This is a genomic window from Aedoeadaptatus ivorii (assembly GCF_900638585.1).
In the GTDB taxonomy this organism is placed as follows: Bacteria; Bacillota; Clostridia; order Tissierellales; family Peptoniphilaceae; genus Aedoeadaptatus; species Aedoeadaptatus ivorii.
Window position 1 is genome coordinate 398,927 of record NZ_LR134523.1, and the last position, 56,074, is coordinate 455,000.

Genomic DNA, 56,074 nt, shown 5'->3' on the forward strand with positions numbered 1-56,074 from the left:
AATCGCCTTTTTGGCCTTGCGGATGTTTGCGGGCGTGTTGACGGCAACGCGTTCGACGAATTTAGCGCCGTTGATGGTTGCGAGCATTTCGGCGATGCGGATGGGACGTCCGGCCCAAGCTTCGTCGCGGCCGTAGGGGCTGGTGGTAGTCTTTTGGCCGACCAAGGTGGTGGGCGCCATTTGACCGCCGGTCATGCCGTAGATGGCGTTGTTGACGAAGATGGTGGAAATGTGTTCGCCTCTGTGGGCGGCTTGTACGATTTCGCCCGAGCCGATGGAGGCCAAGTCCCCGTCACCTTGGTAGGTGAAGACGAATTTGTCGGGGGTGGAGCGCTTGATACCCGTAGCGACTGCCGGTGCACGGCCGTGTGCAGCTTCGAACATGTCGCAGTTAAAGTATTTGTAAGCGAGTACGGAACATCCTACCGGTGCGATACCGATGGCATTGCCCGTCAGGCCGAGTTCTTCCAGACATTCAGCGACCAATTTGTGCACTACGCCGTGGGTACAACCGGGGCAGTAGTGGGTCGGCATATCGGTGAGTGCTTTGCTTCTGGTGTAGAGTAGTTTTTCCATTTTACGCCTCCAATAGCTTTAAGGCCACTTCTGCGATTTCTTCCGCGGAAGGAATCATACCGCCTTGGCGACCATAGAATTCTACGGGCAGTTTACCGTTAACGGCGAGACGTACGTCTTCGACCATTTGACCTTGGTTCAATTCCACGTCGAGGATGACCTTACAGTCTTTGTTGATCTTTTCGTACGCTTCGCTGGGGAAGGGCCACAGAGTAATGGGGCGGATGAATCCGACTTTGTAGCCTTTTTCCTTGAGGATGTCTCCGGCGGAACGGCAGATACGGCTGGTGGTACCGAAAGCGGTAAATACGATGTCCGCATCTTCTACGTCGATGACTTCGACGCGTTTTTCCTTGTCGGAGATTTCTTTATATTTTGCGATCAGCTTCTTGTTGTGGGCTTCGAGCTCTTCGGGAGAGAGGTAGAGGGAGTTGATGATGTGGGGCTCTCTTTCGCCCTTGGTTCCCATTGCCGCCCAGTCGGAGTGATCGTAGGTGGTGACTTCGTGTTCTTCGAATTCAACCGGTTCCATCATTTGTCCGAGCATACCGTCGCCACAGAGGATAACCGGGGTGCGGTATTTGTCGGCGAGGTCGAAACCGAGGTGAATCAGATTTACCATTTCCTGAATGGATGCCGGTGCGAGGGTGATGGTGCGGTAGTCACCGTTTCCGCCGCCGCGGGTGGATTGGAAATAGTCCGTTTGCGAAGGTTGAATGGATCCGAGACCCGGGCCCCCACGCATCATGTTGACGATCATGCAGGGCAGTTCGGATGCGGCGATATAGCTGATTCCTTCTTGCATCAGAGAAACCCCGGGAGAAGAGGAACTGGTCGCCACGCGGGTTCCGGTACCGGCGGAACCGTAGAGCATATTGATTGCGGCGACTTCGGATTCGGCTTGTAAGAAAGTACCGCCGATCTTCGGCAACTCTCTCGCTAAGTACTCGGGAACTTCGGATTGCGGGGTGATGGGGTATGCAAAGAACGTTTTGCATCCTGCGGCGATCATAGCCGCGCCGACTGCTTCGTTACCTTTGATTAAAACTTTTTCAGACATTCTATGACTCCTTTCACTCTTCTATGCGGTAGACGCTGATTACAGAGTCAGGGCAGATGATCGCACAGCTTTGGCATGCGATACAATCTTCCGGATTTTTCGCATAGGCGGGTCTGTAGCCCTTCGGGTTCAATTCATCGGTTTTGAGAGCCAAAACATCTTTCGGGCAGACCGATACGCAAAGACTGCAGCCTTTGCAGTAATCTTGATCGAAAGTGACTTTTCCTTTTGCCATATTTTTCCTCCTTATAGCATCCATTGATCCCTAAAATAGAGATCGATGGGAAGAATATAGAGATCGGGGAAATGTGCCTGTACTTCGGGCACCAACTCGCGCTTGCAGACCGTACCCAATAGGGGCAGGCCCGTAATGTCGCTGACCTGTTCGGCGAGGTCTAAGCCGCCGATGACGTCTTCGGCCGTGGTGTCTTTGAGGAAATGCGAGGTATTGAACAAGCCGGTAATTTGGGTATGGCTCGTCGCCTGGGTCATTTCCATAAATTCGATCACCTGTTCCGGCGTCTTGGTCTCCGGACGGTTGGAGTTGATGACGAAGATCTGTTCGTATCCCGTTTCCTCCAAGGTGGGGTAGTAGCGGGCGAGGGCACGTGCACCGGAAGGATTGCCGCCGACGTCGATAATGACGCGACCGTGACCGCTAGCGATGGCGGCATCGATGGCCGGGTCCAACGCGGGGATGTCCAAGGTCTTTGCCTTTGTCGCGGTGTAGAGGGCCTTGATGCCGTGTTCCTCGAGAAACGTATCCTTATCCCGAATTCGGAAGTACGTATTGATGATATCGAGGTCGACGATCGTCACCTGTTCTCCCTGTTCTGCGAGCTGTAAGCCTAAGTTGATGGACATTTCTGTCTTACCGCTGCCGAAGTGACCGGTAATGATAAGAATCCTGTGATGCTTCTTCCAATCCATATTTTCTTCCTTTCTTAAAAGAATCGCAGCAAGAAAACGTTTACACTACGGTACAATGTTTTCCGGCTAAGATCAATATACCATAGAATCGGAAAATGGGAAAGCCTTACTAAAGTTTTTTCACTGCAAGGCGCGAAAGTTTGAGGATTCGACAAAATGGATATGAACTAAATTGTCGGAAAGTATATTGGGAAAGGGTTGGACGATGAATCGCAACAAACGAGAATATAACAGAGCTACACGAGAATTATACAGTTTTCCCCGCGGGAAAACCGCCACTAAGGACGAAGGGGAATCCATACAAGCGGTACGCGCCTACCGCCGCCGTCGTCGTTCGGTGACGCTGTGGTTGCCGGCGGCGCAGATGCCGCTTACGATCGGCAGTCTCGTGCTGAAAAGTGCGGTATACGGGACGAAAAAAAGCTTTTCCGTCGCAAAATACGTGCGAAGGATGCACGGGGCCTTTCGCAGACCCGCCCTTGAGGTGAAAGACCTGGATCTTGCGATCCAAAGGACTAATGCGTCGCTCAGAAAACAGCGGAAGGAGACCGATATTGACGGCAGATAGCATGCTTTTTCGCGGCATCGACGACTCGAAGCGCGAACGCCTATTGCGGGAACTGGGCGCCGAACGCAGGCATTACGCCGCAGACAGCTATATTTTTCACCAGGAAGAGGAGAGCGCGGGGGTCTATATTTTGCTCGCGGGCTCGGTGGAGGTGGAGCGGATCTCGGCATCGGGACGGCGGCAGATGATCAACCGCTTTACCGAGCCGGGCACGGTGTTCGGCGAGGTATATACCTTTTTGGAGGATCATCCCTACGATTTCGGCTGCGTAAGCCGCAAGGAATCGGAGGTGTTGTTTTTGCCCAAGACCGCCTTTGACCGGAGAAACGGCGAAATCGCCGACCGATTGGTGCGCAATATGCTCGCAATTATGTCGCAAAAGGCGTATTTTTTGAATCTGAAGATGCTGGTACACAGCGCCGGGAGCATTCGGAAGAAGATTATCCTCTATGTATTGTACGAAAATCCGGAGGGCGAGGGGATGCTTCCCTTAAATCGAGAGGAACTCGCGGCGTATTTGGCGGTGCCGCGGCCGAGCCTTTCCCGCGAACTCGGAAAGATGCAGCGGGAGGGACTGATTCGGACGGAAGGAAAGTATGTGCGGTTCGATCCCGAGGTGTTGGAAGAATTTTTGTAAAAGAGGACAAAGGGTAACATTAGTTACGGTACAGAAAGAAGATTGGTTGTATAATCGAAGCATCGAATGGAGCTATGCAACAAAAGAAACCGGGAGGTAGTATATGTTTTGTTATCAATGCCAAGAGACCGTAAGAAACAAGGGTTGTACCGTAAAGGGCGTCTGTGGAAAGACCGCCGAGGTGGCCGATCTGCAAGACGTTTTGATCTATGTAACCAAGGGATTAGCGCAGGTGTATAATCGCCTGGGCGAAAAGAATGTCGAAGTCGAGGACCGCATCGCCGACAATTTGTTTACGACGATTACCAATGCGAATTTCAACCCCGAAAAGGTAGAGGAATTTATCGTAGATACTTTGGATATGAAAAAGTCGCTCCTCGCTTCTATCGACGATCTCGAAAGCCTGCCGAAAGAGGCCGGATTCGATATGCGCGACGGATTGAGTGAAGCGGCGAAGGCGGAATACATCGGCGTGCTCGCCACCGAAGACGAGGACGTGCGTTCCCTGCGCGAGCTGATTACTTACGGCCTGAAGGGCATGGCGGCCTATATCCGCCACGCCAATGTGCTGGGGTATCGAGACGACGACGTCCACGCCTTTATGGCGGATGCCCTCGAAAAGATCACCGACGACAGCCTAAGCGTCGAGGATTTGGTGAATTTGACCCTCCAAACCGGCGAACACGGCGTCAAGGCCATGGCGCTCTTGGACGCAGCCAACACCGGCCGTTACGGCCATCCGGAGATTACCGAGGTCTCGCTCGAACCCAGAGACAATCCGGGCATTTTGATTTCGGGCCACGACCTGGGGGATATGGAAGCGCTGCTGCAACAGACCGAAGGCACCGGCGTAGATGTATACACCCACTCGGAAATGTTGCCCGCGAATTACTACCCCGCCTTTAAGAAGTACGACCACTTCGTCGGCAATTACGGCGGCAGCTGGTGGCACCAACGGGAGGAGTTTAAGAGCTTTAACGGCCCGATTTTGATGACGACCAACTGTATCGTTCCCCCGAAGGACGACAGCTATATCGACCGCTTATATACCACCGGCGTCGCCAGCTATCCCGGCGCGACCTTTATTGAAGGCGAGCTCGGAAAGGACAAGGACTTCTCGGCGCTGATCGAGCAGGCAAAGAACTGCCCGGCGCCCGAAAAGATCGAAGAAGGCACCATCGTCGGCGGCTTTGCCCACAACCAGGTATTTGCCCTGGCGGATAAGGTGGTGGATGCGATCAAAAGCGGCGCTATCTCGAAATTCGTCGTCATGGGCGGCTGCGACGGCCGCCAAAGCGATCGCCTGTACTACGAAGAATTTGCCAAGGCGCTCCCCGATGATACGGTGATCCTCACCGCGGGCTGTGCGAAGTATCGCTACAACAAGTTCCACCTCGGCGACATCGACGGCATTCCCCGCGTATTGGACGCCGGTCAGTGCAACGACTCCTATTCCTTGGCGGTAATCGCCCTAAAGCTCAAGGAGATCTTCGGGCTCGAAGACATCAACGAGCTGCCCATCGTCTATAATATCGCCTGGTACGAACAAAAAGCGGTGATCGTATTCTTGTCGCTGTTGGCTTTGGGCGTAAAGAATATCCACCTCGGACCGACACTGCCGGCATTTTTGAGCGAAAATGTGGTCAAGGTTTTGGTAGAAAACTTCCAAGTTTCCCCCATTACGACGGTAGAAGAAGACATTAAAAAACTCATTACGGCATAAACGCGATTTCAAAAGGCAAGGCGCAAAAGCGCCTTGCCTTTTTTGTGTGCAGGCTATATGCGTGTAAGCACGCCTTCGACATAGGTTTCGATCGTCTGTCGGATCGCATCCTCGCGGCCCGAGGCGTCGACGATCAGATCGCAGCGGCGATTGTCGATGCGCTCCGGCAGAAAACGGCCATTTTCTTTTCGGGCGAGGAGGCGCTGTGTACGCGCCTTCTCTTCGATGACAAAACAGATGCGCTTCGCCCCCATCGCCTGCACTTCCTTTGCGCCCGTATCGTCCAATACGACGACGGCGTGCCTGTTTTTGTCTTGAACCAGCGCATCGAGATCGGTCTTGGGAATGCCGTAGCAGGCGCCGTGGATTTCGGTGGTGGCGAGGAGGGCGCCGGCGCATTTTTTCTTAGAAAAGGCTTCGGCGGAGAGAAAATAATAATCCGCGCCGTCGATCTCGCCCGGGCGCGGCGGCCTCGTGGTGGCGGTGATCAATCGGAAGAAATCCGGTCGTTCGGCGAGGAATTCCGCCTGGGTGGTTTTTCCGGAGCCGGAGGGCCCCTGTATGACAAATAGCATAATCACTTCCTATCTTTCGGTTCCGTATCGCATAGATACCCTCTTTCTGATATGATGGAAACGTCGGCTCATCGTGTACTTTTTCCCGAGATGGGTATACTAGTACAGAACTTTATAAATACAGAAAACATAAGGAGGATACAATGACGATTCGTGTAGGGGTGAACGGTTTCGGCCGCATCGGAAGAGACGTAATTCGAGGTATTCTGTTGCGCGAGGAACTTCCCTTTGAGCTGGTGGCACTCAATGCCAGCGGAGACTGGACGCTGATGGCCCACTTATTCAAATACGACACGGTATATCGCAAATATCCCGGCGACATTCAGGTTGTCGACAAGGGATTCGAAATCGACGGCAAGCTGATTACGATTACGGACCAACGCGATCCCGCGCAAATCCCCTGGAAGGATATGGGCGTGGATTTGGTGATCGACACCACCGGCGCTTTTAAGGACAAAGAAGGCGTACAAAAGCACTTCGACGCCGGCGCGAAAAAGGTCATCGTCACCGCACCCACCAAGGGCGAAGACATTACCATCGTAATGGGCGTAAACCACGATCAATACGATCCCGAAAAGCACCACTTCCTTTCCAATGCTTCTTGCACCACCAACTGCATGGCACCGGTGACCAAGATCATTATGGACAACTTCGGCATCGAAAAGGGCATGATGACTACGGTACACGCCTATACCAACGACCAAAACATCCACGACGCAAAGCATAAAAAAGACTGGAGACGCGCCCGCGCCGCAGCGGAAAATATCATTCCCACCTCCACCGGCGCCGCCAAGGCGGTGGCACAGGTATTGCCCGAGCTCGAAGGCAAATTGAACGGCTATGCGCTCCGCGTGCCCGTTCCCACCGGCTCCATCACCGATATGGTATTCGAACTCTCCAAGCCCGCGACGGCAGAAGAGATCAACGCCAAAGTGAAAGAAGCGGCGGAAGGTCCCATGAAGGGCTATTTGGAATACACCGAAGATCCCATCGTATCCAGCGACATCATCGCCAATCCCCACGCTTCGATCTTCGATGCGTCCCTGACTTTGGCACAGGACAATTTCGTTAAGGTATTTTCCTGGTATGACAACGAATGGGGATACAGTCAAAGAGTCATCGACTTGGCAAGCTTGGTTGCAGAGAAGATGTAATACGGGTCGAGCTCTTACGGGCTCGATTTTTCTTGGAGGAATCATGAATTTAAAATCTATGGACGTAAAGGGAAAGCGCGTACTCTTGCGGGTGGACTTTAACGTCCCCGTAAAGGACGGAAAAGTAACCGACACCACCCGTATCGAAGCGGCAAAACCCACCATCGACCATCTGCTGAAAGCGGGCGCGGCGGTGATCCTGATGAGCCACCGCGGACGGCCCAAGGGAGAATACAAAGAAGAATTCTCGATGGAGCCGGTGCGCAAGGCCGCCGAGGAGATTCTCGGACAAACGATCGCGCCGTTTTTCTCGGGGGTCGTGGTAGACGACAATGTGCGCAAGATGGCAAAAGAACTCGCACCCGGCGAGCTCGCCATGCTGGAAAACCTCCGCTTTCGAAAAGAAGAGGAAGCCAACGACGCATCCTTTGCTGAAGAGCTGGCATCCATCGCCGATTTGTATGTAAACGACGCATTCGGCACCGCCCATCGCGCCCATGCGTCCAATGTGGGCATCGCCTCGAAGCTCCCCTCCGCCTTGGGCTTTTTGATGGGAAAAGAAGTGGAAGTGCTTTCGAATCTCGTCGAAAACCCCGAGCGTCCGTTTGTCGCGATCCTGGGCGGCGCCAAGGTATCGGATAAGATCGGCGTCATCGAGAACTTGATCGAAATCGTCGATTCCGTGCTAATCGTCGGCGCCATGGCGAACACCTTTTTGTTGAGCCAAGGCTACGATATGGGCGCCTCTTTGGTAGAAAAAGAGCAGACCGAACTCGCCGAGCGCCTGATGAAAAAGGCGCGAGAAAAGGGCGTGGACCTGCTCCTCCCCGTGGATCTCGTGGTGGCGAAGGGGATCGATCGTCCCGATACGGCTCGCGCGGTAAAGCCGGGGGACATCGCCCCCGACGAAATGGCATTGGACATCGGAGAAGAGACTGTCAAGGCATACGGCATGATCCTCGACGGGGCGAAGAGCGTGGTGTGGAACGGTCCCGCCGGCGTATTCGAAACCGAGCCCTTTGACGCGGGGACCTTCGATTTGGCGAAGATCCTCGGCGATTTGGACGCCAATGTGGTGATCGGCGGCGGCGATTCCGCGGCGGCGATCACTCGATCCGGGCTGGAAGAGAAGATGAGCCATATTTCCTCCGGCGGCGGGGCGAGCCTGGAATTTTTGGAAGGCAAGAAATTGCCGGGCATCGCCGCCATTGAAGAGGTGTAAGATGAGAAAACTTTTGATCGCAGGAAACTGGAAAATGAACACCACCGTTTCGGAGGGAGAGGCGCTCGCCAAAGCTCTCAGCGCCTACGATTCCGATGCGGTAGAGATGATGGTCGCACCGCCCTTTACCCATTTGGACCGAGTGGGTGCGGTCTTAAAAGACAGCAAAATCGCCATGGGCGCCCAAAATATATCCGCCGACGGATTCGGCGCGCACACCGGGGAGATCGCCGGCGAAATGCTCGCCGATCTGGGCATGCGCTATGTCATCGTGGGCCACAGCGAAGCCAGAGGACGGGGAGAAGACGACGCCCTGATCCGCGAAAAGGCGAAGCGCGCTCTGGAATGCGGCCTCGTGGCGGTGATTTGCTTCGGCGAAAGCGCGGAGATTTACGCCACCGACGAGCGGGTTGCGTTTTTGAAGCGTCAGGTCGCCGAAGCGCTCAAGGGCGCGGATGCCAATGCGGAAGTCGTCCTCGCCTATGAACCCATTTGGGCGATCGGCACCGGAAAGACCGCCGACGGCGACGACGCCGATGCGGTGATCGGAGAAATCCGCGCTTCTCTACCCGAAGGCATGCGCGATTCGGTGCGCATCCTCTACGGCGGGAGCGTAAAGGCCGCCAATGTGGCGTCTTTTGTATCGAAAGAAAATATCGACGGCGTATTGGTGGGTGGCGCGAGCTTAAAGGCCGACGAATTTATGAAGATCGCAGACGAGGCGAGCCATGTCTAAACCGTTTCTGCTCGCCATCTTAGACGGTTACGGCCTCAGCGAACCGGGCCCGTATAATGCCTGTACGACGGCAAAGACCCCGTGCCTCGACGCCTTAATGCAAAATGGCTTTGCCACGCTGGATCCTTCCGGCGAGGCGGTGGGCCTGCCGGCCGGGCAGATGGGAAACTCCGAGGTGGGGCACACCAATATCGGCGCCGGTCGCATCGTCTATCAGGAGCTGACCCGCATTTCGAAAGAGGCGCGGGAAGGAAAGCTCGCCCTGAACCCCGTGGTAGGAGAGGCCATGCGGCGGGCAAAAAAAAGCGCCCTGCATTTGGTGGGACTGGTGAGCACCGGCGGGGTGCATTCCCATAAGGACCACCTGTATGCGCTTTTGCAAATCGCCAAGGACGCGGGCGTAGAAAAAATCTATATCCACGGCATTTTGGACGGTCGCGACGTGGCGCCCACTTCCGCCAAAGAAGAGATCGACGCTTTGCGCGCCTATACCGAACAAATCGGCGCCGGGGAATTGGTGAGCCTGGTGGGCCGCTTTTACGCCATGGACCGCGACAATCGATGGGAGCGGGTACAAAAGGCATACGATCTCTTTGTAAAAGGCGAGGGCGTCGGCTTTACCGACACCGATGTGCTCTTCGATGCGGCCTATGCACGGGGCAATACCGACGAATTCTTCGAACCGGCGGTAAAACTTTCCGGCGGTTTGCCCGTGGGACGCATCGAGGACGACGATGTGTTTTTGTTCTTCAACTTCCGTCCCGACCGGGCGCGGGAGATCGTGCGCGCCTTTGCCGATCCGGATTTCGTAAGCTTTCCGCGGGATCCGAACCCCTCGGTCTATGTGGTCACGATGACCCGCTACGACGAGAGCATTCCCAATACCCATGTCATCTACCCGAAAGAAGTCTTGTCGGACACCTTGGGCGAGGTGCTGGCGAAAAACGGCCTGCGGCAGATGCGCATCGCCGAGACCGAAAAATACGCCCACGTCACCTTCTTTTTAAGCGGCGGCAGAGAGACGCCATTTCCCGGTGAGACGCGGATTCTGATCCCTTCGCCGAAGGTGGCGACTTATGATCTACAGCCCGAGATGCGGGCGAAGGAAGTGGCGGATCTTTTGATCGAAGGCATCCAAAAGGATTTGGCGGATGTATATGTCGTCAACTTCGCCAATCCCGATATGGTCGGCCACACCGGCATTATGGAAGCGGCCACCACGGCGGTAGAGGCGGTGGATGCGGCCCTTGCGCGCGTGCTCGAAGCCCTCGAAGAAAAGGGCGGCGAGGCGCTCATTACCGCCGATCACGGCAACTGCGAAGTGATGCGCGATGAAACCGGAAACCCCGTCACCTCCCACTCTACCAATCGCGTAGCGCTCCTACATGTGGGTAGCGACCGCGCATTGAACGACGGGATTCTCGCCGACATTGCGCCTACGATTTTGGCGGCATTGCACATTCAAAAACCCGAGGCGATGTCGGGACACAGTTTATGGAAATAAGGAGAAGATATGAGCAGTATCATTGAAGTCTACGGAAGAGAAGTCCTCGACAGCCGGGGCAACCCCACCGTCGAGGTGGAAGTACACACATCCATGGGCGGCTTCGGCCGGGCGATCGTGCCCTCCGGCGCGAGCACCGGGGAATACGAAGCGGTGGAACTCAGAGACGGGGGCGAGCGCTACCTGGGTAAGGGCGTAGAAAATGCCGTTCGCAATGTAAACGAAAAAATCTCCCAGGAAATTTTGGGCTTCGACGTACTGGATCAGCTGGGCGTGGACGAAGCGCTCCTCGCCCTCGACGGCACCGAGAACAAGTCAGCCCTCGGCGCCAATGCCATCCTCGGGGTCTCCCTCGCCACGGCGCGCGCCGCCGCCGACGAACTGGGCCTGCCGCTGTACCAATACATCGGCGGCATCAGCGCCCGCACCTTGCCCGTTCCCATGATGAACATTCTTAACGGCGGGGAACACGCCGACAACAATGTAGACATTCAGGAATTTATGATTATGCCCGTGGGCGCGGCAAACTTTAAGGAAGGCTTGCGCATGGGCGCCGAAGTCTACCACAGCCTGAAGAAAGTCATCAAGGACAAGGGGCTTTCCACCGGCGTCGGCGACGAAGGCGGATTTGCCCCCAATCTGGGAAGCAACACCGAGGCGCTGGAGCTGATCGAAGAATCGGTGAAGGCGGCGGGTCTTGTGCCCGGCGAGGACATCGTATTTGCGCTGGATGTGGCGGCTTCGGAACTATATGATGCCGAAAAGGACCGCTATGTACTTTCGGGCGAAGGGCGCGAAATGCGCGCCGAGGATATGGTCGCCTGGTACAAGGAAATCACCGATCGATTCCCCGTAAAAAGCATCGAAGACGGCCTGGACGAAAACGACTGGGAGGGTTGGAAGCACCTCACCGAAGTCCTGGGCGATACGGTGCAGTTGGTGGGCGACGATTTGTTCGTCACCAATGTAAAACGGCTGAAAAGGGGTATCGATGAAAGCGTAGGAAATTCGATCCTGATCAAGTTAAACCAAATCGGAACCCTCACGGAGACCATCGATGCGGTCGAGACCGCCAAGCGCGCGTCTATGACGGCCGTGATCAGTCACAGAAGCGGCGAGACGGAAGATTCGACCATCGCCGATCTCGCAGTCGCCTTAAATGCCGGGCAGATTAAGACCGGCGCACCGGCGAGAACCGATCGCGTGGCAAAGTACAACCAGTTGGTGCGCATCGAAGATGAGTTGGGCTATTTGGCGCGTTACGAGGGGAAAGACATATTTAAGAAATAGAGGCAGCTATGATTCTATATTTAATGCGACACGGAAAGGCCGAAGCCGTCGCCGAGCGCGACGAAGACAGAGCTTTGGTGAAAGAAGGCGTCTTTCAGGCGGAGGACACCGCCGAGGCGTTTTTGCGCAGGGAATGGCCCCTGCCCCAAAAGATTATCGTATCGGAATACCGACGTGCCGTAGAGACGGCGGAGGTCGTCGCCCAAAAACTCGGCGTACACGATGTGAAGGTCGTCGATTACAAAGACGCCACCAGATGGCGCAATATGAAGACCTATATCACCGACGAGCCGATTCTTTTTATCGGCCATCAGCCGAGCCTGGGCATGGTCATCGAAGAGATCACCGGCGAATCGGTATCGGTTAAAAAGGCGAGTTTGCACCGCATCGAGTACGATCCCGATCGCGATCGGGGCGAGTATATCGACAAAATCGAAAGGGTGAGAAAGTGAGATACGCACATACCTGTATTCGGGTAAAGGACTTGGAAGCGTCCATCCTCTTTTATCGAGAGGCGCTGGGGTACGAGATCACGCGCGAAAAGGACCACAGCGAAAACGGCTTTAAGCTGGTGTATATGGCCCTTCCCGGCGACAATTCCGAACTGGAGCTCACCTATAATATCGGCCACGACGCCTACGAGATCGGCGACGGCTACAGCCATGTGGCGGTTCTTGCGGACGACTTAGAAGCGGAACACGCCCGCATCAAAGCCGCCGGCTATCCGGTGACCGAACTCAAGGGACTGCCCGGCGAGGCGACGCGATATTTCTTCGCCACCGATCCCGACGGATACAAGACCGAAGTGATTCGGGCACAGTCGGAAATCTAAGAATCGGCAAATGGCCGTCGGTAGCGTATTTTCAAGGAAAATATGGTACAATAAGTCCGCTAAGAGAATATTCTCTTAGCGTTCTTATTGTAGAATAAAGCGCCTTACGGGCAATGTATATAAATATACGACCGCCGTGATACGCAGTTTAAGAAATAGAATTAAGGGGAGATCGTTTTTGGAAAAGATCGTCGTTGAAAAAAGTCCCGCGCTCAAGGGACGCGTTCGGATCAGCGGAGCAAAAAATGCCGCATTGCCGATCCTCGCAGCTTGTCTGTTGGGTACGGAAGATATTTACTTGGAGGAAGTGCCGGATTTACAGGACGTCAATATTATGTGTAAGGTCCTGGAATCCCTCGGCTCTACCGTGGAAGTGACGGGAAAGGGCAAACTAAAAATCAATTCCGCGAATCTGCGGGAATACAAGACGCCTTTTGAACTGATGAACAAAATGCGTGCGTCGTTTTTGGTAATGGGCCCGCTCCTGGGACGCCTCGGCAAGACCGAAAACTCCCTGCCCGGCGGCTGTACCATCGGCGCTCGCCCCATCGACTACCACTTAAAGGGCTTTCGCGCATTGGGCGCGGATATCGTAGAAGACATCGGCAATATCACCGCGTCCTGTGAAAAGCTCGTCGGCGACAAAATCTATCTGGACTTTCCCTCCGTCGGCGCCACGGAAAATATTATGATGGCCGCCGTATTGGCACAAGGGGAGACGGTCATCGAAAACGCCGCGAAAGAGCCGGAAATCGTCGATCTTTCCAACTTTTTGCGCAAACTCGGTGCCAAGGTCACCGGCGCCGGCACTTCCACCATCCGCATCGACGGGGTAGAAAAACTGGGCGGTGCGCGCCACGCCATTATTCCCGACCGGATCGAAGCCGGTACCTTTATGGTCGCCGCCGCCATTACCGGGGGCGATGTTTTGGTGGAAAATGTGATTCCCAATCACATGAAGCCCATTATCGCCAAGCTCAAGGAATCGGGGTGCAAGGTGATCGAAGAAGGGGACAATGTGCGGGTTATCGGAAAGGAAATTCCCGATTCCATCGACATCAAGACCCTGCCGTACCCCGGCTTTCCCACCGATATGCAGGCGCAGTTTATGGCTTATATGACCCAATGTAAGGGCAGCAATGTGGCGATCGAGACCGTATTCGAAAACCGATTTATGCACGTTGAGGAGTTCCGGAAAATGGGCGCCGACATTAAGATCGACGGCAGAAGCGCCGTGGTCGTAGGGCCCAAGAAACTCACCGGGGCACGCGTGCGCGCCAGCGACCTGCGAGCGGGTGCGGCACTGATCTTGGTGGGTCTCGTCGCCGAGGGCAAGACATATATCAACGACATCTACCATATCGATCGGGGCTATGAGGGAATCGAAGACAAATTCCGCGGCCTGGGCGCCAAGGTCTACCGCATCGAGGAAGATGCGTAGGCGATGGCATTGTCGCAATTGTTTTTATATTGCCGAAGAAGGGTATATTCTCTGAAAGTGTTGAACACCCAAACAACCTAACGAAAGAGAAGTGATGCCATTGAACAAAAAACTCATTGCCGCCGTTTTGGCGCTCGCCATGCTCCTGACCGCTTGCGGCGGCGGGGGCGGCGCCTCGTCGGGAAAAGACAAAGATACCCTGACGATCGCCATGGCGGAAGATGCGACCACGATGGATCCTGTGATCCAAAACAACATCTATTCTGAAAACGTGGTGCGACAAATTTTCGATACCCTGATCGCCAGAAAACCCGACGGCGAGATGGAAAACCGCTTGGCGGAATCCATCGAACAACCCGATGAAACCTCGTATGTCGTAAAGCTCCGCTCCGGCGTCAAGTTTTCGAGCGGCGAGGAACTCACATCGGAGGACGTGGCGTTTTCGCTGGATCGGGCGTCGAAATCCGATTCCTACGCCTATATCTTCGAAAAGATCGACCCCGCCAGCTACGATACATCCGATCCCGCGGTGCTGAAGTTTAAGCTCAAAGAACCGGACGTGTCCTTTAAGGCGGCGCTCGCCCACCCGGCGGCGTCTATCGTAAGCAAAAAGGCGGTCGAAGCCGATCCCGACAAGGCCGAGCGGGAACCGGTGGGCACCGGCCCCTTCAAACTGGAGGATTGGTCGAAGCTCAATTCCCTGACGCTTGCCGCCAACGACGAGTACTGGGGCGAAAAGCCCGCTTTCAATAAGATGGTCTTTCGGATCATCCCCGAGGCGAGCAACCGCGTCATCGAACTGGAAAGCGGCCAGGCGGATCTCGCCTTAGAAATCGCCCCCAACGACATCAAAAAGATCGAAGAAAACGACAAGCTCGCCCTCCACAGGAAGATGGACAACTCCGTGCACTTCGCCGGGTTCAATATGACCCGGGCGCCTTTCGACAATCCGAAGGCGAGAGAAGCCGTCTATTCCGCGCTGGATATACAGGCGATTATCGACTCGGTCTATATGGGCGCGGGCAAAGTCGCCACAGGGCCCATCAACCCGAACTTCGAATACTCCATTTCCGATTCCCTGGAGCCGACAAAGCGGGATATCGAAAAGGCAAAACAACTTTTACAGGAAGCTGGCGTAGAAGAAGGACAGACCGTCAAGCTGTACGTCTCTCAACAACAGGTCCGCAAGGATATGGCGACGATCATCAAGTCCCAGTTGGAAGAAGTCGGCCTGAATGTGGAAATCACTGCATTGGAATGGGGTACCTTCGTCAACGCCTTGGAAGCCAAGGAACACGATATCTTTATTATGAGTTGGGCGCCCTCCGTGGTGGATCCCCACTATACCTTGTTTAGTCCCTACCATACCAAGAATATGGGGGCGGGACCGAACTATATGTACTACAGCAACCCCGAACTCGACGCCCTCATCGACAAGGGCCTCGCGGTGGAAGGGGACGAGCGGGCAGAGGTCTACAAATCGGCACAAGAGCTGATTATGAAAGACAAACCCGTCGTCTATGCACTGTATGGAGAACAGTTGATCGGAACGCAGAAAAATGTTTCCAATTTCGATCCGGATCCCTCCGGCAGTAACGAGTACTATCATATTACGTTCCAATAAAGCAGATTGAGAAAGGCTCCGTTTTTCGGAGTCTTTCTTGCGTATCGACCGGAAAGAGGAGTGCATGACGAAATATATTATCAGACGCCTGCTGTTTATGATTCCCACGCTGTTGGGCGTCAGCTTTATCATCTTCGGTCTTTTGTACCTGACACCGGGCGATGCCGCCACCGCCAAGTTGGGACAGAATGCACCGAAAGAAGCCGTAGAAGCGTATCGGGAGGAGCTGGGGTTAAACGACCCCTTCCTGGTACAATACGGCAATTACATGAAGGGGGCGCTTACGGGCGACTTGGGAAAGAGCTACGCCTCCGGCGCCGACGTGGCGGATACCTTGGCGGAGTATTTTCCCGCCACATTAAAACTGACCGCCTTTTCTCTGGCCATCGCCGTAATTTTCGGGATCCTCTTCGGCATCCTGAGTGCGGTGTATAAGTACAGTTGGATCGACAAGATTTCCATGTTTATCGGCATGATCGGCCTGTCGATGCCGATTTTCTGGTCGGGAATTTTGTTTATTCTGTTGTTTTCGGTAAAACTGCGCTGGCTGCCCTCGTCGGGCCTTTACTCCTTTAAGCACCTGATTTTGCCGGGATTTGCCCTGGGCTTTCAGTCCATGGCGGTGATTATGCGCCAGACCCGCTCTTCTATGCTCGAAGTGCTGGGCAAGGACTATATTCGCACTGCGCGCTCGAAGGGGCTCCGGGAATGGTATGTTATCGTCGTGCACGCGCTGAAAAATGCCATGATTCCCGTGCTCACCAGTGCCGGGCTTTTGACCGGCGCCCTCTTGGGCGGAAGCGTTCTGACCGAGACGATCTTTTCGATCCCCGGCATCGGACGGCATATGGTGCAGTCTATCGGCGCCAGGGATTACCCCATGATCTTGGGAGCGGTGCTGTTGATCTCGTTCTCTTACTGCGTACTGAATCTCGCGATCGATATCCTCTATGGATTTTTGGATCCGCGGGTGCGTAGCCAATACGAATAGGGGGTTTTTGTGGAAAATTCGATATCGAGAAGTAAAGACCTCCGCATGCGTTTTGTAAAGAACAAGATGGCGGTACTGGGACTTTTGATCCTCGCGCTACTGGTTATTATGGCGATCTTTGCGCCCGTCATCGCCACCCACGTGCCCGAAAAGCAGGACCTCGCCAATCGGCTGGCCCTGCCTTCGGCGGCGCACTTTTTCGGGACGGACAATTTTGGGCGCGACATTTTTTCCAATGTCGTCTACGGCGCCCGCATCTCGCTGTTTATAGGCCTTGCCGCCACCACGATTTCGGTGGTCATCGGCACGATTATCGGCGCCGTGGCGGGTTTTTTCGGCGGGCAGGTGGACAATGTGATTATGCGGATCGTCGACGTGTTTTTGTCGATTCCGTCTTTGATCCTCGCTATCGCCATTTCGGCGGTACTGGGCAACGGAATCCGCAATCTGATCCTCGCCGTATCCCTTTCGGGAATTACGGGCTATGCGCGGATCGTGCGGGCGAGCGTCCTTTCGGTAAAGGAACAGGAGTATGTCGAGGCGGCACAGATCGGCGGCGCGGGCAATCTGCGCTTGATCTTTCGCCATATCCTCCCGAACTGCACCGGGCCCATCATCGTGCAGGCGACCCTGGGCGTGGGCACCGCCATTTTACAGGCGGCGAGCCTGAGCTTTATCGGGTTGGGGGTACAGCCGCCGACGCCCGAGTGGGGCGGCATGCTGAGTGCGGGACGGGATTATATCCGCGACTTTCCGCATTTGACGCTATTTCCCGGCCTTGCCATCGCCTTGACTATTTTTTCGCTGAATTTGTTCGGCGACGGCCTGCGCGACACTTTGGATCCGAAGGAAAGGAGCTAATATGGCGAAACTCATGGAATTTAAGGACCTTCACGTTTCCTTTCATACGGACCGGGGCGTGGTGCACGCCGTAAACGGCGTGAGCTTCGACATCGACGAGGGCGAGACCGTCGCAATCGTCGGCGAAAGCGGAAGCGGAAAGAGCGTGACCGCCCTTTCGCTGATGGGGCTTTTGCCCAAACCGGCGGGCACCGTCGACGGGGGCGAGATCCTCTACCGAGGCGAGAATATCTTTTTGATGGACGAAGCGGCGCGGCGGGATTTGCGCAGCCGCGAACTCGCCATGATTTTTCAGGAACCGATGACGAGCCTCAACCCGGCGCTTCGAATCGGCTTTCAGATCGAAGAAGTGTATCGGCGCATTTTGGGGCTATCGAAGGCGGATGCCAAACAGAAGTCTTTGGAGATGTTGGAGATGGTCGAGATCCCCGACGCCAAGGACAAAATGCACGCCTATCCCCACGAGCTCTCCGGCGGGCAGAGACAGCGGGTGATGATCGCCATTGCCCTGGCGTCTTCTCCCAAACTGTTGATCGCCGATGAGCCCACTACGGCGCTGGATGTGACCATTCAGGCGGAGGTCTTGACCTTGATGCGCAATCTGCAAAAAGAGCTCAACACCTCGATCCTCTTGATTACCCACGATTTGGGCGTGGTGGCGCAAATGGCCGACGAGGTGGTGGTCATGTACGGGGGCCGTGTAATGGAAAACACCGATGTGTGTACGCTCTTCGACCACCCTCTGCACCCCTACACCAAGGGTTTGTTGAAGGCGCGGCCCACCCGCGAAAGCAAGGGCAAGAAGCTCTATAACATTCCCGGAAATGTGCCCACCGCCTTCGAAATGGAGGGACACTGCCCCTTCTATTCCCGTTGCAGCGAGCGCATGGAAAAGTGCGCTAAGGCGGTTCCCGCCCTCACCGAAGAGAATCCGGGGCAAGAAGTCGCCTGTTTCTTATACGAGGAGGATGCCCGTGGATAAGATTTTGGAACTGAAAGATGTGACGAAAGAGTTTTCCGTGGGCAAAAAGACCATCTTCGGCGCCGCGCCCAAGACGGTAAGGGCGGTCGATCACGTCAGCTTCAGCTTGGGAAGAAAAGAAACCCTAGGCATCGTCGGCGAGAGCGGAAGCGGCAAATCTACATTGGCGCGCTGTATTTTGGGCCTATATCCCGACGCGCAAGGCGAGGTGCTCTTTGAAGGGAAAAATGTGCTAACGGCAGACAAAAAAGAAATCCGCGCGGTGCGCCGAAAGATTCAGATGATCTTTCAGGATCCGTACAGTTCGCTGAATCCCCGCATGAGTGCCCGAGAGATCGTGATGGAGCCCTTGATCAATCTGGGGAGCGACGACATCCGGCGGCGGGCGGAAGAGACCCTCAAGCTATGCGGTCTTTCTACGCAGCATTTCGAGCGCTATCCCCACGAATTTTCCGGCGGCCAGCGCCAGCGGATCGGCATCGCCCGGGCGTTGGTGGTAGAGCCGGATCTGATCCTCGCCGATGAACCCACATCGGCGCTGGACGTTTCGATCCAGGCGCAGATTATCAATCTCCTGGAGGAATTGCAGGAGGAGCGGGATCTGAGCTATATCTTTATCTCGCACAATATCGCCGTGATACAGCATATTTCCGATCGAATCGGCGTCATGTATAAGGGCGAATTGGTAGAAATCGGCGACGAAGCGCAGGTCTCCGAGGCGCCGCGACATCCCTATACGAAAAAGCTGCTCGCGGCGATCCCGCCGCCGGATCCCCATTGCAGATAAAAAGCATCCCTCGAGGGATGCTTTTTTTGATGCGTATTCAATAGAGCGCCGCGATGTAGCCGTCGCAGCGTTTTTCGGTGCCGCCACAGTAGACGCCGTTTTCGCGCACGAGGATCTGTCCCCGTCCCATATCCAGCTCGTCGCCCGGGATGGTGACCGCATGGCCCGAGGCGCGGAGAAAATCGAGGATCTCGGGGGCGTAGGTCGATTCGCACGCAATGCGGTCCTCCCCCGTCCACATAAAGCGTGGCGCGTCCAAGGCGGCCTGGGGATTTGCGCCCGAGACGAGCAGCCGCAGCAGGGTTTGCACATGGCCCTGGGGCTGCATAAATCCGCCCATCACGCCGAAGGCGGCATAGGGCGCGCCGTCTTTGGTCAAAAAGCCGGGGATGATGGTGTGATAGGGGCGTTTGCCGCCGGCGAGGATGTTGTCGTGGCCCGCTTCCAAAGAGAAGTTGAGCAGCCGGTTGTTGAGAGAAATCCCCGTACCCGGGACCACGACGCCGGATCCGAAGCCGTCGTAATTGGATTGGATCATAGATACCATATTGCCCGCTGTATCTCCCACCGCGAAGTAGACGGTCGAGGGGGCGAGGGGGTGGCAGTATTCGACGATCTTGGCCGTATCGGCGATGTCGTCGCGGCGGCGTCGGATAAAGGCGTCTGAGAGCAGGTCTTCACAGCGCACGCGCATATGATCGGGATCGGTGACGAAGCGGGCACAATCGGTCATGGCGCGCTTCACGGCCTCGACGGTGCGGTGGACGCCCAACGGCGTATCGAGGTCGATCTTCCAGGGTTTGAGCATCGCCAGGGCCATAAGCACTGAGATGCCGTGGCCGTTGGGGGGCAGTTCGTAAACAGTGGTCCCTTCGAAGTCGAGGGAGAGCGGCTCTACGCGCAGGGTTTGGTGGGCGGCGAGGTCCGCGGCGGAAAGAAATCCGCCGAAAGTCGCCGAAAATTCCGAGATCTTCTCGGCGAGCGTGCCGCGGTAGAAGGCCTCGGTTTTGCTTTCTGCGATGGCAATCAGCGTCTCTGCCTGATCGGGATTGGAGAAGATTTCGCCGGGCCGGGGGGCGCGTCCTTCGGGGGCGAAGGTGTGCCAAAAGGCGTCGAAGACCGGGCCGGTGCAGTGCTTGCGCGTTCTAAGTTCCCGCGCCCACAGAGCCGATACCGTGGGTGAGATGACGAAGCCGTCCTTTGCATACCGAATGGCGGGGGCGAGCACCTCCAAAAAGGAAAGGGCGCCGAAGGCTTCGTGCACCGTGCGCCAGGCGTCCACGGCGCCGGGGACGCCGACGGGTTCGATTCCGTAGGGCGGGATCTTATCGAATCCCTTCTTTTGAAGTGCCTCGGGGGAAATAGACGCGGGGCTCTTGCCGCTTCCGTTGAAGCCGTAGAGGGCGCCTCCAAAGGAAAATACGGTAAAGAGATCGGAACCCAAGCCATTGGAGGTGGGCTCCACCACGGTTTGGGCCGCCGCCATGGCGATCGCCGCATCGATCGCGTTTCCGCCTTGCTCTAAAACGGTTCTTCCCGCCTCGGCGGCGAGGGGGGTGGAGGCCAGCGCCATGGCCGGGGCGTAGACCGCGCTTCGTTTCGAAGGATAGGGATAGCTGTGATACAATGGATTCACTCCTTTCTCTATCAGTGTAGACCAGGGGGAACGAATTTTCCAGACCGAGGCACAAAAGCCGTAATTCAAGCCGATTGCCGGCCGTTCTGAATTGCAATCACACGGTGTTTATGGTAGGATAGTAACGTTATTGATATACAATTCAAACAGAGGGGGTGTTAGATTGACCACGTTTTTAAGTATCATAGTGGCGCTGTCGGCGATTGCCTTGATTCTCTCCGTCGTCGTGCAGGAATCGACGCAAGTGGGATTGGGAACCTTGGACGGCAGCGGAGGCGCTTCTGCGGAGTGGGGTGCCAATCGCGGTACCAGCCGCAAGGAAATGCTGAAGCGGATTACCGTCGTGACGTCCGTAGTCTTTTTCATTTCTATTATCGTATTGATCGCTGTAACGCAATAATCAGGAGGAATCATGGATTTTAACATTTTACTCATTGCTCCCGTCGTGGGGGTAATAGCCATCTTGTTCGGTCTGTATAAGTCTTCTTATGTAGGCAAGCAAGAGGCCGGAGACGAACGCATGAAAGAAATTTCCGGCTACATCCACGAAGGGGCCATGGCATTTCTGCAACGGGAATACAAGGCACTCGTCGTATTCGTAATCGCTTTGGCCGTCGTCTTATTCTTCGCCATCAACTGGCAAACCGCCGTCTGCTTTATCGTCGGCGCGATTTTCTCGGTATTGGCGGGCTATGTCGGCATGAACACGGCCACCAAGGCCAATGTGCGCACCGCCAACGCCGCCCACACCAGCGGCATGGCAAAGGCATTGGACATCGCTTTTTCCGGCGGCGCCGTAATGGGCCTGATCGTAGTGGGTCTGGGTATCCTCGGGATCTCCCTGTTCTACCTCTGGTTCGGCAACCCCGAAATCATCACCGGGTTCTCCCTCGGTGCTTCTTCGATCGCATTGTTTGCCCGCGTGGGCGGCGGTATCTATACCAAGGCTGCCGACGTCGGTGCGGACTTGGTGGGTAAGGTCGAAGCGGGCATTCCCGAAGACGACCCCCGTAACCCCGCGGTCATCGCCGACAACGTAGGCGACAATGTCGGCGACGTCGCCGGCATGGGCGCGGACCTCTTCGAATCCTATGTAGGGGCACTGCTCTCGGTCATCACTTTGGGAACCCTGGCATTTCGTGAACAAGGCCTGCAATTCGGCCTCGGCATCGCCGCCATCGGGATTGTGGCATCGATCTTGTCCATGTTCTTTGTAAAGGGCGACAAGAACCCGCAAAAGGCGTTAAACATCGGTACTTACGTCGCATCCGGCGTGACCATCGTGGCAGCGGGCGTTTTGGCCAACGGCATCTTCGGTTCGCTGACCATGTTTTTCCCGGTTATCGTCGGCGTTATCGTAGGGCTCACCATCTCCAAGATTACCGAGCACTACACGGCGGCGGAATATAAGCCGGTACAGAGAATCGCAAAAGAATCCGAAACCGGCGCTTCTACCAATATCATCTCCGGTCTGTCCGTGGGTATGATGTCCACCGTAGGACCGATCATCGTCTTGGCCATCGGCATTATCGCCGCATACGCATTGGGCGGCGGTAAAGAAAACGCCATCTACGGCCTCTACAGCATCGCACTCGCAGCTGTGGGTATGCTCGCGACCACCGCATCCACCATCGCGGTAGACGCATACGGCCCCATCGCCGACAACGCCGGCGGTATCGCCGAAATGTGCGAACTTCCCGAAGAAGTACGCGACATCACCGACTCTTTGGATGCGGTCGGCAACACCACCGCAGCTATCGGTAAGGGATTTGCCATCGGCTCTGCAGCTCTGACCGCGCTGTCTCTGTTCGTATCGTATATTCAGGCGACCGGCCTTGCGGGCATCGACATTTCCAAGCCCTCGGTTATCGCCGGTACCTTTATCGGCGGTATGCTGCCCTTCGCCTTCTCGGCGCTCACCATGAGTGCGGTGGGTAACGCGGCCAGTGCCATGATCGACGAGGTACGTCGTCAATTCAAAGACATCCCCGGCATCATGGAAGGCAAGGCGACCCCGGAATACGCCCGTTGCGTAGATATTTCTACCACCGCGGCCCTTCGCGAAATGATCGTTCCCGGCATTATCGCCGTCGTCGTCCCCATGCTCGTCGGCTTCCTCTTGGGAACCGAGGCACTGGGCGGACTCCAAGCCGGTGCGCTGATTACCGGCGTTCTGATGGCGATCTTTATGAGTAATGCCGGCGGCGCTTGGGACAATGCCAAGAAATATATCGAAGGCGGCGCCCACGGCGGCAAGGGATCCATTGCGCATAAGGCAGCGGTTACCGGCGATACGGTCGGCGACCCCTTCAAGGATACCTCCGGTCCCAGCTTGAACATTTTGATCAAGTTGATCACCATCGTCTCCTTGGTATTCGCACCCCTGTTCGTCGCATTCGGAGGCGTGTTCCTCTAAAATACGACAATAAAAATGCCCTTCGGGGCATTTTTTTATGCACAAAAACGGATTCTCTGATATTGACATTCTTTGACCATAAACGTATAATGATTCTCACGAGAGGGGGTAAATATGGCACGACTCAGCAATGTCATCGAAGAATACATTCGTACGCTGCTTGCAGAGAAAGACGGCAATGTAGAGATCAAGCGCAATGTGCTGGCGCAGCATTTCGGCTGCGCGCCCAGCCAGATCAACTACGTTCTTACCACCCGTTTTACGCCGGTACAGGGGTTTTATGTGGAATCCCGCCGGGGCGGGGGCGGCTATATTCGCATCGTACAGGTGGAAATCGAGGACAACCGGAAGTATGCGGATCTTCTGCAAGAGGAGATCGGCGATAGTTTGACCCGGATCAACGGAGACCGGATCCTCGACGCGTTGGCGGAGGGCGGCTTTCTCGACGAGCGGGAAAAGCGGCTGCTCAAGATCGCCCTTTCCGACCGCGCCCTCGCCGCGGCAGGCGATGTACGCAATCGCCTGCGAGCGGAGATTTTACAGAATGTTTTATTGGGTATCTTCTCTTAAGGAGGTGGAGGTATGCTCTGTGAACACTGCCACGAAAACGAAGCACAAATTACCTACACGACCGTAGAAGGGGATACGACGAAAGAGTTGCATATTTGTCGCAGCTGCTTTCAGGATTTGATCAAAGAAGATTTTCCGACGATGCAGATTCCATCGGTGGAAATCCAGCCCCTCCTCAAAGAACTCTTTCCTCTGTTCGGCTATGGCGACAGAAAAGACGAAGAGCGGGCCTGCGCGCACTGCAACCGCACGCTCAGGGAGTTTCAGGAGACGGGGATCCTCGGCTGTGAACACTGCTATGAGGCGTTTTCCGAGGAGCTGTCTCGGATCCTGCCGCGTATACAGGGGGCCAAGAAGCATGTGGGCCACAAGCCCCGCGCCGCCTTGTTGCGCGACGAGAAGAGCCGAAAGATCCAGACTTTGCAAGAAGAACTGGAGCGCGCCGTCGCCGAAGAGCGTTACGAAGACGCCGCCGACCGACGGGATCGAATCAAGGAATTGCGAGAAGATAAAGATGCACAATGATCAGGTTTTGCTAACGAGCCGAATTCGGCTGGCGAGAAATATCGAAGGCTATCCGTATCCGTCGACGATGGATAGGGAAGCGGCCCGGGCGCTTACGGAAAAGATCATCGACGCGTTCGAGAAGCGCGAAGATACCTGGGTATACCACAAGATTCAGGATATGGCGCCCTTGCAGAGCCTCTATGCGCTGGAAGAGAATCGGATCAGCCCCGAACTGATGAAAAACAAAGAGATCGGTTCGTATCTGGAAGGACCGGACAACGAAATCGTCATGTTGATGGAGGAGGATCACCTGCGCATTCAGGATATGCGCAAGGGATTTTTTTTAGACGAAGAATACGAAAACGTCGCCTCGATCGCGGGCGATCTGGAAGAGCGCTTGCCGGTCTCCTACGATCCCGTACTGGGCTATCTGGCCGCCTGCCCCAGCAATGTGGGCACGGGCCTGCGCGCCGGGTGTATGATGCATCTTCCCGCCTTGGACACATTGGGGATGGAACAGATTCAGCGCTCTATCACCCGCATGGGCTTTGTGCTCAGAGGCATTCGCGGCGAGGGTTCCAAGAGCATCGGGCATATCTACCAGATCAGCAACGAGCGGACCCTGGGCCTTACGGAAGAAGAATTCTTGCGACGGGCCAAATCGATCGTCGCTGAGGTGGCGGCGCTCGAGCGGATAAAGCGCAAAGAGATGTATCTGGATCACTTGATCGAGCTGGAGGATATGGCGCGGCGCAGTTACGGAATTCTGCGCAATGCGCGGATTATCGGCTTTGAAGAAGTGATGTTTCACCTCAGCCATATGAAACTCGGGATCGAACTTTTCGTCTTGGACCCCAAGCGGGACTTCGACCTTTACGATGCGATGATTCGCCTGGGAAAGGCCCATCTTCAAATGGAGCGGGGCAGTTTTCTCGACGATCGGAGCAGCAATATATATCGCGCCAATACGGTGCGGAAGTTTATCAAGGAGGTATTTTAATGGCGATGTTCGGCAAATTTACCGAAAAGAGTCAACGTGCCATGGTCTTCGCCCAATCGGAGGCGCGGGAGCAGGGGCACGCATATATCGGAAGCGAACACATTTTGTTGGGGATCCTCCAGGTACCCGCCGGTGCCTCGGGCATTCTCGCCCAAGTGGGCGTCGACTACGCCCGGGCGAAGGATGCCGTTATGGAGATCGTATCCCCCGAACCGGGGCCGGTGACCTCGCTCACCTATACGCCCCGCACAAAAAAGATTTTCGAATTGGCCTTGGAAGTGGCCAACGAACTGGGACACAATTATATCGGCACGGAACATTTGCTCTTGGGCATTTTGCGCGAAGGCAAAGGCGTCGCCGTATTGGCGCTAAGGAATCTGGGAATCGACGTGACGATGCTCGAGAGAAGCATCGTGATGGCGATTAAAAAGGTCGACCCGCGCGCCCAAGAAGTCGAAGAGGACGTCAACGAATCGGCGCTCGAAGAATTCGGCCACAATCTGAATGAACGCGCCACCGCCGGCAAGATCGACCCGGTGATCGGCAGAAAAGAAGAGATCGAGCGGATCATTCAAGTGCTGGTGCGCCGTACCAAGAACAATCCCGTTTTAATCGGCGAACCCGGCGTCGGGAAAACCGCCATCGCAGAAGGCCTGGCGCAGCGCATCGTCGAAGGAAAGGTGCCGGAGATCATCAAGGACAAAAAGATCTATACCTTGGACGTCTCCGCCCTGATCGCCGGGGCAAAATACCGCGGCGACTTTGAAGAACGGCTGAAGGCAGTGATCGCCGAAGTGGAATCTCGCGAGGACGTCATCCTCTTTATCGACGAGATCCACGTGGTGATCGGTGCCGGCGGCGCGGAAGGGGCGATGGACGCATCGAATATCTTAAAGCCCTCTTTGACCAAGGGCGATCTGCAGATTATCGGCGCGACGACCATCGACGAATACCGCAAGCATATCGAAAAGGACCCCGCCTTTGAACGCCGCTTGATGCCCATTATGGTGGAAGAACCCGATGTGGAAGATTCCATCGAGATCCTCAGGGGCATTCGCGACAAATACGAAGCCCATCACAATGTAAAGATTACCGATGCGGCCATCGAGGCGGCGGTGGAACTTTCGCACCGCTATATCAACGACCGCTTCCTGCCCGACAAGGCGATCGACTTGATCGACGAGGCGGCGAGCCGCTTGCGGGTCGAAAACTTCAACAGTCCCAACTCCCTGAAAGAATTGGAAGAGGCGCTGGCAAAACTCTCTAAAGAGAAGGAAGAAGCGGTCAATTCCCAAAACTTCGAAGAAGCGGCGCGGCTGCGCGATGAAGAAAAGAAGATCGAGGAAGAACTCGAGGGCCAAAAGAAGAACTGGGACCGCGAAAAGCACACCAAGAATATGGTCGTGGACTACGAAGAGATCGCAGAAATCGTAAGCAACTGGAGCGGCATTCCCGTCACCACCATGAACGCCGAGGAGAGTGAACGACTGGTGCGGTTGGAAGAGGAACTCAATAGCGAAGTAATCGGACAGCCCCAAGCGGTCGAAGCGGTATCTCGCGCCATCAAGCGCGCCCGCGTGGGCCTCAAGAGTCCCGATAAGCCCATCGGCAGCTTTATCTTCGTAGGCCCCACCGGTGTCGGTAAGACCTATCTCGCCAAGAGCCTGGCGGAATTCTTGTTCGGCGATGCGGATTCTATGATCCGGATCGATATGAGTGAGTATATGGAAAAACACAGCGTCTCCCGTCTCGTGGGTTCGCCCCCGGGATATGTCGGCTACGACGAGGGCGGACAGCTCACCGAAGCCGTGCGCAGAAAGCCCTATTCCGTGGTGCTCTTCGACGAAATCGAAAAGGCGCACCCCGACGTGTTCAATATCTTGCTGCAAATCTTAGACGACGGACGACTGACCGACGGACAGGGGAGAACGGTGGACTTTAAGAACACGGTCTTGATTATGACCAGCAATGTGGGCGCCACCCTTCTCAAGCGTCAAAACACCATGGGCTTCGGCGCGCCGGATACCGAATCGGCGCGGGGGTACGACAAAATGGTCGAAACCATTCAGTCGAAACTCAAGGATACCTTCCGCCCCGAGTTTTTGAACCGGATCGACGAGATCATCGTCTTTAAGTACTTGGAAGAAGAACAAGTGCGCGAGATCGTGAAACTGATGCTCCGCGACTTGAAGGAGCGGTTGGAAGACAACGAAATCCACATTCACTTTACCGATGCCGTGGTGGATTATATCGGCGATGAAGGCTTCGACGAAGAATACGGCGCTCGTCCCCTGGTGCGTTCGATTCGAAAGAATATCGAAGACCGCCTCGCCGACGAGATCCTCTTGGGCCATGTCCAAAAGGACCATGAAATTTTTGTGGATGCCAAAGACGGAAAGCTGGTATTTTCCGAGGAGGCGAAGACGCCCCAAACCGTAAGCGATGAAGCATAAGGGCTATGTATGCGAATCCTGCGGCTACAAGAGTTCGGGGTTTTTCAGCCGCTGCCCGTCGTGTAAGACTTGGAACAGCTTTCGGGAAGTCGGAGAAGAGGCGGAGGAGAAACGGTCTACGCGCACAAAAAAAGAGGCGAGACCGCTCACTAGTGTGGTGGGCGAAACCAAAAAGCGACTTTCCAGCGGCTATAAGGAATTCGACCGCGTGATGGGCGGCGGCATCGTAGAGGATGGGGTGACGATCCTCGCCGCCAAACCCGGTGCGGGAAAATCTACCCTGCTGTTTCAGATCGCCAACGCCCTCGCCAAGGACGGCCTGCGCGTCTTGTACGCTTCGGGTGAAGAGAGCGAGAGCCAGGTGAAGATGCGCGCCGAGCGGATCAGCACGGGAATCAGCGAAAATATCTGGATCTATGCCGGCACCTCTATGGACGATGTGCGCCACTGGATCCGGGAGATCAACCCCGCCGTCATCATATTGGATAGCATTCAGACCTTTACCCTCGATGCTTTTTCCGCGCGGGCGGGAACGCCCACCCAAACCATGGAATGTGCGAATCTCTTGGTGGACTACGCCAAGAACAAAGGCAAGCCCCGGGCGGTGTTTATGGTGGGTCAGCTTACCAAGCAGGATTCCCTTGCCGGCGTGCGGGCGTTAGAACACCTGGTAGATACGGTGCTCTTTATCGACCACGAAATGCAGGAAGAGCTTCGCATTTTGCAGGTGACGAAAAACCGATTCGGTTCCACCGGCGAGATGGGATTTTTCTCGATGACCGAAGCGGGCATGGTCTCGATCGACAACCCTTCCTCGCATTTTATGACCGAACGGGCGGAAGGGGGCGAGGTGCCGGGCTCTGCGATGTGCATCGCCAGAGAAGGGACCCGCAGCATTATCGTCGAGATCGAAAGTCTCGTCAGTAAGAGCTTTACGCCCTATCCCCAGCGGATCTCCCAGTGTATGGGCAGAGAACAGCTGGGGGTGCTCCTCTCTATATTGGAAGAGCGGGGCGGTCTGTCGCTGTACGACAAGAATGTCGTGGTAAAAACCACCGGCAATCTGAAGCTCAAAGAAGGGGCTGCGAATCTCGCGGCCATCCTTTCGATCGCATCGGCATTTCGCAACAAGCCCCTTCCACGGGACGTGCTCTTTATCGGCGATGTGGGACTCACCGGAGAGATTAAAAATGTCCCCTCTCTCCAGTCGCGCATTCGCGAAGGGGAGCGGATGGGATTTCGCACCATCTACGTGCCCCTGGGCGCGCGCATCGAAGGGGGAGGAAAAGCGGAGATTCGGTCTCGGCGTCTTTTATCGGAAGTCGTTCGGGAACTCTTGTAAACAAGGAGACGCACAATGGACTATTACGAGAATCTGCTCGGGCTTTTTGCCGGGGGAACGGCGATGATGATCGCCTTGATCGTCGCCATCATCTATATGGTGGCGTGGTGGAAATTGTTCGAAAAAGCGGGGGAAGCGGGGATCGCATCGATCATTCCCATCTACAACACCGTCGTGCTTGCGCGCATCGTCTACGGATCGGGTTGGTTTGCGCTTTTGCTCCTCTTGCCCGGGATCGGTGCGGTCTATGTGCCGATCACGACTTTCTTGTTGATGCGCCGATTTGATCGCAGCGTGCTGTTCAGCTTTTTGGCCATATGGATTCCGTTTTTGGTCCTCGTGCCGGCCTTTGGAGACGATCTGTATTTGGGACCGATCCGTTGATTTCATAAAAATAAGCCATCGAGATTGACTCGATGGCTTATTTTTATGAAAAAGATTATTCGGCGTCTTCTTCTTCTTCCTCGTCGGATTCGGTTTCGTCGACGGTGGGTACGTCGGCTGTTTCTGCTTCTTCCGCATCTTCGTCTTCTTCGATGATTTCTTCGCGGGGTTCTTGGAGGGAAGCGACGGCTTCTTCCGCATCGGTGAGGACTTCGATGTCTTCGATCTTAAAGACATCCAAGTCTTCGACGGTGAGGGTATCGCCGATCTCCATATCTGCGACATTGACAACGGCTTCGGAAGGAAGATTGGTCGGCAGACATTCGACTTCGACTTCTTCCAACAGTTGCAACAATACGGAGGGTTGTACCTTGATATCGTCTCTGCCTTCGAGGACGACGGGAATCATCAACTTGATCTTTTCCTTCAGGTTGACGCCGTAGGCATCGAAGTGCAGGAGTTGGTTTTTGAAGGGGTGCTCTTGAATTTCCTTAAACAGGATCTTCTTGGAGTTGCCGTCCAATTCCGCATCCACCAGAGCGGAGGTACCGGCTACGTCTACGATTTTACGCAACTCGTTGGCCTTGGCGACGATGGCTACCGGCTCTTCGCCTTTGGCATAGTAAATGCCGGGGACCAGACCTTCCGTTCTATTCTTCTTGGCGCCGGCAGTACCGGTGCCTTCGCGTTTTTCTAAATGTAATTTAAGTTCTGTCATTTCGTATCCTCCTTAGTTTACTCGACAATAAATTATATCCTAAAATCAGCGCAATTTCCACGTTTTCGCGCATTTTTCCGAACTAGGAGACGGGTTTCGCGCACAATACGGCCATAGAAATGCCCCCGCTTCCCAAATGAGAGCCGATAATGGGGTTTAAGAGGCCCGTATAGACGGTTTCGATCTCCGTCTTTTCGAGAATCAGCTTTTTCACTTCTTCACAGAGCGCTTCGTTGTCGGCGTGGGACAGATAACAGATTCGGTGTGCGGGATCCGGGTCCTCTCCGGCGGTGCGTGCGAGGGTCTTGGTCGCGTTCTTTGCGCCGCGTACCTTTTCGCGAATGGCGAGGACGCCGTCGTCGCGCATATGGAGGAAGGGCTTAATATTTAAGGCATTTCCCACCAAGGCGCCGACACTCGAAAGGCGCCCGCCGCGGTGTAAGTGGTCCAATTCGGTGACGATGCCGTAGAGCCCGATATGTGCCTTAAAGCTTTCCAGATCGTCGAAATTTTCCGAAAGATCCATGCCCGCCGCTTGATTCGCCTCCGCCCGGGCACAGATCAAATTGCCGCCGGCGGTGCAGGTGCGGGTGTCCAAACAGCGGATGGTGCGCTCGGGGTAGCGCGCCTGTAAGAGTTTTGCCGCCACCTCCGACTGATGAAACTGCATGGATATGCCGCCGCTCATACAGAGGTATAAGACGTCGAGGCCTTTCTCTAAGTATTGTTCGAAATAGTGTTCATAGATCCCCGGGGAAATCTGAGAAGTATAGGCGGGTTGTTCTTTAAGCAGCCGGTAGAATGTCAAGATATCGTCGCGCGTGGTATCGTCGCCGATCTCGAAATCGCGACCGCCGCAAGCGGTCCGCATGGGGATTCTGCGGATATTCGTACTATGAAACAGCTCGGGATATAGGTCCTGAGCGCCGTCTGTCAAAATTTGATAGGATGACATTTTACACCTCGATCCTTTCTCGTCCCCTCCGCTTGTTCGGAGATAGACGTAAATATTATACCACACTTGCTCGCGTAGTTATCTTCGGAAGCGGAGACGGGGAAAATCCACGCATAAAAAGCGTTTGCGCGTTTAACAAATAACAATGGAAAGGAAAAATGCCGGTGTATAGCCGTTTTCGTAGGTACAAATGTGAATATCATGTATAAAAAACAATTCTTGACACGGCTTCCAAAATCTTGTACGCTTGAACATATCTAAAATTATCTATTTGTGTGAAAAGGAGTACAGAGATGAAGATTTCGGGGAACGGCGGAAAACTCGCCATCGGCGCCTTGGCGATGACTTTGTTGGCGGGATGCGCACAAAAGAACGACACGCAGGCGAACGGAGCGCAAGAGGAAGCAAAGAATGCGCAGACGCAAACCGCCGTCGCCAACGATAAGAAGGCGACCGAGGAAAAGAGCGAAGTCGCGGCGGGCGAGATCGCCAAATTGGGCCTGGGATTCGATACCACGCTCAAGACCACCGATCAGATGGGAGAAAAGGGCGCATCGGCGCAGGCGGACGGGATGGCGGTGGCCGTGGGCTTTGACACCGACGGCAAGATCGTCGATCTCCGTTACGATGTGATTCAACCCAAGGTCGAATTTTCCAATGACGGCGCCTATACCGCCCCGGCGGAGGCCGCCTCTTCGAAATTGGAACAGGGCGCGAGCTACGGCATGAAAGAAGCTTCGGAGATCGAGAAGGAATGGGACGAGCAATCCGCCGCCATTTCCGCCTATGCGATCGGAAAGACGGTAGAGGAGATCGAGGGGATCGCCACCAAGGAAAAAGACGAGCACCACAAGGCGGTACCCGATGTCGCGGATCTCGCGAGCTCGGTGACCATCGACATCGGCGCGTTTCAAAAGCTGGTGCGTGAAGCCTATGACAACGCCCAAGACGCGAGCGGCGGCGAAAAGGTGGGCTTAAAGCTCACCGCCGATACCCAAAAGTCCAAGGGCGTGGAAGGGGAAAAGGGCCTCAAAGCGGCGATTGAAATCTCCGCCGCGGCGGTTATGATCGATAAAGACGAAAAGATCACCGCCTCGAGAATCGACATCTCCGAGCCGACGGCAGAATTTGACGCCGCCGGGAAAGTGAAACAGGCGGATGCCGAAATTAAAAGCAAGAGGGATTTGGGCGATGCGTATCAGATGAAAGAAGCCTCCGAAATCAAGAAAGAATGGTACGAACAGGCCGACGCTTTTGAGGCGTATGTCGGCGGAAAGACCGCAGAGGAAGTTCTCGCCATTCCCACCAAGGAAAAAGACGAGCACCACAAGGCGGTGCCCGATGTAGCGGATCTCGCGAGCTCGGTGACCATCGATATCGGCGACTTGCAAAAACTGGTGCAAGGTGCCGTAGAAAACGCGAGCAAATAATCCCATAGACGCATAAAAAAAGAGCCATCGGCTCTTTTTTTGTCCCCGAAATCGGGCATTCTCTTATTTTTTGCGTCGTTCGCGGCGCAGGCGTTCTTTTTGAATTTGGCGCTCGCCATAGGCGGCGAGTTTGTCTTTTAGATCGTCCAAGAAATCGATCTTCGCCGCTTCGGTGCGCTTTCCGCTTCGATTATAGCGGACGCTGAGGCAGAGGCCGATCATGGCGAGGTTCACCAACTGGAAGGTGCCGCCGTAGCTGATAAAGGGGAGGGGAATGCCCGTAACGGGCATCAGTCCTAAGGTCATCCCCGCGTTTTCCCACACGTGGATAAACAAGATGCTGAGAAAGCCCATGACCATCAGCCGACCTGTCGCATCCCGCGCGATCTTTGAGAGGGCGAGCAGACGGTAAAACAAGAGACCGTAGAGGGCGAGCACAACGCTGCCGCCCAAAAACCCCAGCTCTTCGACCAAGACCGGAAAGATAAAGTCCGTTTCTTTGGTGGGGATAAAATTGTACTGCGTCTGCGGGCCTTCGTAGAGGCCGCGGCCGAAGAACTTGCCGTTTCCGATGGCGATGCGCCCTTCGTAGGCCTGATACCCGCTCCCCGAGGTATTGGCGCCCGGACGTAGAAAGTCGAGGATTCGATTTTTCTGGTACTCGTCCAGACGGGCATAGAAAAAGGGCAGCGATAGGATCGCGGCACCGGCGGCGCCGATAAAATACTTCCAATCCAGATCGGCAAAAAACAACATAATGCCGATAAAAAATAGATAGACCATGGCGGTCCCGAAGTCCGGCTGCAGGAGAATCAATCCCACGGGAAAGCCGGCAAAGACGAGGGCCTTGATAAGTTCCTTGGGATGATTGATGACCTCGGCGTGGGTTTCGAGATAGGCGGCAAAGCAGATCACCAGAAAGACCTTTACGAATTCCGCCGGCTGAAAGTTCACCGGTCCCAAGGAGAGCCAGCTCTTTGCGCCCCAAGTGGTGTCGCCGTGACCGAAGAGAAGCGTCGCCACCAAAAGCAAGATACTCAGGCCGTATAAGAACGGGTAGTAGCGCTTCCAAATGCGGTAATCCAACACCATAAGCCCCATAAGAGCGGCAAAGCCCAAGGCGGTCGCCACCCCCTGCTTTAATAAGTAGGATCCGCTCCCGTAGGTTTTGGTCGCCGAGGATAGGACGAGAAAGCCCAGGGCGGTGATGGCGAGGACAGAGAAGATCAGCGTAAGATCCACATCCCGCTTTTTGGGCACGAAGTCGGCGATGCGTTGTGCCTTAATTTTCAAATTTTTAACGGGTATACCTTTTCGCATGTATACCTCCTTCTAAAGGTTATGATAGTATAAGTATACAACAACGAAGGGGGCTTGTGATGGATCTCGAAGAAATCAAAAACAAAGCGGGTTTTCACGACCTCGCCCATATCCCCCTTACGGTACTTACGGAAATGGAAGTGATCCTCGCCGCGCGAAGGGAGGCCGGGGAGCGACTGGATATTGAACCCAAGGACGACCGAAGTCGCTACGACTTTCGGGCGGTGTTCCCCGCGGGCAGGTCAGTCTATGTCGCCTTTGAGCAGATTCCCTTCGAGAGAAAATTGTCGGCGCCCCGGGCGGGCTACGGTCGCCTGGCGGGGATCTCGCGCGATGTCGATTACCATCTGCTTCTTAAACACAAAATCGAAGTCCTGCAGGCGCTTTTAGAAGAAGCGGACCCCACGATCCGCTGTCATCGGCAGATCGATACCGGTCCCCTATACGAGCGGGGGTTTGCCGCGCGCACCGGGCGTGGATTTATCGGAAGAAACGGCAACTTTATTCACCGCGAATTGGGAAGTTATGTTACCATAGGACTTCTGCTCGTGGATCGGGATTGCGATGGGGCGGCGGAGATCGAAACGTGTCGCTGCGGAAGCTGTATGCGCTGTGTCCGCGCCTGCCCCGGCGGCGCCATAGACCCTTCGGGACGGCTATCGCCCACGCGGTGCCGCTCGTGGCTCTCCCAAAAACGGGGACCGCTCAGCGAACGGGAACGGGAGATCCTCGCCGATTCCCTCTACGGCTGCGACATCTGCCAGGCGGTATGTCCCTTCAATGCCGACATTCCCGCGCGGTTTCAGACGAAAAACCCCCGCACATACATTCCCCTCGACGAGGTGGAGGCACAGAGCAATCGTACCTTTCGAGAAAATTTCGGACATATGAGCGGCGCGTGGCGCGGCGCGCGACAATGGAAGAAAAACGCCGAGTACATTCGGGCGTATTTCAAAGACAGGAAGAGGTAGAGAATCTATGCGAATCGATAAGCAAACGGCAGAAAAAGTATATGCGCGATTGGAAGCGATGTTTCCCGACGCGCGGGCGGAGCTCGATTATACTACGCCCTATGAGCTTTTGGTGGCGACGATTCTCTCTGCCCAATGCACCGATGTACGGGTGAACAAAGTGACGAAGGTGTTGTTCGAAAAATACAACACCCCCGAGCGCATGGTCGCACTCGATCAAAAGACGCTCGAAGGCTATATCAAAAGTTGCGGCGTCTACCGGAATAAGGCAAAGAACATCCTTGGCGCATCCCGCGCCATATTAGAAGACTGGGGCGGCGAGATTCCCCCCACCATCGAGGGCCTGATGACGCTTCCCGGCGTGGGCCGAAAGACCGCCAATGTGGTGGCATCGAATGTATTGGGGATTCCCGCCATCGCCGTGGATACCCACGTGTTTCGCGTATCCAACCGCATCGGCCTCGCAGAGAGCGACAAGGTGGAAAAGACCGAGGCGCAACTGATGGAAATCTGGCCCGAAGAGAAGTGGAGCAAGGGACACCATCTGCTGATCTTTTTGGGCCGGCGCATCTGTAAGGCGAGAACGCCCCTCTGCAGCGAATGCGATTTGAAGCCGTATTGCGAATATTATAAGAGGAACGGGAAAGCCCATGAATGAAAACTATAAAAACTATCGAAAAAATAAGCGCGCCGCCTTGAAGCGAAAAAAGCACATAAAGCACGGGGTCCTCTTGGTAACGGCGGTCTTGTTGTTTGTCATTGCCGTTATTTCTGTCCCCGCTTTTGGAAGAATCAGCCCCGGCCTTACCTATAAGGGCGTGTCTTTGGGGACAAAAAGCGAAAGTGGCGCAAAGACAGCGCTGAAAAATGCCGCGGCGACCTTCGATGAACGGGAGATCACCCTTCGCGCCGGTTCGCGCGCTGTGCGCACCGACGCGCACGCACTGGGCCTTTCCTACGATCCCGGCGCGGTGGCGGCGGCCGCGATGAAACTGAGCCGGGATATGAGGCCGTGGGAGCGGATCGGCGCCTGTTTTGCCAAGCGCGAAGTGGCGATGCCCCTTGCGGTCAATGAAAAGAAGCTCGCGCGCACGCTCTTTTCCTTTGACGGCACGTTATATGATTTGCCCCTCCCCGCCCGTCCGGTGGCGGACAATGGGGATGCGGTGCGAATCGAAAAGGGGGAGGCGGGAGAAGTTCCCGATGTGAAAGCGGCCAAAGACGCCCTCGCACTTTATGACGGCGCGCCCGTTAAAATCGAAACCACCGCACAGGAGCCGGCGCTGAGTGCCGAGGCACTTTCGGGGATTGACGGCGTGCTCGCTATGGTGCGCTCCGACTATACAGATTCCGACCGCGACCGCAAGGCAAATGTGGAAAACGGCGCCTCGTATTTTCGGCGCATTGTGCTCTCGCCGGAAGAAAAAATCTCTTTTCTGCAGGAGATCGGGGGCATCACCGAAGCCCACGGATTTCGAAAGGGAGAGATCGTAGAAAACGGAAGAATGGCATCGGGCATCGGAGGCGGCGTCTGCCAAGTTTCCACCGCGCTTTACAATGCGGCGGAAGAGGCGGGGCTTACGGTGCTTACGAAATTCAACCATTCCCGCCCCGTTCCCTATGCCGAGGAAGGGCTGGATTGCGCAGTGGTGGACGGCTACAAGGATTTGATCTTCAAAAATTCGTACAAGACGCCGGTATATATCGAAATGCGGGCAGACGGCAAGGAACTGGTGTGTAAGATTTACGGGCCCAAGGCGGAAAAGCCCGATGCCATCGAACTCGCTACCGAGCGCGTGGCGACCATTCCCGCAGGGGAACAGCGGGAGCTTTCTTCTCAGCTAAAGGCGGGAGAAGAAAGGGTAGAGGTGCCCGCCGTAGACGGATCGGTGTATAAGACATATCGAATTTTCAAAGAGGGCGGACGGGAAGTGCGGCGCGAACTCGCATTTACTTCCCGCTATGTGCCTTCGGCGGGGAAAATACTGGTAGGGGAAAATTAATACGATTTTCCCCTTGTTTTATATTGCGCCTCATGATAATATAATAAATTGCATAATAATAAAACGAAGCATGGAAATGACGGCAGCAGCAATGGAAGACGATGTATATGTAAGCTTTTTTTGGCGGGGCAACTCTGTACGAATACTTACACATACATTTTTTGTTTTCCGAGGAATTTGTGAGGGGTGAGGAATTCAGATGGTACATCCTGTTCAATACGGCAAACGGGAGAGAATGAGCTATTCGAGGATCGACGATGTGTTGGAGATCCCCAATCTGTTGGAGGTGCAGACCTCTTCGTTTCAGTGGCTGATCGACGAAGGTCTGAAAGAGGTATTTCGAGATATTTCGCCCATCGAGGACTTCGCGGGCAATCTGATTCTCGAATTCGTAGACTATTACGTATCCGACGATAAGAAATACGACTTCGAAGAAGCCAAACAGAAGGATACCAATTATTCGGCGCCTTTGAAGGTAAAGGTCCGCCTGATCAACACGGAAATCGGCGATGTAAAGGAACAGGAAGTATTTATGGGGGATCTGCCCCTGATGAGCGACACCGGCACCTTCGTCATCAACGGGGCGGAACGGGTCGTCGTCAGTCAACTGGTTCGCTCCCCCGGCGCCTATTATAAGGAAGAACTCGACAAGACGGGCAAGAGCCTGTTTTCTTCGACCCTGATCCCCAACCGCGGTGCGTGGTTGGAATTCGAGACCGACGCCCAGGGCGTGATCAATGTACGCATCGACAGAACCCGCAAAATCCCCATCACGATTTTACTCCGCGCCATCGGCATCGAATCCAATCTGGAAATCACCCGCTTAATGGGAGAGACCGAGGAGCTTTTAAAGGTATTCGAAAAGGACCAAACCAGCAACAAGCAGGAAGCCCTTCTGGAAATCTACAAGAAGCTGCGTCCCGGCGAGCCGCCGACGGTAGAATCCGCCCAGTCTCTGTTCGAGAATATGTTCTTCGATGCCCGCCGCTACGATATGGCGAAGGTGGGCCGCTATAAGTTCAACAAGAAGCTGGCACTTCGCGAACGTCTCGAAAATCGCGTAGTCGCTGAAGACGTAATCGACGGCGAGACCGGCGAGATCCTGGCGAAGGCGGGGGATCGGGTGGATCGCGCGGCGGCAATCGAGATCGAAAACGCCGGCATCAATCGCGTAGAAATCCTCGTCGACGACATCAACGACCCGGGCGAAAAGCGCAAGCTCGTGCTCCTGGGCAACAATTTTGTGAATCCCGCGGCATTGGATTTGGATTTGGACTTTGAAGCCCTGGGCTTTAAGGAAAAAATCTACCTGCCTCGCCTTAAGGAACTCCTCGAGGAATACGAAGGCGAAGAACTGATCGCGCGGATCAAGTTACACTATAAGGAACTGACGCCGAAGCACATTTTAATCGACGATATTTTGGCGGCGGTCAACTACGAATTCAATCTGTTCCACGGCATCGGAAATACCGACGACATCGACCACTTGGGCAATCGCCGCATCCGTTCTGTGGGAGAGCTGTTGCAGAACCAATTTCGCATCGGCCTGACCCGCATGGAACGGGTGATTCGCGAGCGCATGGCGGTACAGGACCCGGATGCGTCCACGCCGCAGTCCTTGATCAACATTCGTCCGGTGACGGCGGCGATCAAGGAATTTTTCGGCTCTTCGCAGCTGTCTCAGTTTATGGACCAAAACAACCCGCTGTCGGAGCTGACCCACAAGCGCCGTCTGTCGGCATTGGGACCAGGCGGTCTTTCTAGGGACCGCGCCGGCATGGAGGTACGGGACGTCCACAATTCCCACTACGGCCGGATGTGCCCCATCGAGACGCCGGAAGGTCCGAATATCGGGTTGATTACCTCGCTTACGACCTATGCCCGCATCAATGAATACGGCTTTATCGAGGCGCCCTACCGCAAGGTAAAAAAGGGTGAAGGCGTCGTGACCTCCGAGATCGAGTACATCACCGCCGATATCGAGGACGAAAATATCATCGCCCAGGCGGACGAAAAGATCGACGAAAACGGACGCTTCGTAAACGAGCGGGTTATCGCCCGGGGACACGAAGGGGTCGTGGATATCTTCCACCGCGAAGACATTACCTATATGGACGTCTCGCCGCAACAGATCGTCGCGGTAGGGACCAGCATGATTCCGTTTTTGGAAAACGACGACGCGAACCGTGCGTTGATGGGCTCGAACATGCAGCGGCAGGCAGTGCCCCTCTTAAAAACCGAAGCGCCCATCGTGGCGACGGGCATCGAGTACAAGACGGCCCGGGACTCCGGCGTCTGCGTGATTTCCACCTGCGACGGCACCATTTCTAAAGTGAGCAGCAGCTCCATTACCGTGACGCCCGACGACGGCACGGACGATGTGGTCTTTACGCTCCATAAATTCGAAAAGGCGAACCAAGGCACCACCATTAATCAGCGGCCCATCGTCAAGACCGGACAAAAGGTAGAACGCGGCGAAATCATCGCCGACGGACCCTCCACCGATTTGGGCGAGATGGCCTTGGGGAAAAATATCCTGATCGCCTTTATGAACTGGGAAGGCTATAACTACGAGGACGCGATGCTGATCAACGAAGAGCTGGTCATCGACGACGTTCTCACCTCCCTCCACATCGAAGAATATGAATCCGAGGCACGCGATACAAAGCTCGGACCGGAAGAGATTACCCGCGATATTTCCAATGTGGGCGACGATATGCTCAAAGATCTCGACGAGCGGGGCATTATCCGCGTTGGCGCCGAGGTAAACCCCGGCGACATTTTGGTGGGCAAGGTGACGCCCAAGGGCGAAACCGAGCTCTCGGCGGAAGAGCGGCTCTTGCGGGCGATCTTCGGCGAAAAGGCGCGGGAAGTGCGTGACACCTCTCTGCGTCTGCCCCACGGGGAAGCGGGGATTGTCGTAGACGTCAAGACCTTCAGCCGCGCGGACGGCGACGAACTGCAACCCGGCGTAAACGAAATGGTGCGGGTATATATAGCCACCAAGCGCAAGATTCAGGTGGGCGACAAGATGTGCGGTCGCCACGGCAACAAGGGCGTCATCTCTCGGGTACTGCCCAAGGAAGATATGCCCTATATGCCCGACGGCCGTCCCATTCAGATCGTACTGAACCCCCTCGGGGTTCCCTCCCGTATGAATTTGGGACAAGTTCTCGAGGTCCACTTGGGCCTTGCGGCGAAACAACTGAACTGGCACGTGGCGACGCCGGTATTCGACGGCGCCAACGAGCAGGATATCTTTGACACCTTGGAAGAAGCGGGTTTTTCCGCCGACGGCAAGGTACAACTCCGCGACGGACGCACCGGAGAGGAGTTTAACAACCCGGTCACCGTAGGCTATATGTATATGTTGAAACTGCACCACTTGGTCGACGAAAAGATTCACTCCCGTTCCACCGGGCCCTACTCTCTCGTCACCCAGCAACCCCTCGGCGGCCGCGCCCAATTCGGCGGGCAACGGTTCGGGGAGATGGAGGTTTGGGCGCTGGAGGCATACGGCGCCAGCCATACCCTGCAGGAGATGCTCACGGTAAAATCCGACGACATCGTCGGCCGGGTCAAGACCTACGAGGCCATCGTCAAGGGCGAAAACATTCCCCAGCCGGGCATTCCCGAATCCTTTAAGGTATTGATCAAGGAACTCGAAGCCCTCGCTCTGGAGATCAAGGTACTGGACGAAAATGAAGAAGAAGTGGATCTCAGCCACGACGACGAAGAACTGAACCACTTGGACAATATGGACGGCAAGATCGAAGGAGAAGACGCAGGGGAATTGATCGAAGGCAAGAGAAGCGCAAAACCGCTTGCGGGCATCCGCAAGATTTCCGGCGACGCGATCCCCCAAGGCTTTACAGAGGATGCGGATGAAGAATAATCCGTCCCACGAAGTCGCACTGCATATAGGAAAGGAGAGAGTGCTCCTTGAGCAATAACGAACTATTTCATTCCATTAAAATCGGATTGGCCTCGTCGGAAAAAATCAGATCCTGGTCGTACGGGGAGGTAAAAAAACCCGAGACCATCAACTACAGAACCTTAAAACCCGAAAAAGAAGGTCTGTTCTGCGAAAAGATCTTCGGTCCCACCAAGGACTGGGAGTGTTCCTGCGGAAAATATAAAAGAGTCCGCTATAAAGGCGTCGTCTGCGAAAAATGTGGCGTCGAAGTCACCAAGGCGAAGGTGCGCCGGGAACGTATGGGCCATATCGAACTGGCCGCTCCGGTTTCCCATATCTGGTACTTTAAGGGCATCCCCTCCCGCATGGGCCTGATTTTAGACATCAGCCCCCGGGCGCTGGAGAAGGTATTGTACTTTGCTTCGTATATCGTAACCAAGGTAGAGCCGGGCGAAACCCATCTCTACGAAAAGCAGCTTTTGACCGAGACCGAATACCGCGAATACCGCAAGGAATTCGGCGACAAGTTCGAGGCGAAGATGGGCGCCGAGGCGATCCGCGACATTTTGCGTCGTACGGATCTCGATGCCATCGCCAAGGAATTGCGCGAGCAGATGGAAGATGCCACCGGACAAAAGCGGGTGCGCATTACCCGTCGACTCGAAGTTATCGAGGCATTCCGCAAATCGGGCAATAAGACCGAGTGGATGATCCTCGACTGCATCCCGGTTATTCCGCCGGAGCTGCGCCCCATGGTGCAACTCGACGGCGGGCGCTTTGCCACCTCGGACTTAAACGACCTGTATAGACGGGTCATTAACCGAAACAACCGGCTGCGCAAGCTGATGGACATCGGCGCACCGGAAATCATCGTACGAAACGAAAAGCGTATGCTGCAAGAATCCGTAGACGCATTGATCGACAACGGCAGACGGGGCCGCCCCGTCACCGGCGCCGGCAATCGGCCGCTCAAGAGCCTTTCGGAGATGCTCAAAGGGAAGCAAGGGCGCTTTCGTCAAAACCTCCTCGGAAAGCGCGTCGACTACTCCGGTCGTTCGGTTATCGTCGTAGGTCCGCAGCTGAAATTCTACCAATGCGGTCTGCCGAAAAATATGGCGCTCGAGCTCTTTAAGCCCTTTGTGATGCGCGAACTCGTCGAGCGCGAACTCGCCCACAATATCAAGAGCGCAAAGCGCATGGTAGAGCGGGTGCGCCCCGAAGTGTGGGACGTATTGGACGATGTCATCAAAGACCATCCCGTTCTCCTGAACCGGGCGCCTACGCTGCACAGATTGGGGATCCAGGCGTTTGAACCCGTGCTCGTAGAGGGCAAGGCGATCAAGCTGCACCCCTTGGCGTGTACGGCCTACAACGCCGACTTCGACGGCGACCAAATGGCGGTCCACTTGCCCCTTTCGGCGGAAGCCCAGGCGGAAGCGCGTCTATTGATGCTCTCCACCAACAATATCTTGGCCCTAAAAGACGGTAAGCCCATCACCACGCCTTCTCAGGATATGGTCTTGGGAACCTATTATCTCACCCTCGACCGAAAGGACGCCGTAAAGGGCGACGGCTACACCTTTACTGACGTCGACGAAATGATCCACGCCTACGAAAGCGGCTATCTGCACTTGCACTCCCACGTCAAGGTGCGTCGCTTTAAGGACGCCGAGGACAAGCGCGGAAAGATCGTAGAGAGCACCGTGGGACGCTTTTTGATCAATGAGGTCATTCCGCAAGACCTCGGTTTCGTAAACCGAAAGGAAGATCCGTATAGTCTCGAAGTCGATAAGACCATCGACAAGAAGCTCCTCGGAAGAATCATCGACCGTTGCTATAAGCTCCACGACAATCTGGAGACGGCGGAGTTCCTCGATAAGATCAAGAGCATGGGGTACCACTACTCCACCATCGGCGCCATGTCCATTTCCATGGGCGACGTCGAGATCCCCGAAGAGAAACAGGAAATTCTGGACAAAGCCGATGCGGATGTTACCAAATACGAAAAGGCGTTCCGCAAGGGCCTTATCAGCGACGAAGAGCGCTACGAACACGTCATCGACATTTGGAACGAGGCGACCGACCACCTGACGAATAAGGTTATGGAAGGCTTTGGCGAACTCAACAATATCTTTATCTTCGCCGATTCCGGCGCGCGGGGTTCCAAGAACCAAATTCGGCAGCTCGCCGGTATGCGGGGCCTGATGGCATCGCCCTCGGGTCGTACCATCGAGGTGCCGATCACTTCGAACTTCCGCGAAGGTCTCGACGTATTGGAATTCTTTATGTCGACCCACGGTTCTCGGAAAGGTCTAGCGGATACGGCGCTGAGAACGGCGGACTCCGGATATCTTACCCGACGCCTCGTCGACGTGTCGCAACAGGTTACCGTCACCGAAGACGACTGTGGCACGAAAGAATACATCGTCGCCAAGGACTTTAAGGACGGCCGCGAGATGATTGAAGAGCTGGGCGATCGGATCACCGGCAGAACCGCCTACGAAGACGTATTTCATCCGGAAACCGGAGAAGTCCTCGCCCATGCGGACGAACTCATCACCGGCGATATGGCCGATGCCATCGTCGAAGCGGGGATCGACAGCGTAAAAATTCGCTCCATCCTCGGCTGTCACAGCGAGCACGGCGTCTGCGCCAAGTGCTACGGCCAAAACCTCGCCACCGGCAGAACCGTCGGCATCGGCGAGGCGGTGGGCGTCATCGCGGCACAATCCATCGGCGAGCCCGGTACCCAGCTGACCATGCGTACCTTCCACACCGGCGGGGTCGCGGCGGCGGCGGACATCACCCAGGGTCTTCCCCGGGTTGAAGAACTCTTCGAGGTGCGTAAGCCCAAAGGGCTTGCCATCATCGCGGAGATCGACGGTACCGTAGAAATCAAAGAGACCGCGAAGAAGCGCGAGATCGTCATCACCGGTGAAAACGGCGAATCCGAATCCTACAATGTCGTCTACGGCGCGCGCATCCGCGTGAAAAATGGAGACTACGTAGAAAAAGGCGAAGAACTCACGCAGGGTTCCGTCTATCCCCAAGACCTCTTGCGGGTAAAGGGCGTCACCGGCGTGCAGGAATATATCGTAAAAGAAGTGCAGCGGGTATACCGACTGCAAGGGGTAGACATCGACGACAAGCACATCGAAGTCATCGTCAAACAGATGATGGGCAAAATGCGCATCGAAGATGCGGGAGACACCGAACTCCTTCCCGGCAGCATGGTCACCAAATTGCGCTTTGAGAGGGCAAACGAAGAAGCCGAAGCAGAAGGACTTCGTCCGGCGATCGGCGAGCCCACCCTGTTGGGAATCACCAAGGCGTCTCTTGCGACGGAATCCTTCTTATCCGCTGCCTCCTTCCAAGAGACCACCCGCGTCCTTACCGATGCGGCGATCCAAGGCAAGCAGGACTATCTGCAGGGCCTGAAGGAAAATATCATTATCGGCCAACTGATTCCGGCGGGTACCGGCGTGCGCAAAAACGCCGAAGTCTATCTGGAGGAGGAAAACCTCGCAGAAGAAAACTTCAAACTGCTGGAAGAGGCACAGGCATAACAAAAGCTCCGCGAAAGCGGAGTTTTTTATTTGACGGGACGGCCAAAACGTGGAATAATTTTACAATACGTATTGTAAAATTATTCGGAGGTATTCTTATGAAAACAAAACATTTGACCACCGTCGCCATGTATTTAGCCCTCATTATACTGAGCGGCATGATCGCCATCCCCATGCCCGTCGGCGTGCCCGTGGTGCTGCAGAATATGATGCTGTTTATGGCCGGGGGCATCCTCGGGAAAAAGTACGGCACTCTCACCGCCGCCGTCTTTGTCCTCGCCGTGGCATTGGGTTTACCGGTGCTTCCCGGCGGTCGCGGCGGCGCGGCGGTATTTTTCGGCATATCGGGGAGCTTTTTTATCGGCTATGTGCTCGCGCCCTTCTTGGTGGGCCTTGCGCTCGAAAAATATACGAAGCGAAACTTCCTTACATTTTTTATCGTCTATTTTCTCTTCGGCGCGGTGCTTATCAATCTGACCGGCCTTTTGAGTATGTCGATCCACAGCGGGGGGATAAAGCCGGCGCTCGTAGCGATGGCGGGATTTTTGCCCATCGATACATTAAAAGCGGCCTTCGCCGCCTGGGTCAGCGAACGGATCTATGCGACGGGAAAGCTGAATGCCTTTATCGGATCGTGAAAAATCCCGAAAATCGGGTAAAAACCTTGCTTAACGGCATAAATGGTGGTATACTACTCGAGTGTAAATCGACAGGAACGTGGAACTACCCGAAAGGGTAGTTTTTCATGAGTGAAAATCGATTTGTGCTGTTAGATTTTACTTTATTTCAAAGGAGGTGCACTCAGTGCCTACAATTAATCAACTCGTCAAGAGAGGTAGAAAGAAGATGGAGACCAAGTCCAAATCTCCGGCTTTGGGCTTCAACTACGATTCCTTGAAGAAAGAACAAACCGTGGTCAACTCCCCGCAAAAGCGAGGTGTTTGCGTGGCGGTACGTACCGTAACCCCGAAGAAGCCGAACTCCGCGCTTCGTAAGGTTGCCCGTGTACGTCTTTCCAACGGATACGAAGTAATGGCGTATATCCCCGGAATCGGACACAATCTGCAAGAACACAGTGTCGTATTGATTCGCGGCGGCCGTGTTAAGGACCTCCCCGGTGTGCGTTACCACATCGTGCGCGGTTCCCTCGATACCGCCGGCGTAGACGGAAGAATGCAAGCTCGTTCCAAATACGGAGCGAAGAAACCGAAATCGAACTAATCAAAGAGCACAAACTATTTTCATAGATGCTCTTGGCACACGACATTTGTCGAGTACCGATGATTTTTCTCAACCAATAGTTAAGGAGGGAAGAGAATGCCAAGAAAAGGACATATCCCCAAGAGGGAGGTCATGCCCGATCCCGTGTATGAGGATGTCGTAATCACCAAACTCATCAACAACGTTATGTTGGACGGCAAGCGCGGCACGGCACAAAAAATTGTTTACGGAGCCCTGGATTCCGTACATGAAACCACCGGCGAAGAAGCACTCGAAGTATTTTACAGAGCGCTCAACAATGTAATGCCGGTGTTGGAAGTAAAATCCCGCCGTATCGGCGGTGCGACCTATTTGGTCCCCATGGAAGTGCGTCCCGAAAGAAGACAAACCCTGGGTCTTCGCTGGATTATCCGCTATGCGAGACAACGCGGCGAAAAGACCATGGTAGAACGTCTTTTTAAAGAAATTATGGATGCTTCCAACGGACTGGGCGGCGCCGTCAAGCGAAAAGACGAAATGCATCGTGCGGCTGAAGCCAACAAGGCCTTCGCCCACTACAGATGGTAAGAAAGGGGAAAATACGTGGCTAGAGAAGTGCCGCTTAAGAAAGTACGCAATATCGGAATCATGGCGCACATCGACGCCGGTAAAACGACGACGACGGAGCGTATCCTGTATTATACCGGTCGCATTCACAAGATCGGCGAGACCCACGACGGTGGGGCACAAATGGACTGGATGGAACAAGAGCAGGAGAGAGGGATCACCATCACTTCTGCCGCGACAACGGCCCATTGGAAGGGGTATCGGCTGAACATCATCGACACCCCCGGCCACGTCGACTTCACGGTAGAAGTGGAACGTTCCCTGCGGGTACTCGACGGTGCGGTCGCACTTTTCGACGCGAAGAGCGGGGTAGAACCGCAATCCGAAACCGTTTGGAGACAAGCGGATCGCTACCACGTACCCAGAATTGCCCACATCAATAAGATGGACGTCACCGGCGCGGACTTCTTCCGTTCCGTAAAGACCATCGACGAAAAACTCCACGGAAATCCCGTTCCCATCCAAATTCCCACGGGCGCCGAAGAAGATTTTATCGGGATGATCGACCTCGTTACCATGGAAGCTGAAATCTACAAAGACGACATGGGAACCGAAATCGAAATCACCGAAGTTCCCGAAGAATACAAGGCTTTGGCAGAAGAGTGGAGAGAAAACCTCGTCGAAAAAGTATCCGAGTTCGACGAAGACTTGATGATGGCGTATCTCGAAGGGGAAGAATTTAGCCAAGAGGATCTGAAACGTGCCATTCGTAAGGGAACCCTCGCCGTAGAAATGACCCCGGTAACTTGCGGGTCTTCCTACAAGAACAAAGGGGTTCAACTCCTGTTGGATGCGATCCTCGACTATCTTCCTTCTCCCCTGGACGTACCCGCCATCGGCGGCGTACTGCCCGACAGCGAAGAGACCGACGAGCGCCACGCATCGGACGAAGAACCTTTCTCCGCATTGGCATTTAAGATCGTCACCGACCCCTATGTAGGTAAGCTCTCCTACTTCCGCGTCTACTCCGGTACCTTAAAAGCGGGTAGTTATGTCTATAACTCCAGCAAGGGCAAGAGAGAACGCGTGGGTCGTATCCTCTTGATGCACGCCAACAAGCGAGAAGAAGTCGACGAAATCTATGCAGGAGAAATCGCCGCGGCCGTAGGATTGAAAGACACCACGACCGGGGACACTCTCTGCGACGAAAAAGAGCAAATTATCCTCGAAAAGATGGAATTCCCGGAACCGGTTATCTCCGTAGCTATCGAACCGAAGACCAAGGCGTCGCAAGACAAAATGTCCATCGGTTTGCAAAAGCTGTCGGAAGAAGACCCGACCTTCCGTACCTATACGGATGAAGAGACCGGACAAACCATCATCGCGGGCATGGGCGAGTTGCACTTGGACATCATCGTCGACCGCCTGCTCCGCGAATTCAAAGTCGAAGCGAACATCGGCAGCCCGAAGGTATCCTACCGAGAAGGCATCACCTCCGCCGCAGAAGGCGAAGGAAAATTCGTACGTCAATCCGGTGGTCGCGGTCAATACGGCCACGCCAAAATCCGCATCGAGCCCTTGGAAGCCGGCGGAGGATTTGAATTTGAAAACAACATCGTCGGCGGTAGCATTCCAAAGGAATTTATCGGACCGACCCAACAAGGTATCGAAGAGACCATGCAAAACGGGATTCTCGGCGGTTATGAAGTACTCGATGTAAAGGTTAGCCTTTACGACGGTTCTTACCACGACGTCGACTCCTCGGAGATGGCGTTTAAGATCGCCGGCTCCATGGCTCTGAGAGATGCGCTTTCCAAGGCGAATCCGATTCTTCTTGAACCGGTCATGAAGGTCGAAATCACTACGCCTGAAGAGTATATGGGGGATGTTATCGGCGACATCAACTCCCGTAGAGGTCGTATGGAAGGTATGGAACTCGTAGGCGGCGCGCAAATCGTCACCTGCTTTGTACCCCTTGCGGAAATGTTCGGCTATGCAACCAGCTTGCGTTCCAACACCCAAGGTCGTGCAAACTACTCCATGCAATTCGACCACTATGAACAAGTTCCGAAGAACGTATCGGAAGAAGTGCTCAACGGAAAGAACAAAAATAAAGAAGCGTAAAGCAGGAGGACAATTATGGCAAAAGGAAAATTTGAAAGAACGAAACCGCACGTAAACGTCGGCACCATCGGTCACGTCGACCACGGCAAGACCACCCTGACCGCAGCGATCACCTACGTTCTCAACAAGAGATTCGGCAGCGGTGAATTCGTAGACTACGAAAACATCGACAAAGCCCCCGAAGAAAGAGAACGCGGCATCACCATCTCCACCTCCCACGTGGAATACGAAACCGACAAGCGTCACTACGCCCACGTGGACTGCCCGGGTCACGCCGACTACGTCAAGAACATGATCACCGGCGCGGCACAAATGGACGGTGCGATCCTTGTCGTCAGCGCGGCAGACGGCCCCATGCCCCAAACCCGTGAACACATCCTCTTGTCCCGTCAAGTAGGCGTACCCAAAATCGTCGTCTTCTTGAACAAACAAGACCAAGTCGACGACGACGAACTCATCGAACTCGTCGAAATGGAAGTGCGCGACCTCTTGAACGAATACGACTTCGATGGCGACAACACCCCCATCACCGTGGGTAGCGCCCTGAAAGCCCTCGAAGATCCGGACGGAGAATGGGGAGACAAAATCGTCGCCCTTATGGAAACCGTCGACGAATACATCGACGACCCCGTTCGCGACGTCGACCACCCCTTCCTCATGCCCGTAGAAGACATCTTCTCCATCACCGGTCGCGGTACCGTAGCCACCGGTCGTGTTGAAATGGGTACCATCAAAGTCAACGACAACGTAGAAATCGTCGGCCTTACCAACGAAAAGAGAAGCGTCGTCGTCACCGGTGTCGAAATGTTCCGCAAACAACTCGACCAAGCAGAAGCCGGCGACAACGTAGGCCTCCTCTTGCGTGGTGTCCAAAGAGACGAAATCGAACGTGGACAAGTATTGGCAGCCCCCGGCACCATTCACCCCCACACCAAATTCGAAGCCGAAGTCTACGTCCTGAGCAAAGAAGAAGGTGGACGTCACACCCCGTTCTTCAACGGCTACCGTCCCCAATTCTACTTCAGAACCACCGACGTAACCGGTAACATCAGCCTGCAAGAAGGCGTAGAAATGGTAATGCCCGGAGACAACGCAACCTTCTCCGTAGAACTCATTACCCCCGTCGCCATGGACGAAGGCCTGCGCTTCGCAATCCGCGAAGGTGGCAGAACCGTCGCATCCGGCGTCGTTTCCAAAATCGTCGAATAAGAACCGAAAGAGAAAGAGCGCGGCACGCCGCGTTCTTTTTTTGTGGGTAAATGGCTGTGGTGGCGTTGTGCGCTATTAGAAACAAAGGGTACGTCGTGCGTTTCGGCAATGGCTTCGTTGCATACCCCTTGTAGGGAGAGAGATCTTTCGACGCGGGGCTTCGTCCCTTGCTCAAGATGACAAAGAGGGCGGTTCGTGAAAAAACAATTGTCATCCTGAGCGGAGGGTAGCTGGTATAATGATTTTAGACACGGCCTTAGTTACCTCAGCAAAGGAGGAGACATATGTCGAAAGGAAGCAGAAGAGTTTTCACAAAAGAATTCAAACTCGATATCGTGGAAAAGAAGCTGTCAAATATCTACTCCACGAAAGAAATCTGTGAGATTTATGATCTGAACCGACAGACTGTATGGCGTTGGGTAAAGGAATTTAAGAAAAACGGTCCGCTTGCTTTTGATTCCAAAGCAGTTGTTCCCGGGAATGAGCTCAAAGCATTGAAAAAAGAAATCGAAGAACTCAAAATGGAGAACGAAATCTTAAAAAAGCCGAAGCATACTTTGCGCGCCGACAACAGACAAAATAAACTTTGCCATTGTCCATTTATGCCAATATCCGTTGCGTAAAGTATGCGAAATCATAAAAATCCCCCGATCTTCTTACTATTATCGCTTGAAACATCCCCTGAAGCCCCTATATTCCAAAGAAGAGATGCGTCTGGTGATAGAGGCATTTCATCGCCATCACGGGTCTTTTGGTCGTAGACATTTAAAAAAGATCTTGGAAAAGGAAGATTGCCACTATTCGGAATGGAAAATTTCCCGTATTCTGAAAATGAATGGCTTGCAAGCAAAATACGGCAGGAAGAAAATCCACAATGTCCACACAAGTCCCCATACAAAGCGCTATATTCAGGAAAATCTGTATGCCAAACTTTCTTCGCAGGAAAAGAAGCAAGAAATTTGGTCCACCGATTTTACGGAAATAAAAGTGGAAAACAAAACGTATTACGTTTGTGGCATTCTTTCGATACAATCGAAAGTCTTGGTGGGATATGCGAAATCCTCGAAGAACAATACAGCGGTGGCACTGGAAGCATTAAACGATGCCCTCGAACGCTATGAAAAACCGTATATGATCCTTACGGATCGAGGAAGTCCGTTTGTGAGCAAGAACTTTCATCGGACATTAGAAGAAAATGGAATCCTCCATTCCATGTCCCGGCCGCATCGGCCCGCTGATAACATCTTTATTGAGACCTTTTGGCAGACGATGAAAGTGGAGATGGGAAAGATATCCGCCTTCACCAAAAACCAAGTGGATATGATGTTCGATTATTACTTTTATTACTACAATCATCTGCGTCCCCACTCCTCGATTGGATACAAGACGCCGATGGAAGAATGGAATGAACGTCACTAAAAGTTGGAAAAGTTTGTCCAAAACATTGTACCAATTAAACGCCGAAGGCGGAGTCGAACGGATCTCCGAGTGCTATTGCGGGACGCCTGTTTGTATGGTACCTATTGTGTGTCTTATCCCCAAAAAAGAGAAGGTACGTCGCGCGGTCCGTCATCGGCCTCGTTGCGTACCTCTTGTAGGGAAAGAGATCTTTCGACGCGGGGCTTCGCCCCTTGCTCAAGATGACAATGGGATGTGACGTGGAAAACATTTGTCATCCTGAGCGGAATCGGGCCGCTCCGTAGGCTATTGCACCCCCATTCCTGTCATCCTGAGCGACGCCGAAGGCGGAGTCGAACGGATCTCCAGTTAGCTATTGCGGGACGCCTGTTTGTATGGTACCTATTGTGTGTCTTATCCCCAAAAAAGAGAAGGTACGTCGCGCGGTCCGTCATCGGCCTCGTTGTGTACCCCGTGTAGGGAGAGAGATCTTTCGACGCGGGGCTTCGTCCCTTGCTCAAGATGACAATGGGAACGGTCGTGCGATCGTAAAACCCTTACTGCGAAAAGGCCATATAAAGTCCGCGTAAAGACCCTGAAAAATATCGTGCTGCAACCCCGATTGAAGTATAAGATTCGTCGAAGCGTATTGCGAAGAATCCACCGATCCGATAAGATAAAACGAGACAAAAAAGAGGTGGAAGAATGAAATATATTAAAATTGCCGTAGTCACCCTGGCGATTCTGGTACTGGCCGGCGGGCTGGCGTTGGGATACAGGATCCAGGGCGGATTTTCACAAAGCGGCAAAGTCAGCAAAGAGGATGTGGCGCAGGCCAAAGAAAAGATCGACGCCATGGATACCACTAATCCCTTTAACGGCGACGATCCCCTGCATATCCTCTTGTTCGGCATCGACAAGACGGCGACGACGGATATGAGCGCAGAAAAGAATCCGACCCGAAGCGACGTGATCATGCTGGTGACCATCGACCCGGTTACCAAGCGGGCGCAGCTCTTGTCCCTACCCCGAGACACCTATGTAAACATTGAGGGACACGAGGGAAAGACCAAATTGGGGCACGCCTACGCCTATGGCGGCGAAGCATTGGCTGAAAAGACGGTCGAGGAGTTCTTAGACGTGCGGATCGACTACTATGCCACCGTAGACTATGAAGCCGTAAAGCGACTCGTAGACGCCGTGGGCGGAATCGAAGTCGATATTCCCTTCGACTATACCTACGAGGATACCTACGTGGTACCCAATCTGAAGATCGATTTTAAGAAGGGCAAACAGAAGCTGAACGGAGACGATGCGGTTCGGTATCTTCGTATTCGGAAGATCTACGAGAATCAGGACATAGATCGCATTCAAGTCCAGCAAAAATTCATGATGCAGCTTTTTGACAAGCTAAAGCATCCCGCCATGCTCCTAAAAGTTCCGGAGTTGATCGACATCACCCTCGAGAATGTCGAAACCAATTTGAACTACGGCCAACTGGCGTATCTGGCGCAGTTCAGCTTGGGGATGGGCGGCGAAGACATCCAAACCGACACCCTCGTCGGAGAAAACAAAAGGATCGGAGAAGTCGAGTACTACATTGTCGATCAAGATACCGCGCAAGAACAGGTGAAGCGGTTTTATGGCGGAAAGGGCAGCTATTTCCGAGAAATAGAAGCCAAGAAGGAAAAAGCCACCACAGATACAGACGATGCGGTGAAAGAGGCGCGGGAAGCCGAAACCGAAGAATAAAGACACCCTTTTCGAATTTGCGAACGAACTACGGTTCGCCGAGGATTCGAAGGGGTGTTTTTTTTTATGCAAAGAATGGGGTATAAGAAGCGAACACCTTTGTAAACAACCACAGCTTAGGAGGATAGTATGGAAATCAAGCAAACCAAAAATAGATTCTATGTTGGGGAGGCGGATCGCCCCACTGCACATCTGGACTACCGCGAGATCGACGAACACACCGTCGAGGCGTATCACACCGTGGTGCGGCCGGAGCTGCAAGGGCAGGGCATAGCTAAAAAGCTTCTGGACCGTTTAATGGAGTATGTCAAGGCCAACGATTTGAAGGTCGTCGCCAGCTGCTCCTATGTCGACGTGAAGATGCGCGAAGATGCGGAATACGACAAATATTTGGAAAGATAGTCAACAACGCGGCGCTGTGTTTGTAAATGCGGCATAAGCAACTTTTACAGAATTCTAAAAAGCGATGAATCGTCTCTTGACACCCCTATGTGCCGCTAGTATAATAATAAAGTCATCTGAACGGCGGGCAAATCCGCCTTCGGCAGGAAAAAAGAAATCGAGAAGATTTCAATTTTCCATTGACAAGAGTTTACATCCGATGTAAACTGTATAAGTCGTCTCGTGAGAGAAAGCGAGCGTAAACAAAACTTAACAAAGTTTTAAAAAGCGCTTGACAAAGTCTTTTCGAGAAGATATACTAAATAAGCTGCTTCACCGAAGCGGCACATTGAACCAAGTTAATTAAATGGTATAAGAGAATAAACCATAACACATCTAAGCTTAAAGCGGAAACACAGTCAGTGAATCCGAGTTAGGCAAACTCAAAAGTTTTTATTGAGAGTTTGATCCTGGCTCAGGACGAACGCTGGCGGCGCGCCTAACACATGCAAGTCGAGCGATGAACCTCTTCGGATCCCTTCGGGGTGAAGAAGAGCGGATTAGCGGCGGACGGGTGAGTAACGCGTGAGGAACCTGCCTCTCACAACGGGATAGCCTCGGGAAACCGGGATTAATACCGTATGAGACCACAGTAACGCCTGTTACAGTGGTTAAAGTCACAGCGGTGAGAGATGGCCTCGCGTCTGATTAGCTAGTTGGTGGGGTAACGGCCTACCAAGGCTGCGATCAGTAACCGGCCTGAGAGGGTGAACGGTCACATTGGAACTGAGACACGGTCCAAACTCCTACGGGAGGCAGCAGTGGGGAATCTTGCACAATGGGGGCAACCCTGATGCAGCGACGCCGCGTGAGCGATGAAGGCTTTCGAGTCGTAAAGCTCTGTCCTATGGGAAGATAATGACGGTACCATAGGAGGAAGCCCCGGCTAACTACGTGCCAGCAGCCGCGGTAATACGTAGGGGGCGAGCGTTGTCCGGAATTACTGGGCGTAAAGGGTTCGCAGGCGGCTCGGCAAGTCCGATGTAAAAGGCGAAGGCTTAACCTTCGTAAGCATCGGAAACTGTCGAGCTTGAGTGAAGGAGAGGCAAGTGGAATTCCTAGTGTAGCGGTGGAATGCGTAGATATTAGGAGGAATACCGGTGGCGAAGGCGACTTGCTGGACTTCAACTGACGCTGAGGAACGAAAGCGTGGGTAGCAAACAGGATTAGATACCCTGGTAGTCCACGCTGTAAACGATGAGTGCTAGGTGTCGGGGGTCAAACCTCGGTGCCGTCGTTAACACAATAAGCACTCCGCCTGGGGAGTACGTGCGCAAGCATGAAACTCAAAGGAATTGACGGGGACCCGCACAAGCAGCGGAGCATGTGGTTTAATTCGAAGCAACGCGAAGAACCTTACCGGGACTTGAAATATTGTCGCCAATTTTAGAGATAAAATGTTTTCTTCGGAAACGGCAATACAGGTGGTGCATGGTTGTCGTCAGCTCGTGTCGTGAGATGTTGGGTTAAGTCCCGCAACGAGCGCAACCCTTACTTTCAGTTGCCAGCGCATTATGGCGGGAACTCTGGAAGGACTGCCGATGATAAATCGGAGGAAGGTGGGGATGACGTCAAATCATCATGCCCTTTATGTCCCGGGCTACACACGTGCTACAATGGTCGGTACAGAGGGCAGCGAGACAGCGATGTTAAGCGAATCTCAAAAAGCCGATCCCAGTTCGGATTGCAGGCTGCAACTCGCCTGCATGAAGTCGGAGTTGCTAGTAATCGCGGATCAGAATGCCGCGGTGAATGCGTTCCCGGGTCTTGTACACACCGCCCGTCACACCATGGGAGTTGGCAATACCCGAAGCCAGCGAGCCAACCGCAAGGAGGCAGCTGTCGAAGGTAGGGTTAATGACTGGGGTGAAGTCGTAACAAGGTAGCCGTATCGGAAGGTGCGGCTGGATCACCTCCTTTCTAAGGAAAACGGCCCTCGCCTGCGGGCGAGGCGCCATAAAGATGGTTACTTCTCTTATACCTTTAATTATATATGGGGGTGTAGCTCAGTTGGGAGAGCACCTGCCTTGCAAGCAGGGGGTCAGGAGTTCGAATCTCCTCATCTCCACCACACATCTTCGGATGTGCATTGAACCTTGACAATCACATACACAATCAACGAGAACATCGTAAGAATCAAATCTTCAAATTTTTTAAGATTACAATTTCAACGATTGGATCAAAACAGATCAATTTAGGTCAAGTTAGAAAGAGCATCCGGTGGATGCCTTGGCACCAAGAGCCGATGAAGGACGCGATAAGCTGCGAAAAGCTGTGGGGAGTGGCAAATACACTTTGATCCACAGATTTCCGAATGGGGAAACCCCCTTTGATAGCCTCAAAGGATCCTAAGGTCAATTCATAGCCTTAGGAGGGAATACCGGGGGAACTGAAACATCTAAGTACCCCGAGGAAAAGAAAGAAACCTCGATACCCTAAGTAGCGGCGAGCGAACGGGGTAGAGCCCGAATTGAGATACGGAAGTGACGACGAGTAGAATCGCCTGGGAAGGCGAACCGTAGGGGGTAACAGTCTCGTATACGAAGAAGTCACAACCACTCTAAACGAGTACCACAGGGCACGTGAAACCCGGTGGGAATACAGGGGGACCACCCCCTAAGGCTAAATACTCCTTGGTGACCGATAGCGCATAAGTACCGTGAGGGAAAGGTGAAAAGAACCCCGGGAGGGGAGTGAAATAGA

Annotated in this window: 48 protein-coding genes, 1 tRNA gene and 2 rRNA genes (2 of these 51 cut by a window edge); 42 read left to right on the forward strand and 9 right to left on the reverse strand. The window is 54.3% G+C overall.

Annotated features, from left to right (window positions below; all coding sequences use genetic code 11):
* The 4 genes in view from EL294_RS01940 to EL294_RS01955 are tightly spaced (at most 13 nt apart) and all read right to left on the reverse strand, a layout consistent with a single transcriptional unit that may run on beyond the window.
* Positions 1 to 576: the 5' portion of a thiamine pyrophosphate-dependent enzyme gene (locus EL294_RS01940; RefSeq protein WP_126464847.1), read on the reverse strand. Its footprint begins 171 nt before the window's first position; only the first 576 of its 747 coding nucleotides appear in the window; the start codon lies at positions 574 to 576; its stop codon lies off the left edge, out of view.
* Between the two features lies 1 nt (position 577).
* Entirely contained in the window at positions 578 to 1,636 is a 1,059-nt protein-coding gene (locus EL294_RS01945; protein WP_126464848.1) for a 3-methyl-2-oxobutanoate dehydrogenase subunit VorB, read from the reverse strand.
* Between the two features lie 13 nt (positions 1,637 to 1,649).
* Positions 1,650 to 1,871: a 4Fe-4S dicluster domain-containing protein gene (locus EL294_RS01950; protein ID WP_126464849.1), complete on the reverse strand. Its 222-nt coding sequence runs from the start codon at positions 1,869 to 1,871 to the stop codon at positions 1,650 to 1,652.
* An 11-nt stretch (positions 1,872 to 1,882) separates the two neighbouring features.
* Positions 1,883 to 2,566, reverse strand: a complete 684-nt coding sequence (locus EL294_RS01955) for a nucleotide-binding protein (protein WP_126464850.1) — start codon at positions 2,564 to 2,566, stop codon at positions 1,883 to 1,885.
* 205 nt (positions 2,567 to 2,771) lie between these two features.
* Between EL294_RS01955 and EL294_RS01960 the strand changes: the two genes are divergently transcribed.
* The 3 genes from EL294_RS01960 (at position 2,772) to hcp (ending at position 5,494) form a co-directional block, all read left to right on the forward strand.
* Positions 2,772 to 3,134 carry a hypothetical protein gene (locus tag EL294_RS01960; RefSeq protein ID WP_126464851.1) on the forward strand — a complete coding sequence of 121 codons (363 nt, stop codon included), beginning with the start codon at positions 2,772 to 2,774 and terminating at the stop codon, positions 3,132 to 3,134.
* The gene (locus EL294_RS01965; RefSeq protein WP_164715179.1) at positions 3,121 to 3,771 is read left to right on the forward strand and encodes a Crp/Fnr family transcriptional regulator; all 651 of its coding nucleotides are present in this window, start codon (positions 3,121 to 3,123) and stop codon (positions 3,769 to 3,771) included. Before EL294_RS01960 ends, EL294_RS01965 begins: the two co-directional genes overlap by 14 nt.
* 103 nt (positions 3,772 to 3,874) lie before the next feature.
* Complete coding sequence (gene hcp / locus EL294_RS01970; RefSeq protein ID WP_126464853.1) at positions 3,875 to 5,494, forward strand: hydroxylamine reductase; 1,620 nt, start codon at positions 3,875 to 3,877, stop codon at positions 5,492 to 5,494.
* Between the two features lie 53 nt (positions 5,495 to 5,547).
* Here hcp and EL294_RS01975 read toward each other — a convergent pair whose 3' ends face one another.
* Positions 5,548 to 6,069 (reverse strand): guanylate kinase, encoded by a 522-nt coding sequence (locus tag EL294_RS01975; RefSeq protein ID WP_126464854.1) that lies wholly within the window; start codon positions 6,067 to 6,069, stop codon positions 5,548 to 5,550.
* Between the two features lie 143 nt (positions 6,070 to 6,212).
* On the opposite strand from EL294_RS01975, the gene gap reads away from it, so the two are divergent.
* From gap to EL294_RS02040, 13 genes are all read left to right on the forward strand, one after another.
* Positions 6,213 to 7,223, forward strand: coding sequence for a type I glyceraldehyde-3-phosphate dehydrogenase (gap, locus tag EL294_RS01980; RefSeq protein ID WP_126464855.1), 1,011 nt, complete (start codon positions 6,213 to 6,215; stop codon positions 7,221 to 7,223).
* A 43-nt stretch (positions 7,224 to 7,266) separates the two neighbouring features.
* Entirely contained in the window at positions 7,267 to 8,445 is a 1,179-nt protein-coding gene (locus EL294_RS01985) for a phosphoglycerate kinase (RefSeq protein WP_126464856.1), read from the forward strand.
* A gap of 1 nt (position 8,446) precedes the next feature.
* Complete coding sequence (tpiA, locus tag EL294_RS01990; RefSeq protein ID WP_126464857.1) at positions 8,447 to 9,181, forward strand: triose-phosphate isomerase; 735 nt, start codon at positions 8,447 to 8,449, stop codon at positions 9,179 to 9,181.
* Positions 9,174 to 10,685, forward strand: a complete 1,512-nt coding sequence (gene gpmI / locus EL294_RS01995; RefSeq protein ID WP_126464858.1) for a 2,3-bisphosphoglycerate-independent phosphoglycerate mutase — start codon at positions 9,174 to 9,176, stop codon at positions 10,683 to 10,685. Before tpiA ends, gpmI begins: the two co-directional genes overlap by 8 nt.
* Positions 10,686 to 10,694: 9 nt before the next feature.
* Complete coding sequence (gene eno / locus EL294_RS02000; RefSeq protein ID WP_126464859.1) at positions 10,695 to 11,975, forward strand: phosphopyruvate hydratase; 1,281 nt, start codon at positions 10,695 to 10,697, stop codon at positions 11,973 to 11,975.
* A gap of 8 nt (positions 11,976 to 11,983) precedes the next feature.
* Positions 11,984 to 12,427, forward strand: a complete 444-nt coding sequence (locus EL294_RS02005; RefSeq protein ID WP_126464860.1) for a SixA phosphatase family protein — start codon at positions 11,984 to 11,986, stop codon at positions 12,425 to 12,427.
* Positions 12,424 to 12,807, forward strand: a complete 384-nt coding sequence (gene gloA, locus EL294_RS02010; RefSeq protein ID WP_126464861.1) for a lactoylglutathione lyase — start codon at positions 12,424 to 12,426, stop codon at positions 12,805 to 12,807. The genes EL294_RS02005 and gloA overlap by 4 nt, the downstream gene beginning before the upstream one ends.
* A 178-nt stretch (positions 12,808 to 12,985) precedes the next feature.
* Positions 12,986 to 14,248 (forward strand): UDP-N-acetylglucosamine 1-carboxyvinyltransferase, encoded by a 1,263-nt coding sequence (gene murA, locus EL294_RS02015; RefSeq protein WP_126464862.1) that lies wholly within the window; start codon positions 12,986 to 12,988, stop codon positions 14,246 to 14,248.
* 94 nt (positions 14,249 to 14,342) lie between these two features.
* The gene (locus EL294_RS02020) at positions 14,343 to 15,872 is read left to right on the forward strand and encodes an ABC transporter substrate-binding protein (protein ID WP_126464863.1); all 1,530 of its coding nucleotides are present in this window, start codon (positions 14,343 to 14,345) and stop codon (positions 15,870 to 15,872) included.
* A 64-nt stretch (positions 15,873 to 15,936) separates the two neighbouring features.
* Positions 15,937 to 16,863, forward strand: a complete 927-nt coding sequence (locus EL294_RS02025) for an ABC transporter permease (RefSeq protein ID WP_126464864.1) — start codon at positions 15,937 to 15,939, stop codon at positions 16,861 to 16,863.
* A 9-nt stretch (positions 16,864 to 16,872) separates the two neighbouring features.
* Positions 16,873 to 17,724 carry a nickel transporter permease gene (gene nikC / locus EL294_RS02030; protein WP_269471181.1) on the forward strand — a complete coding sequence of 284 codons (852 nt, stop codon included), beginning with the start codon at positions 16,873 to 16,875 and terminating at the stop codon, positions 17,722 to 17,724.
* A 1-nt stretch (position 17,725) separates the two neighbouring features.
* On the forward strand, positions 17,726 to 18,706 hold the full coding sequence (locus tag EL294_RS02035; protein WP_126464865.1) for an ABC transporter ATP-binding protein: 981 nt from the start codon (positions 17,726 to 17,728) through the stop codon (positions 18,704 to 18,706).
* Positions 18,693 to 19,493 carry an ATP-binding cassette domain-containing protein gene (locus tag EL294_RS02040; protein WP_126464866.1) on the forward strand — a complete coding sequence of 267 codons (801 nt, stop codon included), beginning with the start codon at positions 18,693 to 18,695 and terminating at the stop codon, positions 19,491 to 19,493. The genes EL294_RS02035 and EL294_RS02040 overlap by 14 nt, the downstream gene beginning before the upstream one ends.
* A 37-nt stretch (positions 19,494 to 19,530) precedes the next feature.
* Here EL294_RS02040 and EL294_RS02045 read toward each other — a convergent pair whose 3' ends face one another.
* Entirely contained in the window at positions 19,531 to 21,120 is a 1,590-nt protein-coding gene (locus EL294_RS02045; protein ID WP_371828955.1) for a gamma-glutamyltransferase family protein, read from the reverse strand.
* A gap of 172 nt (positions 21,121 to 21,292) precedes the next feature.
* Between EL294_RS02045 and secG the strand changes: the two genes are divergently transcribed.
* From secG to EL294_RS02085, 8 genes are all read left to right on the forward strand, one after another.
* Positions 21,293 to 21,529 carry a preprotein translocase subunit SecG gene (gene secG, locus EL294_RS02050; protein WP_126464867.1) on the forward strand — a complete coding sequence of 79 codons (237 nt, stop codon included), beginning with the start codon at positions 21,293 to 21,295 and terminating at the stop codon, positions 21,527 to 21,529.
* Positions 21,530 to 21,541: 12 nt separating this feature from the next.
* Complete coding sequence (locus EL294_RS02055) at positions 21,542 to 23,545, forward strand: sodium-translocating pyrophosphatase (RefSeq protein ID WP_126464868.1); 2,004 nt, start codon at positions 21,542 to 21,544, stop codon at positions 23,543 to 23,545.
* Positions 23,546 to 23,659: 114 nt separating this feature from the next.
* Positions 23,660 to 24,115 (forward strand): CtsR family transcriptional regulator, encoded by a 456-nt coding sequence (locus EL294_RS02060; protein WP_126464869.1) that lies wholly within the window; start codon positions 23,660 to 23,662, stop codon positions 24,113 to 24,115.
* 12 nt (positions 24,116 to 24,127) lie between these two features.
* Positions 24,128 to 24,640: a UvrB/UvrC motif-containing protein gene (locus tag EL294_RS02065; RefSeq protein ID WP_126464870.1), complete on the forward strand. Its 513-nt coding sequence runs from the start codon at positions 24,128 to 24,130 to the stop codon at positions 24,638 to 24,640.
* A complete protein-coding gene (locus tag EL294_RS02070; RefSeq protein ID WP_126464871.1) occupies positions 24,630 to 25,622 on the forward strand; it encodes a hypothetical protein in 993 nt (330 codons plus the stop codon). The genes EL294_RS02065 and EL294_RS02070 overlap by 11 nt, the downstream gene beginning before the upstream one ends.
* Complete coding sequence (locus EL294_RS02075) at positions 25,622 to 28,075, forward strand: ATP-dependent Clp protease ATP-binding subunit (RefSeq protein ID WP_126464872.1); 2,454 nt, start codon at positions 25,622 to 25,624, stop codon at positions 28,073 to 28,075. The genes EL294_RS02070 and EL294_RS02075 overlap by 1 nt, the downstream gene beginning before the upstream one ends.
* A complete protein-coding gene (radA, locus tag EL294_RS02080; RefSeq protein ID WP_126464873.1) occupies positions 28,065 to 29,417 on the forward strand; it encodes a DNA repair protein RadA in 1,353 nt (450 codons plus the stop codon). The genes EL294_RS02075 and radA overlap by 11 nt, the downstream gene beginning before the upstream one ends.
* Before the next feature lie 15 nt (positions 29,418 to 29,432).
* Positions 29,433 to 29,801, forward strand: coding sequence for a DUF5684 domain-containing protein (locus EL294_RS02085; protein WP_126464874.1), 369 nt, complete (start codon positions 29,433 to 29,435; stop codon positions 29,799 to 29,801).
* 55 nt (positions 29,802 to 29,856) lie between these two features.
* Here the strand turns inward: EL294_RS02085 and EL294_RS02090 are convergent, their stop codons facing one another.
* Positions 29,857 to 30,519, reverse strand: a complete 663-nt coding sequence (locus EL294_RS02090) for a 50S ribosomal protein L25 (protein WP_126464875.1) — start codon at positions 30,517 to 30,519, stop codon at positions 29,857 to 29,859.
* Positions 30,520 to 30,601: 82 nt separating this feature from the next.
* Positions 30,602 to 31,474, reverse strand: a complete 873-nt coding sequence (locus EL294_RS02095) for a DegV family protein (RefSeq protein ID WP_126464876.1) — start codon at positions 31,472 to 31,474, stop codon at positions 30,602 to 30,604.
* A gap of 293 nt (positions 31,475 to 31,767) precedes the next feature.
* Here EL294_RS02095 and EL294_RS02100 point away from each other — a divergent pair, with 293 nt between their 5' ends.
* Positions 31,768 to 32,904: a hypothetical protein gene (locus EL294_RS02100; RefSeq protein WP_126464877.1), complete on the forward strand. Its 1,137-nt coding sequence runs from the start codon at positions 31,768 to 31,770 to the stop codon at positions 32,902 to 32,904.
* A 63-nt stretch (positions 32,905 to 32,967) separates the two neighbouring features.
* On the opposite strand, the gene rodA is transcribed toward EL294_RS02100, so the two are convergent.
* The gene (gene rodA, locus EL294_RS02105) at positions 32,968 to 34,224 is read right to left on the reverse strand and encodes a rod shape-determining protein RodA (protein ID WP_126464878.1); all 1,257 of its coding nucleotides are present in this window, start codon (positions 34,222 to 34,224) and stop codon (positions 32,968 to 32,970) included.
* A 59-nt stretch (positions 34,225 to 34,283) separates the two neighbouring features.
* On the opposite strand from rodA, the gene EL294_RS02110 reads away from it, so the two are divergent.
* From EL294_RS02110 to EL294_RS02190, 17 genes are all read left to right on the forward strand, one after another.
* Positions 34,284 to 35,195, forward strand: a complete 912-nt coding sequence (locus EL294_RS02110) for an epoxyqueuosine reductase (protein WP_126464879.1) — start codon at positions 34,284 to 34,286, stop codon at positions 35,193 to 35,195.
* 7 nt (positions 35,196 to 35,202) lie between these two features.
* Positions 35,203 to 35,853, forward strand: a complete 651-nt coding sequence (nth, locus tag EL294_RS02115) for an endonuclease III (protein ID WP_126464880.1) — start codon at positions 35,203 to 35,205, stop codon at positions 35,851 to 35,853.
* Entirely contained in the window at positions 35,846 to 37,198 is a 1,353-nt protein-coding gene (locus EL294_RS02120) for a VanW family protein (protein WP_126464881.1), read from the forward strand. Before nth ends, EL294_RS02120 begins: the two co-directional genes overlap by 8 nt.
* A gap of 199 nt (positions 37,199 to 37,397) precedes the next feature.
* Entirely contained in the window at positions 37,398 to 41,093 is a 3,696-nt protein-coding gene (rpoB, locus tag EL294_RS02125) for a DNA-directed RNA polymerase subunit beta (protein WP_126464882.1), read from the forward strand.
* Between the two features lie 47 nt (positions 41,094 to 41,140).
* Positions 41,141 to 44,680, forward strand: a complete 3,540-nt coding sequence (rpoC, locus tag EL294_RS02130; RefSeq protein WP_126464883.1) for a DNA-directed RNA polymerase subunit beta' — start codon at positions 41,141 to 41,143, stop codon at positions 44,678 to 44,680.
* A 98-nt stretch (positions 44,681 to 44,778) separates the two neighbouring features.
* Positions 44,779 to 45,318, forward strand: a complete 540-nt coding sequence (locus EL294_RS02135) for a biotin transporter BioY (RefSeq protein WP_126464884.1) — start codon at positions 44,779 to 44,781, stop codon at positions 45,316 to 45,318.
* 166 nt (positions 45,319 to 45,484) lie between these two features.
* The gene (gene rpsL, locus EL294_RS02140; RefSeq protein ID WP_126464885.1) at positions 45,485 to 45,901 is read left to right on the forward strand and encodes a 30S ribosomal protein S12; all 417 of its coding nucleotides are present in this window, start codon (positions 45,485 to 45,487) and stop codon (positions 45,899 to 45,901) included.
* 96 nt (positions 45,902 to 45,997) lie between these two features.
* A complete protein-coding gene (gene rpsG / locus EL294_RS02145) occupies positions 45,998 to 46,468 on the forward strand; it encodes a 30S ribosomal protein S7 (RefSeq protein WP_126464886.1) in 471 nt (156 codons plus the stop codon).
* 15 nt (positions 46,469 to 46,483) lie between these two features.
* On the forward strand, positions 46,484 to 48,571 hold the full coding sequence (gene fusA, locus EL294_RS02150; RefSeq protein ID WP_126464887.1) for an elongation factor G: 2,088 nt from the start codon (positions 46,484 to 46,486) through the stop codon (positions 48,569 to 48,571).
* 15 nt (positions 48,572 to 48,586) lie between these two features.
* On the forward strand, positions 48,587 to 49,780 hold the full coding sequence (gene tuf, locus EL294_RS02155) for an elongation factor Tu (RefSeq protein WP_126464729.1): 1,194 nt from the start codon (positions 48,587 to 48,589) through the stop codon (positions 49,778 to 49,780).
* A 284-nt stretch (positions 49,781 to 50,064) separates the two neighbouring features.
* Complete coding sequence (locus tag EL294_RS02160) at positions 50,065 to 50,403, forward strand: transposase (protein ID WP_232006493.1); 339 nt, start codon at positions 50,065 to 50,067, stop codon at positions 50,401 to 50,403.
* On the forward strand, positions 50,372 to 51,199 hold the full coding sequence (locus tag EL294_RS02165) for an IS3 family transposase (RefSeq protein WP_331852446.1): 828 nt from the start codon (positions 50,372 to 50,374) through the stop codon (positions 51,197 to 51,199). The genes EL294_RS02160 and EL294_RS02165 overlap by 32 nt, the downstream gene beginning before the upstream one ends.
* Positions 51,200 to 51,883: 684 nt before the next feature.
* Positions 51,884 to 52,930: an LCP family protein gene (locus EL294_RS02170; RefSeq protein ID WP_126464889.1), complete on the forward strand. Its 1,047-nt coding sequence runs from the start codon at positions 51,884 to 51,886 to the stop codon at positions 52,928 to 52,930.
* Between the two features lie 129 nt (positions 52,931 to 53,059).
* The gene (locus EL294_RS02175; protein WP_126464890.1) at positions 53,060 to 53,332 is read left to right on the forward strand and encodes a GNAT family N-acetyltransferase; all 273 of its coding nucleotides are present in this window, start codon (positions 53,060 to 53,062) and stop codon (positions 53,330 to 53,332) included.
* A 431-nt stretch (positions 53,333 to 53,763) separates the two neighbouring features.
* Positions 53,764 to 55,291 (forward strand): 16S ribosomal RNA (locus EL294_RS02180).
* A gap of 75 nt (positions 55,292 to 55,366) precedes the next feature.
* A tRNA-Ala gene (locus EL294_RS02185) sits at positions 55,367 to 55,442 on the forward strand.
* A 126-nt stretch (positions 55,443 to 55,568) separates the two neighbouring features.
* A 23S ribosomal RNA gene (locus tag EL294_RS02190) occupies positions 55,569 to 56,074 on the forward strand (it continues 2,343 nt past the right edge of the window).
* The 16S and 23S rRNA genes sit together here with 1 tRNA gene alongside, the layout of an rRNA operon.

Bases quoted from the DNA above. Each gene is read 5' to 3' on its own strand.
- EL294_RS02075 (WP_126464872.1), top strand. From the start codon at position 25,622: ATGGCGATGTTCGGCAAATTTACCGAAAAGAGTCAACGTGCCATGGTC.
- EL294_RS01945 (WP_126464848.1), bottom strand. From the start codon at position 1,636: ATGTCTGAAAAAGTTTTAATCAAAGGTAACGAAGCAGTCGGCGCGGCT.
- EL294_RS02160 (WP_232006493.1), top strand. From the start codon at position 50,065: ATGTCGAAAGGAAGCAGAAGAGTTTTCACAAAAGAATTCAAACTCGAT.
- EL294_RS02120 (WP_126464881.1), top strand. From the start codon at position 35,846: ATGAATGAAAACTATAAAAACTATCGAAAAAATAAGCGCGCCGCCTTG.
- EL294_RS01955 (WP_126464850.1), bottom strand. From the start codon at position 2,566: ATGGATTGGAAGAAGCATCACAGGATTCTTATCATTACCGGTCACTTC.
- EL294_RS01950 (WP_126464849.1), bottom strand. From the start codon at position 1,871: ATGGCAAAAGGAAAAGTCACTTTCGATCAAGATTACTGCAAAGGCTGC.
- EL294_RS02005 (WP_126464860.1), top strand. From the start codon at position 11,984: ATGATTCTATATTTAATGCGACACGGAAAGGCCGAAGCCGTCGCCGAG.
- rpsG (WP_126464886.1), top strand. From the start codon at position 45,998: ATGCCAAGAAAAGGACATATCCCCAAGAGGGAGGTCATGCCCGATCCC.
- EL294_RS02025 (WP_126464864.1), top strand. From the start codon at position 15,937: ATGACGAAATATATTATCAGACGCCTGCTGTTTATGATTCCCACGCTG.
- tuf (WP_126464729.1), top strand. From the start codon at position 48,587: ATGGCAAAAGGAAAATTTGAAAGAACGAAACCGCACGTAAACGTCGGC.
- eno (WP_126464859.1), top strand. From the start codon at position 10,695: ATGAGCAGTATCATTGAAGTCTACGGAAGAGAAGTCCTCGACAGCCGG.
- EL294_RS02090 (WP_126464875.1), bottom strand. From the start codon at position 30,519: ATGACAGAACTTAAATTACATTTAGAAAAACGCGAAGGCACCGGTACT.
- gap (WP_126464855.1), top strand. From the start codon at position 6,213: ATGACGATTCGTGTAGGGGTGAACGGTTTCGGCCGCATCGGAAGAGAC.
- EL294_RS02085 (WP_126464874.1), top strand. From the start codon at position 29,433: ATGGACTATTACGAGAATCTGCTCGGGCTTTTTGCCGGGGGAACGGCG.
- EL294_RS02035 (WP_126464865.1), top strand. From the start codon at position 17,726: ATGGCGAAACTCATGGAATTTAAGGACCTTCACGTTTCCTTTCATACG.
- EL294_RS02170 (WP_126464889.1), top strand. From the start codon at position 51,884: ATGAAATATATTAAAATTGCCGTAGTCACCCTGGCGATTCTGGTACTG.
- EL294_RS02060 (WP_126464869.1), top strand. From the start codon at position 23,660: ATGGCACGACTCAGCAATGTCATCGAAGAATACATTCGTACGCTGCTT.
- EL294_RS02110 (WP_126464879.1), top strand. From the start codon at position 34,284: ATGGATCTCGAAGAAATCAAAAACAAAGCGGGTTTTCACGACCTCGCC.
- EL294_RS02065 (WP_126464870.1), top strand. From the start codon at position 24,128: ATGCTCTGTGAACACTGCCACGAAAACGAAGCACAAATTACCTACACG.
- hcp (WP_126464853.1), top strand. From the start codon at position 3,875: ATGTTTTGTTATCAATGCCAAGAGACCGTAAGAAACAAGGGTTGTACC.
- rpoB (WP_126464882.1), top strand. From the start codon at position 37,398: ATGGTACATCCTGTTCAATACGGCAAACGGGAGAGAATGAGCTATTCG.
- EL294_RS02100 (WP_126464877.1), top strand. From the start codon at position 31,768: ATGAAGATTTCGGGGAACGGCGGAAAACTCGCCATCGGCGCCTTGGCG.
- EL294_RS01985 (WP_126464856.1), top strand. From the start codon at position 7,267: ATGAATTTAAAATCTATGGACGTAAAGGGAAAGCGCGTACTCTTGCGG.
- EL294_RS02055 (WP_126464868.1), top strand. From the start codon at position 21,542: ATGGATTTTAACATTTTACTCATTGCTCCCGTCGTGGGGGTAATAGCC.
- EL294_RS02175 (WP_126464890.1), top strand. From the start codon at position 53,060: ATGGAAATCAAGCAAACCAAAAATAGATTCTATGTTGGGGAGGCGGAT.
- EL294_RS02095 (WP_126464876.1), bottom strand. From the start codon at position 31,474: ATGTCATCCTATCAAATTTTGACAGACGGCGCTCAGGACCTATATCCC.
- EL294_RS01975 (WP_126464854.1), bottom strand. From the start codon at position 6,069: ATGCTATTTGTCATACAGGGGCCCTCCGGCTCCGGAAAAACCACCCAG.
- nth (WP_126464880.1), top strand. From the start codon at position 35,203: ATGCGAATCGATAAGCAAACGGCAGAAAAAGTATATGCGCGATTGGAA.
- radA (WP_126464873.1), top strand. From the start codon at position 28,065: ATGAAGCATAAGGGCTATGTATGCGAATCCTGCGGCTACAAGAGTTCG.
- EL294_RS02070 (WP_126464871.1), top strand. From the start codon at position 24,630: ATGCACAATGATCAGGTTTTGCTAACGAGCCGAATTCGGCTGGCGAGA.
- EL294_RS02020 (WP_126464863.1), top strand. From the start codon at position 14,343: ATGCCATTGAACAAAAAACTCATTGCCGCCGTTTTGGCGCTCGCCATG.
- gpmI (WP_126464858.1), top strand. From the start codon at position 9,174: ATGTCTAAACCGTTTCTGCTCGCCATCTTAGACGGTTACGGCCTCAGC.
- EL294_RS01960 (WP_126464851.1), top strand. From the start codon at position 2,772: ATGAATCGCAACAAACGAGAATATAACAGAGCTACACGAGAATTATAC.
- EL294_RS02040 (WP_126464866.1), top strand. From the start codon at position 18,693: ATGCCCGTGGATAAGATTTTGGAACTGAAAGATGTGACGAAAGAGTTT.
- rodA (WP_126464878.1), bottom strand. From the start codon at position 34,224: ATGCGAAAAGGTATACCCGTTAAAAATTTGAAAATTAAGGCACAACGC.
- tpiA (WP_126464857.1), top strand. From the start codon at position 8,447: ATGAGAAAACTTTTGATCGCAGGAAACTGGAAAATGAACACCACCGTT.
- EL294_RS02135 (WP_126464884.1), top strand. From the start codon at position 44,779: ATGAAAACAAAACATTTGACCACCGTCGCCATGTATTTAGCCCTCATT.